Origin of the sequence: Mesorhizobium sp. XAP4 (assembly GCF_029269325.1) — a bacterium.
Taxonomy (GTDB): domain Bacteria; phylum Pseudomonadota; class Alphaproteobacteria; order Rhizobiales; family Rhizobiaceae; genus Mesorhizobium; species Mesorhizobium ciceri.
This window is the reverse complement of record NZ_JARIXW010000005.1, coordinates 391,754-447,681: the sequence shown is the minus strand read 5'-3', so window position 1 is coordinate 447,681 and position 55,928 is coordinate 391,754. Positions and strand designations below refer to the sequence as shown.

56 protein-coding genes and 1 tRNA gene (2 of these 57 running past the window's edge) are annotated in these 55,928 nt (G+C 62.6%); 32 read left to right on the top strand and 25 right to left on the bottom strand.

Annotation, left to right across the window (positions count from 1 at the left end; all coding sequences use genetic code 11):
• Positions 1–564, top strand: partial view of a glycosyltransferase gene (locus P3C39_RS23550; RefSeq protein ID WP_063169100.1) — the 3' portion only. The gene continues 429 nt to the left of window position 1, outside the view; only the last 564 of its 993 coding nucleotides appear in the window; its start codon lies beyond the left edge, outside the window; its stop codon occupies positions 562–564.
• A gap of 30 nt (positions 565–594) precedes the next feature.
• Here the strand turns inward: P3C39_RS23550 and P3C39_RS23545 are convergent, their stop codons facing one another.
• Complete coding sequence (locus P3C39_RS23545; RefSeq protein WP_275954254.1) at positions 595–945, bottom strand: DUF1330 domain-containing protein; 351 nt, start codon at positions 943–945, stop codon at positions 595–597.
• A gap of 369 nt (positions 946–1,314) precedes the next feature.
• Here P3C39_RS23545 and P3C39_RS23540 point away from each other — a divergent pair, with 369 nt between their 5' ends.
• On the top strand, positions 1,315–2,247 hold the full coding sequence (locus P3C39_RS23540; protein ID WP_013529382.1) for a glycosyltransferase family 2 protein: 933 nt from the start codon (positions 1,315–1,317) through the stop codon (positions 2,245–2,247).
• A gap of 71 nt (positions 2,248–2,318) precedes the next feature.
• Here P3C39_RS23540 and P3C39_RS23535 read toward each other — a convergent pair whose 3' ends face one another.
• From P3C39_RS23535 to P3C39_RS23525, 3 genes are all read right to left on the bottom strand, one after another.
• Positions 2,319–3,122: a DUF1194 domain-containing protein gene (locus P3C39_RS23535; protein ID WP_063169101.1), complete on the bottom strand. Its 804-nt coding sequence runs from the start codon at positions 3,120–3,122 to the stop codon at positions 2,319–2,321.
• An 83-nt stretch (positions 3,123–3,205) separates the two neighbouring features.
• The gene (locus tag P3C39_RS23530) at positions 3,206–5,032 is read right to left on the bottom strand and encodes an ABC transporter ATP-binding protein/permease (RefSeq protein ID WP_275954255.1); all 1,827 of its coding nucleotides are present in this window, start codon (positions 5,030–5,032) and stop codon (positions 3,206–3,208) included.
• A gap of 132 nt (positions 5,033–5,164) precedes the next feature.
• Positions 5,165–5,947 (bottom strand): methyltransferase domain-containing protein, encoded by a 783-nt coding sequence (locus tag P3C39_RS23525; RefSeq protein WP_013529379.1) that lies wholly within the window; start codon positions 5,945–5,947, stop codon positions 5,165–5,167.
• A 137-nt stretch (positions 5,948–6,084) separates the two neighbouring features.
• Here P3C39_RS23525 and gloB point away from each other — a divergent pair, with 137 nt between their 5' ends.
• Positions 6,085–6,852: a hydroxyacylglutathione hydrolase gene (gloB, locus tag P3C39_RS23520; protein ID WP_027162918.1), complete on the top strand. Its 768-nt coding sequence runs from the start codon at positions 6,085–6,087 to the stop codon at positions 6,850–6,852.
• A gap of 22 nt (positions 6,853–6,874) precedes the next feature.
• A complete protein-coding gene (locus P3C39_RS23515) occupies positions 6,875–7,303 on the top strand; it encodes a cupin domain-containing protein (protein ID WP_013529377.1) in 429 nt (142 codons plus the stop codon).
• 1 nt (position 7,304) lies between these two features.
• Here the strand turns inward: P3C39_RS23515 and P3C39_RS23510 are convergent, their stop codons facing one another.
• From P3C39_RS23510 to P3C39_RS23500, 3 genes are read right to left on the bottom strand one after another with little or no spacing between them, the layout of a single operon-like run.
• Positions 7,305–7,991 (bottom strand): lysoplasmalogenase, encoded by a 687-nt coding sequence (locus P3C39_RS23510; protein ID WP_024503745.1) that lies wholly within the window; start codon positions 7,989–7,991, stop codon positions 7,305–7,307.
• A complete protein-coding gene (locus P3C39_RS23505) occupies positions 7,988–8,899 on the bottom strand; it encodes an EamA family transporter (RefSeq protein WP_127366678.1) in 912 nt (303 codons plus the stop codon). Before P3C39_RS23505 ends, P3C39_RS23510 begins: the two co-directional genes overlap by 4 nt.
• Positions 8,900–8,933: 34 nt before the next feature.
• Positions 8,934–9,722 carry a DUF3108 domain-containing protein gene (locus P3C39_RS23500; RefSeq protein WP_027162921.1) on the bottom strand — a complete coding sequence of 263 codons (789 nt, stop codon included), beginning with the start codon at positions 9,720–9,722 and terminating at the stop codon, positions 8,934–8,936.
• A gap of 258 nt (positions 9,723–9,980) precedes the next feature.
• On the opposite strand from P3C39_RS23500, the gene rpmB reads away from it, so the two are divergent.
• From rpmB to P3C39_RS23485, 3 genes are all read left to right on the top strand, one after another.
• Entirely contained in the window at positions 9,981–10,277 is a 297-nt protein-coding gene (rpmB, locus tag P3C39_RS23495; RefSeq protein ID WP_013529373.1) for a 50S ribosomal protein L28, read from the top strand.
• A 184-nt stretch (positions 10,278–10,461) separates the two neighbouring features.
• Positions 10,462–11,142, top strand: a complete 681-nt coding sequence (locus P3C39_RS23490) for a queuosine precursor transporter (protein WP_024503743.1) — start codon at positions 10,462–10,464, stop codon at positions 11,140–11,142.
• A gap of 59 nt (positions 11,143–11,201) precedes the next feature.
• A complete protein-coding gene (locus P3C39_RS23485) occupies positions 11,202–11,873 on the top strand; it encodes a hypothetical protein (protein ID WP_027162922.1) in 672 nt (223 codons plus the stop codon).
• An 11-nt stretch (positions 11,874–11,884) separates the two neighbouring features.
• Here the strand turns inward: P3C39_RS23485 and P3C39_RS23480 are convergent, their stop codons facing one another.
• The 4 genes from P3C39_RS23480 to P3C39_RS23465 all read right to left on the bottom strand — a co-directional run bounded on the left by P3C39_RS23480 (position 11,885) and on the right by P3C39_RS23465 (position 16,562).
• Positions 11,885–12,913, bottom strand: a complete 1,029-nt coding sequence (locus tag P3C39_RS23480) for an esterase-like activity of phytase family protein (RefSeq protein WP_027162923.1) — start codon at positions 12,911–12,913, stop codon at positions 11,885–11,887.
• Entirely contained in the window at positions 12,910–14,811 is a 1,902-nt protein-coding gene (gene cobT / locus P3C39_RS23475; protein ID WP_013529369.1) for a cobaltochelatase subunit CobT, read from the bottom strand. Before cobT ends, P3C39_RS23480 begins: the two co-directional genes overlap by 4 nt.
• 11 nt (positions 14,812–14,822) lie before the next feature.
• A complete protein-coding gene (gene cobS, locus P3C39_RS23470; protein WP_013529367.1) occupies positions 14,823–15,809 on the bottom strand; it encodes a cobaltochelatase subunit CobS in 987 nt (328 codons plus the stop codon).
• A 123-nt stretch (positions 15,810–15,932) separates the two neighbouring features.
• Positions 15,933–16,562: a J domain-containing protein gene (locus P3C39_RS23465; protein WP_013529366.1), complete on the bottom strand. Its 630-nt coding sequence runs from the start codon at positions 16,560–16,562 to the stop codon at positions 15,933–15,935.
• Between the two features lie 181 nt (positions 16,563–16,743).
• Between P3C39_RS23465 and P3C39_RS23460 the strand changes: the two genes are divergently transcribed.
• Positions 16,744–17,046, top strand: coding sequence for a BolA family transcriptional regulator (locus P3C39_RS23460; protein ID WP_013529365.1), 303 nt, complete (start codon positions 16,744–16,746; stop codon positions 17,044–17,046).
• A 15-nt stretch (positions 17,047–17,061) separates the two neighbouring features.
• Here the strand turns inward: P3C39_RS23460 and P3C39_RS23455 are convergent, their stop codons facing one another.
• Both P3C39_RS23455 and P3C39_RS23450 read right to left on the bottom strand, forming a co-directional pair.
• Complete coding sequence (locus P3C39_RS23455; protein ID WP_275954256.1) at positions 17,062–18,615, bottom strand: acetolactate synthase large subunit; 1,554 nt, start codon at positions 18,613–18,615, stop codon at positions 17,062–17,064.
• Between the two features lie 100 nt (positions 18,616–18,715).
• A complete protein-coding gene (locus P3C39_RS23450) occupies positions 18,716–19,522 on the bottom strand; it encodes an alpha/beta hydrolase (RefSeq protein ID WP_275954257.1) in 807 nt (268 codons plus the stop codon).
• 242 nt (positions 19,523–19,764) lie between these two features.
• Between P3C39_RS23450 and P3C39_RS23445 the strand changes: the two genes are divergently transcribed.
• From P3C39_RS23445 to P3C39_RS23435, 3 genes are read left to right on the top strand one after another with little or no spacing between them, the layout of a single operon-like run.
• Positions 19,765–21,714: a PrkA family serine protein kinase gene (locus P3C39_RS23445; protein ID WP_063173809.1), complete on the top strand. Its 1,950-nt coding sequence runs from the start codon at positions 19,765–19,767 to the stop codon at positions 21,712–21,714.
• 17 nt (positions 21,715–21,731) lie between these two features.
• A complete protein-coding gene (locus tag P3C39_RS23440) occupies positions 21,732–23,042 on the top strand; it encodes a YeaH/YhbH family protein (RefSeq protein ID WP_024503738.1) in 1,311 nt (436 codons plus the stop codon).
• An 8-nt stretch (positions 23,043–23,050) separates the two neighbouring features.
• Complete coding sequence (locus P3C39_RS23435; protein ID WP_275954258.1) at positions 23,051–24,592, top strand: SpoVR family protein; 1,542 nt, start codon at positions 23,051–23,053, stop codon at positions 24,590–24,592.
• A 24-nt stretch (positions 24,593–24,616) separates the two neighbouring features.
• Here the strand turns inward: P3C39_RS23435 and P3C39_RS23430 are convergent, their stop codons facing one another.
• The 3 genes from P3C39_RS23430 to P3C39_RS23420 are packed head-to-tail and all read right to left on the bottom strand — an operon-like array spanning position 24,617 to position 27,251.
• Positions 24,617–25,510 (bottom strand): HlyC/CorC family transporter, encoded by an 894-nt coding sequence (locus P3C39_RS23430; protein WP_064993085.1) that lies wholly within the window; start codon positions 25,508–25,510, stop codon positions 24,617–24,619.
• Positions 25,507–26,643: a 3-dehydroquinate synthase gene (gene aroB / locus P3C39_RS23425; RefSeq protein WP_275954259.1), complete on the bottom strand. Its 1,137-nt coding sequence runs from the start codon at positions 26,641–26,643 to the stop codon at positions 25,507–25,509. Before aroB ends, P3C39_RS23430 begins: the two co-directional genes overlap by 4 nt.
• Positions 26,640–27,251, bottom strand: a complete 612-nt coding sequence (locus P3C39_RS23420; RefSeq protein WP_024503735.1) for a shikimate kinase — start codon at positions 27,249–27,251, stop codon at positions 26,640–26,642. The genes aroB and P3C39_RS23420 overlap by 4 nt, the downstream gene beginning before the upstream one ends.
• A gap of 210 nt (positions 27,252–27,461) precedes the next feature.
• On the opposite strand from P3C39_RS23420, the gene P3C39_RS23415 reads away from it, so the two are divergent.
• From P3C39_RS23415 to P3C39_RS23395, 5 genes are all read left to right on the top strand, one after another.
• Complete coding sequence (locus P3C39_RS23415; RefSeq protein WP_013529356.1) at positions 27,462–27,614, top strand: hypothetical protein; 153 nt, start codon at positions 27,462–27,464, stop codon at positions 27,612–27,614.
• Positions 27,615–28,532 (top strand): site-specific tyrosine recombinase XerD, encoded by a 918-nt coding sequence (locus P3C39_RS23410; RefSeq protein WP_013529355.1) that lies wholly within the window; start codon positions 27,615–27,617, stop codon positions 28,530–28,532. It begins immediately after the preceding gene.
• Positions 28,533–28,631: 99 nt separating this feature from the next.
• On the top strand, positions 28,632–29,582 hold the full coding sequence (locus P3C39_RS23405) for an acetyl-CoA carboxylase carboxyltransferase subunit alpha (protein ID WP_275954260.1): 951 nt from the start codon (positions 28,632–28,634) through the stop codon (positions 29,580–29,582).
• Between the two features lie 217 nt (positions 29,583–29,799).
• On the top strand, positions 29,800–31,098 hold the full coding sequence (locus P3C39_RS23400; protein ID WP_013529353.1) for a murein L,D-transpeptidase family protein: 1,299 nt from the start codon (positions 29,800–29,802) through the stop codon (positions 31,096–31,098).
• 8 nt (positions 31,099–31,106) lie between these two features.
• Complete coding sequence (locus P3C39_RS23395; RefSeq protein WP_024503732.1) at positions 31,107–31,343, top strand: sulfurtransferase TusA family protein; 237 nt, start codon at positions 31,107–31,109, stop codon at positions 31,341–31,343.
• A 10-nt stretch (positions 31,344–31,353) separates the two neighbouring features.
• Here the strand turns inward: P3C39_RS23395 and P3C39_RS23390 are convergent, their stop codons facing one another.
• Both P3C39_RS23390 and P3C39_RS23385 read right to left on the bottom strand, forming a co-directional pair.
• Positions 31,354–32,463 (bottom strand): GTP-binding protein, encoded by a 1,110-nt coding sequence (locus P3C39_RS23390; protein WP_275954261.1) that lies wholly within the window; start codon positions 32,461–32,463, stop codon positions 31,354–31,356.
• Between the two features lie 3 nt (positions 32,464–32,466).
• Positions 32,467–33,630, bottom strand: a complete 1,164-nt coding sequence (locus P3C39_RS23385; RefSeq protein WP_275954262.1) for a D-alanyl-D-alanine carboxypeptidase family protein — start codon at positions 33,628–33,630, stop codon at positions 32,467–32,469.
• Positions 33,631–33,843: 213 nt separating this feature from the next.
• Here P3C39_RS23385 and P3C39_RS23380 point away from each other — a divergent pair, with 213 nt between their 5' ends.
• Both P3C39_RS23380 and P3C39_RS23375 read left to right on the top strand, forming a co-directional pair.
• On the top strand, positions 33,844–35,007 hold the full coding sequence (locus P3C39_RS23380; protein WP_063169116.1) for a M20 aminoacylase family protein: 1,164 nt from the start codon (positions 33,844–33,846) through the stop codon (positions 35,005–35,007).
• A gap of 83 nt (positions 35,008–35,090) precedes the next feature.
• Positions 35,091–35,167: transfer RNA gene (locus tag P3C39_RS23375), tRNA-Arg, on the top strand.
• A gap of 208 nt (positions 35,168–35,375) precedes the next feature.
• Here the strand turns inward: P3C39_RS23375 and P3C39_RS23370 are convergent.
• Entirely contained in the window at positions 35,376–35,726 is a 351-nt protein-coding gene (locus tag P3C39_RS23370) for a RidA family protein (RefSeq protein WP_275954263.1), read from the bottom strand.
• Positions 35,727–35,756: 30 nt separating this feature from the next.
• Positions 35,757–36,893 carry an FAD-dependent oxidoreductase gene (locus P3C39_RS23365; protein WP_275954264.1) on the bottom strand — a complete coding sequence of 379 codons (1,137 nt, stop codon included), beginning with the start codon at positions 36,891–36,893 and terminating at the stop codon, positions 35,757–35,759.
• Between the two features lie 430 nt (positions 36,894–37,323).
• On the opposite strand from P3C39_RS23365, the gene P3C39_RS23360 reads away from it, so the two are divergent.
• Both P3C39_RS23360 and P3C39_RS23355 read left to right on the top strand, forming a co-directional pair.
• On the top strand, positions 37,324–38,325 hold the full coding sequence (locus P3C39_RS23360; RefSeq protein ID WP_275954265.1) for an ornithine cyclodeaminase family protein: 1,002 nt from the start codon (positions 37,324–37,326) through the stop codon (positions 38,323–38,325).
• Entirely contained in the window at positions 38,207–39,472 is a 1,266-nt protein-coding gene (locus P3C39_RS23355) for an aminotransferase class V-fold PLP-dependent enzyme (protein ID WP_275955454.1), read from the top strand. The genes P3C39_RS23360 and P3C39_RS23355 overlap by 119 nt, the downstream gene beginning before the upstream one ends.
• A gap of 6 nt (positions 39,473–39,478) precedes the next feature.
• Here P3C39_RS23355 and P3C39_RS23350 read toward each other — a convergent pair whose 3' ends face one another.
• Together P3C39_RS23350 and P3C39_RS23345 are read right to left on the bottom strand one after the other, a co-directional pair.
• Entirely contained in the window at positions 39,479–40,483 is a 1,005-nt protein-coding gene (locus tag P3C39_RS23350) for a LysR substrate-binding domain-containing protein (RefSeq protein WP_275954267.1), read from the bottom strand.
• A 149-nt stretch (positions 40,484–40,632) separates the two neighbouring features.
• Entirely contained in the window at positions 40,633–42,033 is a 1,401-nt protein-coding gene (locus tag P3C39_RS23345; protein ID WP_275954268.1) for an amidase, read from the bottom strand.
• A gap of 446 nt (positions 42,034–42,479) precedes the next feature.
• Here P3C39_RS23345 and P3C39_RS23340 point away from each other — a divergent pair, with 446 nt between their 5' ends.
• The 4 genes from P3C39_RS23340 to P3C39_RS23325 all read left to right on the top strand — a co-directional run bounded on the left by P3C39_RS23340 (position 42,480) and on the right by P3C39_RS23325 (position 44,748).
• Positions 42,480–42,647 (top strand): hypothetical protein, encoded by a 168-nt coding sequence (locus tag P3C39_RS23340; RefSeq protein ID WP_275954269.1) that lies wholly within the window; start codon positions 42,480–42,482, stop codon positions 42,645–42,647.
• Positions 42,647–43,264: a transporter substrate-binding domain-containing protein gene (locus P3C39_RS23335; protein ID WP_275954270.1), complete on the top strand. Its 618-nt coding sequence runs from the start codon at positions 42,647–42,649 to the stop codon at positions 43,262–43,264. Before P3C39_RS23340 ends, P3C39_RS23335 begins: the two co-directional genes overlap by 1 nt.
• A 73-nt stretch (positions 43,265–43,337) precedes the next feature.
• Positions 43,338–44,060, top strand: coding sequence for an ABC transporter permease subunit (locus P3C39_RS23330; protein WP_275954271.1), 723 nt, complete (start codon positions 43,338–43,340; stop codon positions 44,058–44,060).
• A 1-nt stretch (position 44,061) separates the two neighbouring features.
• Positions 44,062–44,748 (top strand): ABC transporter permease subunit, encoded by a 687-nt coding sequence (locus tag P3C39_RS23325; protein ID WP_275954272.1) that lies wholly within the window; start codon positions 44,062–44,064, stop codon positions 44,746–44,748.
• 192 nt (positions 44,749–44,940) lie between these two features.
• Here P3C39_RS23325 and P3C39_RS23320 read toward each other — a convergent pair whose 3' ends face one another.
• Positions 44,941–45,843 (bottom strand): GNAT family N-acetyltransferase, encoded by a 903-nt coding sequence (locus P3C39_RS23320; protein WP_275954273.1) that lies wholly within the window; start codon positions 45,841–45,843, stop codon positions 44,941–44,943.
• Positions 45,844–46,083: 240 nt separating this feature from the next.
• Here P3C39_RS23320 and argE point away from each other — a divergent pair, with 240 nt between their 5' ends.
• From argE to P3C39_RS23290, 6 genes are all read left to right on the top strand, one after another.
• On the top strand, positions 46,084–47,208 hold the full coding sequence (argE, locus tag P3C39_RS23315) for an acetylornithine deacetylase (RefSeq protein WP_275954274.1): 1,125 nt from the start codon (positions 46,084–46,086) through the stop codon (positions 47,206–47,208).
• 13 nt (positions 47,209–47,221) lie between these two features.
• Complete coding sequence (locus P3C39_RS23310) at positions 47,222–48,145, top strand: glyoxylate/hydroxypyruvate reductase A (protein WP_275954275.1); 924 nt, start codon at positions 47,222–47,224, stop codon at positions 48,143–48,145.
• A gap of 83 nt (positions 48,146–48,228) precedes the next feature.
• Positions 48,229–48,582 (top strand): cupin domain-containing protein, encoded by a 354-nt coding sequence (locus tag P3C39_RS23305; RefSeq protein ID WP_275954419.1) that lies wholly within the window; start codon positions 48,229–48,231, stop codon positions 48,580–48,582.
• Between the two features lie 148 nt (positions 48,583–48,730).
• The gene (locus P3C39_RS23300; protein WP_275954276.1) at positions 48,731–50,194 is read left to right on the top strand and encodes an aldehyde dehydrogenase family protein; all 1,464 of its coding nucleotides are present in this window, start codon (positions 48,731–48,733) and stop codon (positions 50,192–50,194) included.
• 10 nt (positions 50,195–50,204) lie between these two features.
• A complete protein-coding gene (locus P3C39_RS23295) occupies positions 50,205–51,248 on the top strand; it encodes a tartrate dehydrogenase (RefSeq protein WP_275954277.1) in 1,044 nt (347 codons plus the stop codon).
• A 17-nt stretch (positions 51,249–51,265) separates the two neighbouring features.
• Positions 51,266–52,726: an NAD-dependent succinate-semialdehyde dehydrogenase gene (locus P3C39_RS23290; RefSeq protein WP_275954278.1), complete on the top strand. Its 1,461-nt coding sequence runs from the start codon at positions 51,266–51,268 to the stop codon at positions 52,724–52,726.
• Between the two features lie 36 nt (positions 52,727–52,762).
• Here the strand turns inward: P3C39_RS23290 and P3C39_RS23285 are convergent, their stop codons facing one another.
• The gene (locus tag P3C39_RS23285; RefSeq protein ID WP_275954279.1) at positions 52,763–54,037 is read right to left on the bottom strand and encodes an FAD-binding oxidoreductase; all 1,275 of its coding nucleotides are present in this window, start codon (positions 54,035–54,037) and stop codon (positions 52,763–52,765) included.
• A gap of 17 nt (positions 54,038–54,054) precedes the next feature.
• The gene (locus P3C39_RS23280) at positions 54,055–54,723 is read right to left on the bottom strand and encodes a haloacid dehalogenase type II (protein WP_275954280.1); all 669 of its coding nucleotides are present in this window, start codon (positions 54,721–54,723) and stop codon (positions 54,055–54,057) included.
• 320 nt (positions 54,724–55,043) lie between these two features.
• Between P3C39_RS23280 and P3C39_RS23275 the strand changes: the two genes are divergently transcribed.
• Positions 55,044–55,883, top strand: coding sequence for a GNAT family N-acetyltransferase (locus P3C39_RS23275; RefSeq protein ID WP_275954281.1), 840 nt, complete (start codon positions 55,044–55,046; stop codon positions 55,881–55,883).
• Between the two features lie 13 nt (positions 55,884–55,896).
• Positions 55,897–55,928, top strand: the 5' portion of a protein-coding gene (locus P3C39_RS23270; RefSeq protein WP_275954282.1) for an aspartate aminotransferase family protein. 1,342 nt of this gene lie beyond the right edge of the window; the window shows 32 of its 1,374 coding nt (coding positions 1–32); the start codon lies at positions 55,897–55,899; its stop codon lies beyond the right edge, outside the window.

Below are 55,928 nucleotides of genomic sequence, written 5' to 3'. Positions count from 1 at the left end.
GACGACTTCTTTTCAAGAACCTTTGCGTTGATCTGGTTTTTCCCGATGGCCCGTGGTGACGGGCGATTTGCCTCGAAGCGAGCGATCAACGCCAACAATGTAGCGTTTCGACGCGAGTGGATCCTCAGCCACCCTTTTCCAAAACATAACGGCTTCAAGGTTTCCTGCACTTTGCTGATGCGCGAACTGCTGCGGGAAGGCCACAAAATTCATAATGTCAACGCACGCGTTTATCACTATTCGCCGCGGGGCTGGCGGTTCTTTTACTGGCGCGCCCTGGTTACAGGTCGCGACGCCGACCGGAAGTTCGTTGCGCTCAATTCGCCGAGCCGCACGCGACGGATAGTCAAGTCCTTCAGCCGGTGGCTCACCATGTCATGGCGCACGACACGACGGATCGTAGGCCATGCCCGGGAAACCGGGATGCCGCTTTGGCAGGTTCCCTTTTCTCTGATTGTCGGTCAGGCATTTTATGGTTTGGCGTTTTGGGGCCAGTTCAGTTTCGCAACTGGCATGGTTCGCGACAAAATCGAAACGGTGCCAGACTATGTTGGGCATAGCTAGACGCTGTACCGCCATTCCTTGAACCGCAGTTCAGCGTCCAATTGATCCTTGATCCGGCGATTGCTCCAGAACATCCGTGGCCTTGTGCGGATGTTCGACGCCGTCGACGAACACCACATCGGCCTCCGAATTGTCCGTGCGCAGCGCCAGTATCGCTTGGTAGGCCGGCGAATTGTACCAGCCATGCACATGCTGCCTGTCGGGAAATTCTATGATGATCAGTTGGCCAGGCCAGTCGTTCTCGATCGCCTCCACATCGCCGCCATGGACCAGAAAACGGCCGCCGAAAGGTTCCAGCGTGGCATCTATCCTATGCAGATATTCGACGATCTGCGGACCCATTGTGGCTTGGCGCATATGGGCGACGGCGTAAGCGGCCATGACTGAACTCCCTTGTCATCGAAGCCGAGTTGCCGGCCTCTGCATGGGCAATCTGACCAAAGGCCGAGTGCTAAGCGATTACGTCTGAGGTAATGAGATGTATGCTATCTGTCATGATGGGTTGCTTCCATGGTGATTCGTAATGCTATGTGCGGCGGTGCTGTTGCAATTGGAACGCTAAGAGCGGGGATTCGTTGTCTCGCCTGGATTGAGTACCGGCACGGTGGGTGACAGGGGCAGTCGTTTTTTATAGCGTCGCGCCGACTGTGATGTGGTGTAGAGAAAGGGAAGTCCAATCCATTCGACCGTTCTGAAAATCGAAAAGTCCTGGACAGACGCGCAACCCTGCGCAGGAAACAGCTGACAGACATGGCCGGGATCGATCCAGTACCTCTCATCACGGTCATTACGCCGACCCACAACCGACGCGAAACAGTGTTGCGCGCCGTGGAAAGCGTATTCTCCCAGAGCATGTCGAGGTTTGAGCACATTGTCGTCGACGATGGTTCGACCGATGGGACCGAAGCGGCGCTGGCCCGCATCCAGGACCCGCGGCTGATCTATGTCGGGGCGAAATGGCGAGGCGCCAACGCCGCCAGGAATGCCGGCATCGAGCGGGCGCGGGCACCGTTGGTGACGTTCCTCGATTCCGACGACATCTACTTGCCGCACCGGCTTGAACGAACCCTGACCTGGTTCGATGAAAATCCTGCACTGCAAGTGCTGATCAGTTCGTTCGTGTCCCTGAAGGGCAATCGCATCACAAACTGCGCCAACCCAGAGGCATTCGTGAGCCCCGCAATGCTTGAGCGGACGCTGGTTGGGCAGACCATCTTCATCGCCGGCTCCGCGATCACTGCTCGCCGTGAAGCCTTGCTGGCCATCGGCGGCTACGACAGCGACATCACCCGCATGCAGGATCGCGAATTGCTGCTGCGCCTTGCCCGGCGCTTCGGTGCGCAACTGTCCGAGGACCTCGACTGGACGAAATACAATTCGGAGAACTCGATTTCCGGCCGCCGTGACGGCTATGTCGAGGCCTATGCGAACCTGATGGGCAAACATCCTCATATTGCCCACGCCTACCCGCACATTCCGCCTTACATGATCTCGCGGCAGCTCATCGCCGATATCCTGCGAGGCAGGATACCGGAGGCATTCCAGGGCTATATGGCCAACCGATCGTCGAAAGCGCTTGGCTACTCGCTGCCGGAATTGATGCAAGGCTATGTCCATGGCCGACGCTGGCGCCGCGATCTCTCCAACGAGTTTCGCAACCAATGTGGCGCCCGGCTCGCCTGAACCCAGAGCAACTCCAGGAAAATCGTGGAACGGTTTTCCCTCCGGATTGCGTGAACCGCACTATCGAGAGCTCAGCGGTCAAGTTCGGGAAAATACGGATCCGATAAAAACCGCCTGTCCCGTTCGCCCTGCAGGCAGTCTATCGGCTTGGCCGCGTCGACGGGGGTGATTCTCGCCTTGTCCCGAATGCCGCTCACTTCGAGGATCAGCTTGCGCCGGATGGCTGTCGAAAACTCCGCGGCGGCATAGATGGGCAGCACGAAGGAACCGGGCCCGCCGGTCACGCATTGCGCGTAATACTGGTCGAGATGGCTGAAGGTGGGCGACGGGCTGATCAGGATCGGCAGGCCGTTGACGACGATGCCTTTGGCAGTCGCCGCATCACGCGTCGCGGTGACTGGCGGTCCGATATTGTTCGGTCCGTCGCCCGAAATGTCGATGACGCTACGTTCGCCCTGGAAAGACGTGCGGTCGAAAAGCTCGGCACCGAAGGCCAGCGCGCCGGAAATCGAAGTGCCGCGAAAGCTGCGGAACGGACGCGCCGCGACCTCGTCGGCAAAGCTGTTGGCGCTCTCGGCACTATCGATGATCTGCCAGCCGATGACCGCATCGTCGCGCACCGTGCCGGCCCACTCGAAATAGGTCAGCGCTATGCGGCCCGTGGCGCCGGCGCGGACAGCCTTGATGAAGTCGGGATGCCGCAGCGCCTCGACATAACCGGCGCGCTGCAGCGCGAACTCCTTCTCGTCCATCGACAGCGAGATGTCGACTGCCAGCACCAGCTCGACGTCGACGGCGAGCGCATCCCGCGGCGAGGCGGCGGGAGCAGCCTGGGCGCAGGCAAGACAGGCAAGCAGGCGCAGAGCATCAAGCATGGCCGTCGCCAGGTTGTTCTCCCGAAGAGCTTCCCTCGCGATCACGGCAAAATAAAGCTTTGCTTCCCGGTCCGGATATCAGGTCATTTCTTGCCGCGGGCGGCGACTGGCGGCGGTTCGATCGCGCCGGCTCTGACGCGGGCGGGCTTCAGCGCTGGCGCACCGGAATCCTTGACGATCGTCAACGCGCGCGGGAAGAAGTGGTTGTTGTGCTGGCCGCGCCCGATGTTGAGGATCGCTGTCCCCGGCAAACGCTTCTCGAGCATCGACAGCACGCGTCTTAGCGATGGGCCGTCGAATGCATCCAGCGCCTCGTCGATGATCACCCATTTCGGCTGCCGCAACGCGAGCCTGGCGAAGGCCAGCGAGCGCTGTTCGTCATCGCCCAACTCATGGTCCCAACGCCCGGCGCGGTCGAGCGATGAGGATAGCCGTCCCAGACCGACCTCGGCCAGCACCGCCGAAATGTCGGCATCGTCCGCCGGCGCGGGGCCGTTCGGGTGATCGAGGACTTCGCGCAACGTGCCGACCGGAAAATAAGGCACGCGCGGCACGAATATGGGGGTTTCTCCCGCCGGCAGGCCGATCCGGCCGCTTCCCCATGGCCACAGGCCGGCAATGGCACGAAAGAACAGCGTCTTGCCCGCACCGGGATCGCCGGTAATCATGACGCGCTCGCCGGGGCGGATTTCGACATGCGGGTCGGCGAGCCTGGTACAGCCCTCCGGCGAGGCCACTTCGAGCTTCTCGAAAGTCAGGCTGCCACTGACGTTTTGGCCAAAGGCGATGCGCTTTTCGGTGTCGTGCAGCGCATCGGTTTCATCGAGCGCGATGCGGAAATCGGCCACGCGCATCAGCGTGGCGCGCCAATCGGCGATGCTGCCGATGTTGTTGATGAACCAGCGCAAGGAGGAGTGGACCTGGTTGAAGGCGCCGACCGCCATCATCAGCCCGCCAAAGCTGATATCACCTGAGAAATAGACCGGCGAAGCAACCAGTATGGGTGCCACGACGGTGATCCAGCCATAGGTGTCGGTCACCCAGGACAGATTGATCTGGGCGGTGTAGATGCGCCGCATGGCGCCCAGCACCGTGCCGAGATCGAGTTCGAGCCGCCGCCTGGCGTCGGCCTCGCCATGATACAACGCAATGGCATCGACATTCTCGTTGACGCGCACCATCGAGGAGCGCAGCTCGGCTTCGCGTGTATAACGGTCGCTGTTCAGGCGGATGAGCGGCCGCCCGACCAGCCAACTCAGCCAGGAGGCGATGCCGGCGTAAAGGATGGCGGCCCAGACCATATAGCCAGGTATGGCCAGCGAGGTCCCGCCGATGTGGAACACGAAGCCCGAGGACAGCTCCCACAGCACGCCGACGAAGGACACGAGCAGGATGCATGACTGCAGCAGGCCGACGCCGAGATCGGTTGACAGATCGGACAGATGCGCGGCGTCCTGCTGCATGCGCTGGTCGGGATTGACGCCGATGGCGCCGGCATTGGCCAGCCGGAAGGCGCGCGCCGGCCGCATCCATTGATCGATCAGATCCAGCGTCAGCGCCTCGCGCAGCTTGAGCCTGATCATCTGGTTGAGCCAGGTCTGGCCGATATTGAGCACCAGAAGTCCCCCGGCTATGGCCGCGAAGACGAGGAGCTGGTGCAAGAAGGCCGCCATGTCGCGGCGGGCAAGCGCATCGTAGAAAGGCTGGTTCCAGCGGTTGAGCAGAACCTGGCCGATCGACGTTGCGATGATCACGGCCATGATGCCGACCGATGTCCACAGCAACCATCTGCGAACCGGCGATCCCGCAAGCGCCCGCCGGATCGTCATCACCTGATCGTGCAGGCTGCTGGCCTCGACCGCCACGGCAACCGGCTGAACGGCGGCGGCATTGTCCGGTTGATCAGCCATGGCCGAGGTCCTTGCGTCAGTGCTGCAACCGGATGGAGAAACTTGACAGGCGTTCGTATGGGCTGCCGGATGGGCTGTCGGTCTGCTTGCGACAGATAGGCAGGGAAACGACGTCAGGCACGCTTGCCGCGATCACGAAGCCGTCACCCGCGCAGCCAAGGGCTTGGCATCCGCTTTGTGACGGCCAAGCCGGGTGGCGCCATGCGGCGACAGCACCGGCACGAAGACGCGGCGCGATGCGCGCTGCGCCACCGGCACGCCTTGATAGAGCCGCTTCTGCGCCTCGACCACGATGACCCCGGAAAAGATCGGCCACAGCCGCCGGCCGGCGCGCTCCAGTACATTGTGGAAGCGCATCATGAAACGGCGCCGCGATGGCGGAAAGAACAGCGCATCGGACCAGGCGGCGGGCGTGAAATTGGCCTCGCGCAGCAGTTCCGTAAGCTGGCCGCGCGAAAAGGGCCGGCCGTTGCCGAATGGGGTGTGCTCGAAGCGCGCCCAGACACCGCGCCGGTTGGGCACGACGATGACCACCCGGCCGGCCGGCGACAGCACGCGCCAGATCTCGTTCAGCGTCTCACGCGGGTTCTCGACATGTTCGAGCGAATGGACGAGCAGCATGCGGTCGATGCAGGAATCGACCAGCGGCAGTTCCTCGTCGAAGACCAGTGCCGTCGCCGTCGGCCCCGTCGCCGGCCACACCACCGCGCCTTGCGTTGCCGGCATGAAGGCGAAGACCCGCTCGGCGTCGCTGCCGAACCGCTCCAGCCACGGCAAGGTGTAGCCCAGACCAACCAGCCGCTCGTTGGGAACGGCCGCCCATATCGACGACAACGCCATGGTGATCGAACGCTCGGCGAACCGGCCGAGCGTTGTCGAATAGAACGAGCGAAGATCGACGATGTCGGAATGCATGGCAGGGATGTAGCCGTGATGTCGCCAGGTTTCAACAAAAGGCCGCGACGACCCGACATTCCGGGAATGTCATTCGACATCCGGGATGACATCGACCCGCAAGCGCCCTATGTCTGCGGCCATAACGGAGAGATGTGATGCCGGTCGAAATCGAACAGTTCATGTGCCGCAGCGACAATTTCGGCGTGCTGGTGCATGACCCCAAAAGCGGCCAGACCGCGATCATCGATGCGCCCGAGGAAGCGCCAATATTGGCCGCGATAAAGCGCACCGGCTGGACGCCGACGATGATCCTGACCACACATCACCACATGGATCACGTTGAGGCCAATCTGACGCTGAAGGAGCGCTTCAAGCTGCGCATCGTCGGCCCGGAGGCCGAAAAGGCCAAGATCCCCGGCATCGACGAGACCGTCGAAGACGGCTCGGTTCTCCATCTTGGCGATGAAAGGATCGAAGTCATCGCCACCCCCGGCCACACTGCCGGCCACGTTTCCTATTATTTGCCGGCCTCGAGCGTGGCGTTCACCGCCGACACGCTGTTTGCGCTGGGTTGTGGGCGGCTGTTCGAATGCAAGCCGCCGGTAATGTATGATTCGCTGAAGAAGCTGGCTGCACTTCCAGCTGAAACGGCCATCTATTGCGGCCACGAATACACGCTCTCCAACGCCCGTTTCGCGCTGACCGTCGACCCGTCCAATTCAGCATTGAAGGAACGCGCCGCCAGGATCGAAAAGCTGCGCGCCGAGAACAAGCCGACGCTGCCGACGACGATCGGCGAGGAACTGTCGACCAATCCCTTCCTGCGCTGGCACGATCCGGCGATCCGCAAGCATCTTGGGCTGGAGAAGGCTTCCGACGCCGAGGTCTTTGCCGAAATCCGCAAGCGCAAGGACAACTTCTAGAGCCCGTGATATCGTCGACGCCATGACCAGCTCCGCCGAAATCATCGCGACGCTCGGGCTGAAGCCGCATCCGGAAGGCGGCTGGTATGCCGAGACCTTTCGCGATGGCACTGGCGGCGCGCGCGGCCATTCGACCGCCATTTATTTCCTGCTTGAGGAGCATCAGGTTTCGGCCTGGCACCGGGTCAAGGACGCCGCCGAGGTCTGGCATTTCCATGCCGGCGCCCCGCTGGCACTGGCAATGTGGGAAGAAGGCAGCACCGTTGTGGAGCAGGTGCTTGGAATCGATCTCGCAGCCGGTGAGCGGCCGCAGATCGTCGTGCCGGCGGGCTGGTGGCAATCGGCGCGCAGCCTCGGCGAATGGACGCTGGTCGGCTGCACCGTCGCGCCGGGCTTCGAGTTTGCCGCCTTCGAACTGGCAGCACCCGGCTGGCAGCCGAAACAACCGTAGCTCAATAAGAGCCCGGATATAGCAGGGACCCAAGCGTGATCGCGAGTTGGGCGGCGTAGTACAGCGCCCAGACGGCGAAGCGCATCCAGGCGCGGTGCGGCGAGATGGCGGCCACCAGGAATTTCTCCGTGGCGAGCAGCCCGTCGGATGCCATGAACAACAGCGCGCCGCCGATCACGGAGACGTTGCTGGTGGTCAGCGCCGAGATACCCATTGCCAGGATCGCAGCGACATAGACGGCGATCGGGATACGCAGGCCGGGACCGACGCGCCGCCACAGCGCCGCCAGCATGACGGCCGCAAACACCGCCATGGCGAGCGCGATCGCTCCGCGCCACGACTCGGCGCCAAGCACCCCCAACCCGCCACCGCTGCGCAGGAACAGCGCGACATAGACGATGTGGGCGACAAGAAAACTGGCCAGCCCGCCGAGAAAGGCCTTTTCACCGTCGCGCGACAGGAATGCGTCGCCAACGGCGCTGAGGGCGAGCGCGGCGGCGAGCAGCAGCGGGCCGCCCTGCAGCCCGGCCAGCACGGCAAGCATCGCCACGGCGAGCGTCTTTGCCGCCGAGCGGGCGAGCGTTGGTGGCATGCCAAGCGTAAAGGCGTAGATCACCGCCGCCGCCAGCGAAAAGATCAGTGTCGCATTGGCATTTGCGTCGATGCCGCCGGCAAACGGCATCGTCATGCCCCGGCTCCGCTTTGGGATGCCCTGGCTCCGCTCTCAGCCGCTGGTTTGCGCAGGAACAGCGACTTCGCTGCAAGTGCGGCCCCGCCGGTGATGAGCACGCAGGCGGCGAGGATGCGCAGCGACGGCTCGGCGACGCCGGCCGCGATCAGCACCAGCGTCGACAACAGCGGTGCGGCGTAGCTTGCAGCACCCAGCACCTGGATATTGCCGCGCTTGACGCCGATGTCCCAGGCATAGAAAGCAGCACCCACCGGCATCAGGCCAAGGCCGAGCACGGCCAGCCACTGGCCGGCACCGTCAGGCAGAACCGTCTGTTCCAGCGCCAGGTGGCAGGCGAGCGACAACACCGCGGTCGCTGCGCAGAACCAGGTGACGATGCTGGTCGGCACCGACGGGAAGCGCCGCGACAACAGCGAATAGGACGACCACAGCACGGCACAAACGGCGGCCATCGCATAGCCGAAGGCGTAACGTGCGTCGAAGGCGAGGCCCCCGCCCTTGGTGACGATCAGCACGGTGCCGGCAAGGCCGAGCAGCGCGCCGACGACATGGTTCCAGGCCAGTTTTTCGCCCGGCATCAGCGCCGAGCCGAGCACGATCAGCAAAGGCCATAGATAGGCGATCAGGCTCGCCTCCACCGCCGGCGCATTGCGCAGCGCGGTGAAATAGAAAAAGTGGTAGCCGAACAGCCCGGCAATGCCGATCAGCCACACCTGCGGCGGTATCTTCTGGCTCTTGTCGGGTGCCGGCATGAACAGCCGCGCGACCAGCCCGACACCGGTGCCGATCGAGAAGGTGATCGCCGACAAGAGGAACGGCGGCACCTGGCCCGACGCATCGGTGAGCAGTGCGAGCAGCGCCCACATGGCGACCGCCGAAAAGCCGATCAGTGTTGCGCGCCCCATTCTGTCTCCAGTGGCGCGCCAATTCTGCGCCTGGCTATTGTACCGCTTCGAAACGTCCGGCGCTGATGGTCAAGGTGCCGATCTGCGTGCCCACCGTGGCATGGATCGGCGCATATACGCCGGTTTGGCCGAGCGGTGCAAACGTCACCATCATGCGGCTTTTGCTCTTGAGATAGTTGAGCGCCTTGCGGCCCTTGCGATAGCCAGCCACCGGCTCGAAGCCCATCCGGCAGGTAACCGTGTCGCCCTTGTAGCCCGGCACCGAGATCGTGCCCTTCGAAGCGTAGGTCAGCGTCAGATCGGCGCGCATCTCGCCGTCGTAGAACTTTACCGTGCGGCCGCAGACCTGGTCGAGGCTGTCGGCATGGATGACGGTGGCAGCCATCGGATCGAGCACCGATGCCAGGTCGCCGGCACCGAGCGGCACCCAACTCTTGGGGTCGCGCCTGCCCGGCGCCGGGACGACCTGCGTCGAGGTGACCCTGCCATTTGCAAAGCGGATGTCGACCACCGATGCCTTCTTGCCGGAGGTGTAATCGGCGCGGAATGCCTGCGGCACCATCCTCTTGCCCGCAATCGTGCCTTTGGACGAGATCGTGCCACGCGTGTCGTCGAACAGTTTTGCCAACCCTGCCGCGCTGACGCTGCCTTCGATCGCGTAGGCGCCGTTCTCATAACGGCTGGAAAACGTTGATTTCGCTATCGAAAGTCCAAGGAACGACACCGTATACTCGCCCTTGAACGACTGCGGCGAGGCAGCAGACGCGGCGGACGGCAAGGCTGCGGCAAGCATGGCGGCAAAGGCATGTGACGAACGAAGCATGGCGGGATCGGGTCCTTGATTTTCGGCCGGAGGCGGGCAACTCCGGTCTGGCATGTCCCTATGAGACCGCTTATAGGATGAATTCCGGCCTTAATATGAAAATGCCGGGCGCGCCGTGGGCAATGCAGGAGCTTGACGCCTCGGCGAAATGCAACTATGGAACGCCAACTTTTTCCATAAGGCCGCCTGACCAGAACCGCGCGCCACCCGGCGTGGGCTTGAGTGTTTGGCAGACCCCGAGAACTGAAGGTTAGAACAATGTCCCGCACCTGCGAACTCACTGCCAAGGCAGTCATGTCCGGCAACAATGTGAGCCACGCCAACAACAAGACCAAGCGTCGCTTCCTGCCGAACCTCGTCAATGTGACGCTGATTTCGGAAGCGCTGAACCAAAATGTGCGCCTGCGCATTTCGGCCAACGCACTGCGTTCGGTCGAACATCGCGGCGGTCTCGACGCCTTCCTGGCCAAGGCCGACGTCAAGGAATTGTCGCAGCGCGCCCGTCTGCTGAAGAAGCAGATCGCCAAGAAGACCGCCGAGCAGGCTGCCGCTTAAACAGTTCAAAGGCGGGGGACGACCGCCCTGGCCAACATCTTGTTGGCCTCTGGCCAACATCTTGTTGGCCTTGGGGCATCGGATCGAAGCCGCAAGGTTTTGGCAATCCGGTGCCCACATATGAAGGCGAGCATCGCCCGCATGGGCATGATGCTTGGCTGGTTCCATTACCCAGGATAAAAAAATGACTTCCTTCTCGCGGTATTTGCCCTTCGTGGCCGCCATGGCGCTTGTCGTCGTGGCATCGAACATTCTCGTGCAATTCCCGATGCAGGGCCAGATCGGGGGCCTCTCGCTGGCCGACCTTCTGACTTGGGGGGCCTTCACCTATCCCTTCTCGTTCCTGGTCACAGACCTCGCCAACCGCCGCTACGGACCCACTGTGGCGCGCCGGATCGTCCTTGTCGGCTTCATGACGGCGGTGATCTGCTCGATCCTTGTCCCGCCCTTCCTGTTCCGTCACGGCCTGATCGAATTCGAGACCGCCGCCGACCGGCTGGTGCGTATCGCGGCCGCGTCCGGAGCGGCGTTCCTTTCCGCGCAACTGCTCGACGTCACCGTGTTCAACCGGCTGCGCCGGCAGAGCTGGTGGCGGGCGCCGATCATCGGCACGCTGGTCGGGTCGGTGTTCGACACCGCCGTGTTCTTCACCGTCGCTTTCTCGGCTGCCTTTGCCTTCGCCGGACCAAACGACGGCTTTGCGTTGGAAAACGCACCCTTGATGGGCGTCTTCCATGTCGAGGCGATGCGCTGGATCTCCTGGGCGCTTGGTGATCTCTCGGTGAAACTGATCATCGCCGTCGTCGCACTCATCCCCTACCGGCTGCTCGCCGCCCGCTGGAGCCAGCCCGCGGTTGCGGCTTAAACCATGATCCCGAAAAGTGGGACCCAGTTTTCGGAAAAGATCATGGTCGGACAAAGATCATGATCCCGTGGATCCAGCTCGATTCAGCGAAGACCCCAGACGGCGGACAAGAACTTCGCCTCAAGCGGCGCGGCACCGAATTCTCGATCATGCTGGGCACCAACGAGCTCATGAACAGCCGCCTCAGCGGTTCCGAGGAAGCGCTGGCAAAACTGTCCTGCGGGCGGATTGCCGGCCATAGCCAGCCAACAATCCTGATCGGTGGGCTTGGCATGGGTTTTACCTTGCGCGCCGCGCTTGCAGAATTGGCCAATGATGCCGGAATCGTCATCGCTGAACTGGTGCCGGCCGTTGTCGCCTGGGCGCGCGGTCCGATGGCCGAAATCTTTGGCGGCTGTCTCGACGATCCGCGCGTCACCATCCAGGAGACCGATGTCGGGCAGCTGATACGCTCGCAGCCCGCGGCCTGGGACGCCATCCTGCTCGATGTCGACAACGGCCCGGAAGGCATCGTCCACAAATCCAACGACGCGCTCTACAGCCTGCAGGGCCTCGCAGCCGCACGCAACGCCCTCAAGCCGGGCGGCGTGCTGGCGGTGTGGTCGCAAGGCCCCGACATCGGCTTCACGCGGCGGCTGAAGCAGGCAGGCTTCGGGGTCGAAGAGGTCAGTACGCGCGCCAACGGCAAGCGCGGCGCGCGCCATATCATCTGGATCGCCACCAAGACGTAAAGCCGGCGGGCTCAATCCTGGTGCAGGATGAATTCCAGATAGAGGTTGCGCTGCAGGATCGAGTGGTTGTCGTCGGAGATCAGCGACACCATCAGCGCGCCGTCGTCGCGGGTCCAGACGTCGAGCCCTTCCATATTGTCGATCTGGTAGCCCATGTCGGCCTCCAGCAGCACCGGCCCGTCGGCGACCGCGCCCTTCTCGACGCTTTCGCCATAGATGCGCCGCAGCCGCATCTTGACGCCCCTCGCCATCGAGAAACTGCGCTCCAGAAGCAGCAGATCGCCATCCGGCAGGAAGGCGCCGTCGGTGATGTCGAAATCGCCGTTGCGCTTGACAGTAAAGACGCCCTTGTGCGGCCCCTCGATGATGGCGGCATAGATGTTGCCGGCCTTGTCGAGGCTCTTTTCGGAGACCACGACCAGGCCGCCCTCATGCTGACCGTTGGCATTGGCGTGGGTGACGGTCTCGAAGCCGCGATTCTGGCGCAGCTCCTGGGCCGGAACGACGAAATCCAGCGGCTTGAACGGCGCCTTCATGTCGTTGGCGTCGATCTTGAACTGGGCGACGCGGTGGCTGCGCTCGAAGCCGACGGTGGCAATGCCGTCCTTGACCGCGAGGCCTTCCGCATCGACCTCCCATTTCCTGTCGATCGGCCGGCCGGTCTCGTCGACCATCTGCTGCATGCGGAAATTCTGGATGCCGGAGGGCCGCTTTTCCGCGTCGCGGACCACCGTGCCGAAGAACCAGAAGCCGGTGTCGGCAACGCCGATGAAGTCGCCGCCGGCCTTCAGGAAGCGGAAGGCCGACAGCGCGCCGAAATCGCGTGTCGGCGAGGTCATCTCCAGCCCGCCGACGAATTCGAAAGGGCCGAATTGCTTGTCGGCACGGCCAATGTGAAATTCGGTGATCGGGCGGGCCGAGATTTCGACCGGTTCGACAGAACCAGAGTCGGGCGAACCGGCTGCCGCCGAAGCCAAGCCGGAAAGCAGGGCGATGGCGGCGAAAAGCGTCTGCTGAAAGCCGCCGCGCCTGGAGATCATCCGGCGCGCCGCATACCACCGCCGCGCCGCGTATCCTTCGCGCTTTCCTCGGCAAACAGCGAAGCCAGCTGCTCGGTCATGGCGCCAGCCAGCTCCTCGGCATCGACGATGGTGACGGCGCGGCGGTAGTAGCGCGTGACATCGTGGCCGATGCCGATGGCCAAGAGTTCCACCGGCGAACGCGTCTCGATCAGCTCGATGACGGCGCGCAGATGGCGTTCGAGATAATTGCCCGGATTGACCGACAGCGTCGAATCGTCGACCGGCGCGCCGTCCGAGATCATCATCAGGATCTTGCGCTGCTCGGGCCGGGCGATCAGCCGGTTATGCGCCCACAGCAGCGCCTCGCCGTCGATATTTTCCTTGAGCAGGCCTTCGCGCATCATCAGGCCGAGATTGCGCCGTGCCCGCCGCCACGGATGGTCGGCCGATTTGTAGATGATGTGGCGCAGATCGTTGAGCCGGCCAGGATTCGGCGGCTTGCCGTCCTTCAGCCATTTCTCGCGCGCCTGCCCGCCCTTCCACGCCCGCGTGGTGAAGCCGAGGATCTCGACCGAGACGCCGCAGCGCTCCAGCGTGCGCGCCAATATGTCGGCGCAGGTGGCGGCGACCGTGATCGGCCGGCCGCGCATCGAGCCGGAATTGTCGAGCACCAGCGTCACCACCGTGTCGCGGAACTTGGTGTCGCGCTCCTGCTTGAACGACAGCGGCTGCATCGGATCGATGACGACCCGCACCAGCCGTGCCGGGTCGAGATAGCCCTCTTCCAGGTCGAAGTCCCAGGAGCGGTTCTGCTGCGCCATCAGCCGGCGCTGCAGGCGGTTGGCCAGCCGCCCGACGACGCCGGACAGGTTGGCGAGCTGCTTGTCGAGGAAGGCGCGCAGCCGGTCGAGCTCTTCTTCTTCGCACAGCTCCTCGGCGCCGACCGTCTCGTCGAAAGCGGTGGTGAAGACCTTGTAGTCGATCTCTTTCGGCAGATTGGTGAAGGGATTGTCGTTGCGGCGCGCTTCGCCGGGTGTTTCGGCATCGGCGTCGTCATCGTCGGACAGATCGTCGGCGGTGGCGTCGGAGGCTTCCGTCTCGGCCGACTGCTCGTCATCGGCCGAAGCTTCGGCATCCTCGGACTGCGACTGCTCGGAGCCGGAATCCTCTTCGCCGCCCTCCTCGCTCTGCTCCTCGCCTTGCGGCTGGTTGTCGTCATTGTCCTCGGAATCTTCCGTCTCCTGGTCGTCGCCGAGTTCCTCGGCCATCTCCATGGAGGCGAGCATCTCTCGCACGACCCGGGCGAACGCCTGCTGGTCGCCGAGCTTGGCCGACAATCCGTCGAGGTCGGCCTTGGCCTTCTCCTCGACCCAGGGGCGCCAGAGCTCGACCAGCCGCTCGCCGCTTTTCGGGACCGGACGGCCGGTCAGCTTCTCGCGCACCATCAGGGCAAGAGCTTCCTCGATCGGCGCGTCGGCCTTGTCCTTGATGTCGACGAGGTTGGCCTTGGCGTATTTGTCCTCCAGCATCGAACCGATATTGTCGGCGACGCCCTGCATGGCGCGAGACCCGATCGCCTCGACGCGGGCCTGCTCGACCGCGTCATAGATGGCGCGGGCCGCCTTGCCTTCCGGCGCCAGCTTGGTGTGGATGCGCACATCGTGGCAGGCGCGCTTCAGCGCCATGGAATCGCCGAGGCCGCGGGTGATCGCAATATCGGTCTTCGACGCCTTCTTCGGCAATTCGGGCAAGCGCGCACGGCTGCCGGCGAGCGCCGGCCGGTCCTTGGCGAAACCGACTTCCAGTTCCTTGTCGCCGGCAATGGCGCGCATGCAGACGGTGACGGCACGCTTGAAGCTGTCGGCTTCAGACCCCGTCTTCGACTTGTTGCGCGTGTTGTCGCCCGGCCCCGCCATTGAGACTGTGCTTACCCCAGCACCACGTTGGCGGCGCTCTCGGGCAAATCCTCGCCGAAGGCGCGCTGGTAGAACTCGGCCACCACCGAGCGCTCCAGTTCGTCGCACTTGTTGAGGAAGGTCAGCCGGAACGCCATGCCGATATTGCCGAATATCTCGGCATTCTCGGCCCAGGTGATCACGGTGCGCGGGCTCATCACGGTCGACAGATCGCCGTTGATGAAGGCCGAGCGCGTCATGTCGGCGACGCGCACCATCTTGTTGACGATGTCTTTGCCCTTGCCGTCGCGATAGTGCTTGGCCTTGGCCAGCACGATGGCGACTTCGTTGTCGTGCGGCAAATAGTTCAGCGTGGTGACGATCGACCAGCGGTCCATCTGCGCCTGGTTGATCTGCTGGGTGCCGTGATAGAGGCCGGTGGTGTCGCCAAGGCCGACCGTGTTTGCGGTCGAGAACAGCCGGAAGGCCGGATGCGGGCGAATGACCCGGCTCTGGTCGAGCAGCGTCAGCCGGCCCGACGATTCCAGCACGCGCTGGATGACGAACATCACATCCGGACGGCCGGCATCGTACTCGTCGAAGCACAGCGCGACATTGTGCTGGTAGGCCCAGGGCAGGATGCCGTCGCGGAATTCGGTGATCTGCAAACCGTCCTTGACGACGATCGCGTCCTTGCCGACGAGATCGATACGGCTGACATGGCTGTCGAGGTTGACGCGCACGCAAGGCCAGTTGAGGCGGGCGGCGACCTGTTCGATATGGGTCGACTTGCCGGTGCCGTGATAACCCGACACCATGACGCGGCGGTTGTAGGCAAAGCCCGCAAGGATCGCCATCGTCGTGTTCTTGTCGAACAGATAGTCCGGATCGATGTCCGGCACATGCTCCGATGTCACCGAATAGGCCGGCACCACCATCTTGGACTCGAAGCCGAATTTCTCCTTCACCGACACCGTCGTGTCGGGCAGGTTGGCGATGTCACGATCGACCTTGTTCATATCTCTCAACGTCTCCACGGGCGAAACGTCTGATTTCGCCGGCAATCGATTTTGTCCGGGGGCGGTCTTAGAGCCTTTTCCAACCTTATGAAAGTTGGAAAACGACACGAACCGTATGGCCGCTCAGCACAGGCCCGCCTGTTTGAGCACGCGATAGGCCTGCAGCACATCGCGGAACCGGTCTTCCGAACCTCTGTCGCCACCATTCGCATCCGGATGGTGCAGTTTCACCAGTTCCTTATAGCGCGCCTTGATCTCCTTGCCAGTCGCCTTTGTATCAAGACCAAGCGTTTCCAGCGCCTTGGCCTCAAGCGGCTTGGCCTTGCGCTCGCGCGCCTCGCGCGGATCCTTGGGTCCCTTGAACAGGTCGAACGGGTCGCGCATGCGGTTATAGTAGCCGGCGCGGCCGGAACGCATCTGGGCCATATCGGGCGACGACCGGGTCGAGGCCCCGTTGGCGCCCATCTTCCAGGTCGGCCGGTGCCCGGTCATGGCTTCCTTCTGGAAGCGCGCGACCTCGGTGTCCGGTACGCCGGAAAAGTAGTTGAAGCCCTTGTTGTACTCGCGCACATGATCGAAGCAGAAGTGGAAATACTCACCCTCCTTCATGCGCCCGACCGGCGCACGATGGGTGCCCGCTTCCTTGCAGCCGTCCCACTGGCAGATCGGCGAGTGCGACTTCAGCTCCGCGTCCTTGTCGGGGCGGACGCGAATCTTCTCGAAATATTTGGGGTACGGCTTCATCTTACCCATTTATGGGGCGTTCGCAGATGCGAAACAAGAATTGACATTTTCGCGATCATCGCCCTAACCGCTGAATCGCGGCATAAAGCAGGCGAATGGCGGATTTTGTTGCGCGGCGGCGGCCCCTCGCGAAACCGATTTTCGGTTTCCAGGCCGAGACGCCAACGATATGTGGTGAAGGGAGATGGCGATGTCCATACAGGCGACCATGGAAGACAAGCTCAACAAGGCATTTTCGCCGGACAGGCTGGTTATCATCAACGAGAGCCATCTCCATGCCGGCCACCACCATCACGGCTCCGACCATCACGGCACTTACGACGGCACCGGCGAGACGCATTTTCGCGTCCGCGTCGTCGCTTCCGCCTTTGCCGGCATGAGCCGCATCGACCGTCACCGCGCCGTCAACGAACTGCTTGCCGACGAACTGAAGGCCGGCGTGCATGCGCTGGCGATCGAACCCGCGGCTCCCGGCGAAAAGACCCGCTGGTAGGTCGCTTCCCCGCGCTCAGAGCACCGCTTCGATGAGGAACGGCCCGCGCCGTGACAGCGCACTGTCCAGCAACGCGTCGAAGCGCTCGCACGTATCGGCGCGAGCCGCCTCCACGCCCATGCCTTTGGCCAGCGATACCCAGTCGAGCGAGGGATGGTCGAGGTCGAGCATGCGCCTGGCGTTCTCGCCGATGGCGCCGACGCCGACATTCTTCATCTCGCCATGCAGGATCGCATAGGTTCGGTTGGAAAACACGATCGTCACCACGTCGAGCTTTTCCCGCGCCTGCGTCCACAATCCCTGCACCGTGTACATGCCGCTGCCGTCGGCTTCGAGATTGACCACCTTGCGGTCGGGACAGGCGATTGCCGCCCCGGTCGCCATCGGGATGCCGCCACCGATCGATCCGCCCGTGCCCATCATGTAGTCGTGCGGCGCGGCAAAGGCCGACAGCGCGAAGAAACGCCTGGCCGAGGTGACCGCTTCATCGCAGACGATCGCATCGGCCGGCAGTTTGCGCGCCACCGAAAGTGCGACGGCATCTTCCGTCAGCTTGCCGTTCGGCGTTGCCTCGTCGGGAAAAGCGGCCGCCAGCACCTTGTGTTGCGACGGCTTGATGCCAAGTTCGTCGCGAAGCGCCTCCAGCGCCGCATGCAGATCGTCGCCATGGGCGGCCAATGTCAGCACCTCGCAGCCTGCCCGGACAAGCCGTCCCGGTTTTCCCGGATAGGCGAAGAAGGCAACCGGCTCCTTTGCGCCGACCAGGATCAGAACATCGACGTCGCTCAGCACAGCCATCGCCGCATCGACCGGATAGGGGATGCGGATCGGCGCGACACGCCCGCGCCCGCGTTGCATCCGTGCGATCAGAACCTCGCCGAACAGCCGGACGTCGCTGCCCGTCGAGATCTGCCCGGCGATGGCGAGCGCATCGGCGCGCGCGGCCTTTCCGCGAACGATCATGCCGGCCCGGCCCGGAGCGGCACGGATCGCCGCGGCGATCTTGCGTACCGCGTCCATATCGACGGCCGGCGTCGGCGCCAACGTCACCTTGCCGGGCAAAACCGCGTCGACTTCGCCCCAGGCGGCATCCGCCGGCAGGATCAGGGTCGCGACGCCGGGTGGTGTCAGCGAGGCGCGAAAGGCCGCTTCAGCTGCCAGCACGACATCGGCCGGACCCTTGACGCGGCCGACCCAGTTGGACATCGGCGCCGCAAGGCTCTCGATATCGCTGGTGAGTGGGGCATCGAGCGGCAGATGGTAAGAGGCGTGGTCGCCGACGATGTTGATCATCGGGCTGAAGGCACGCCGGGCATTGTGCATGTTGGCCAGCCCATTGGCCAGGCCGGGACCGGTATGCAGCAGCGTCGCGGCCGGCCGATCGGTCATCCGCGCATAGCCATCGGCGGCACCCGTCACCACGCCTTCGAACAGCCCGAGCACGCAACGCATTTTCGGCTTGCGGTCAAGCGCTGCAACGAAGTGCATTTCGGAGGTGCCGGGATTGGCGAAGCAGACCGTCACATCATTGGCCAGAAGCACGTCACACAGGACATCGGCGCCGTTCATGCAATTCCCTCCCGCTCAAGATCGCAGAGCAGCTGCACCCGCGAGCACCTGCACAGCAATGTCCTGCCGCTACTTTTGATCTAATCCAGTGCCGTAAAGATCAGCCAACCGTCGATTTCAGGAATGCCAGCGCGGCCGCGGTCAGCGCGTCGCCGTCCTCGCCGAAATCGCGATTGATCGACATATGCGTATAGGCGCTGCCGTCGAACAGCGTAACCTTGGTGCCCGTCGAGCGCAGGCGCTCGGCAAAGGCCTTGGAGTCCTCGCTCCGGCCCGATGCCCGCGAATAGGCGATGAAAGTCGGCGGGTGCTTGCGGCCGTCGACATAGCTGGCCGGCGAAAGTGCCGCCCATTGCGCGGGATCGGAAAAGACGCGGGCATAGGCCCGGACCATACCGCCATTCTTGGCAAGTGCTGCAAGATCATAGGCCCTGGTGTCGTCGAGGATGAGCGCGGCTATGCCCGGCAATCCGCTGCGCATGCCGGTCAGCGCAACCAGATGGCAGCCGGCCGAATGGCCCATGCCGACGATGCGGTTGGGATCGCCGCCATGCCGGGCGATGTTGGCCCTGATGTAAGCATAGGCCTTTTCGACGTCACCAGCCTGGGTGGCGACATTGGCCTGCGGCAGCATGCGGTAATCGATGGAGACGAAGCAGAAGCCGTTGGCGAGCAGGAAGGCCGGTTTGGCGTCCACCTGACTGCGTTTGCCAAACTGCCAGGTGCCGCCATGAACGAAAACCACGACCGGCAGGCCGATTGCACCATCGGGCGCGTAGATGTCGAGCTTGGCCGGCCCGTAGTCGAAGGTTTCTGGCGTGGGCCGGCGTGTTTTCCACGCGGCCGACGCTTCCAACGGCAGCATCGCCGCCATGGAGGCCATGATCAGGCTTCGTCGATCGATCATCATTGTCTCCTGGCAAGGCAAGACTGCACGCGGCCGCCCCAGCCGTCCAGTCAGGGGTTCGCAACACACCCGCTACCCGCGCTGAATACGGCTCCGCAACGAGCGCTTTGGTCTCGCGGAGTAGCCTCAATCCTTAAGATCGCGGCCACCTCTTCACATGAAGGGAACAAACGGTGCCCCCCGGCAGTTGAATGCGAGACGAGCCGAATGGAAGCCACAGCGGCTCCGAGGGCAAAAGCATCATGCGAGAGAACCAGTCTGACGTCTTCGATCTCTTTTCGGAAATTTACACCAACGCGGCGCAGGAAGAGATCAGCATCCAGCAATATCTCCTTGCCTGCCGCGAGGACAAGTCGATGTATGCCTCGGCGCCTGAACGGATGGTCGAGGCGATCGGCGAGCCGAACCTGGTCGACACCAGCAAGGATGAGCGGCTCGGCCGCATTTTCTCCAACCGGACCCTGAAAGTGTACCCCTCCTTCGCCGATTTCTACGGCATGGAGGATACAATCGAGCGCATCGCCGGCTATTTTCGCTATGCGTCCCAGGGGCTCGAGGAGCGCAAGCAAATCCTCTATTTGCTCGGCCCGGTGGGCGGCGGCAAATCCTCCCTTGCCGAGCGGCTGAAGAAGTTGATGGAACAGCGTCCGATCTACACGCTGAAGGTCGGCAACCAGGTCAGCCCGGTTTTCGAATCGCCGCTTGGCCTTTTCCATCCCGATCGCATGGGCGACCTGCTGGAGGATAAATACGGCATTGCACGACGCCGCTTGAACGGGCTCATTTCGCCATGGGCGGCCAAGCGCCTCGACGAACTTTCCGGCGACATTTCCAAGTTCAGCGTCGTCAAGCTGATGCCGTCGCGACTGCGCCAGATCGCCATCGCCAAGACCGAGCCCGGCGACGAGAACAATCAGGACGTCTCGGCCCTGGTCGGCAAGGTGGACATCCGGCAATTGGAAAACTTCAGCCAGTCCGATCCGGACGCCTATTCCTATAGCGGTGGACTGAACCGGACCACCCAGGGCCTGCTTGAATTCGTCGAAATGTTCAAGGCGCCTATCAAGGTCCTGCATCCGCTGCTGACGGCCACCCAGGAAGGCAGCTACAACGGCACCGAAAATTTCGGCGCCTTTCCCTACCAGGGGATCATCGTGGCCCATTCCAACGAGTCGGAATGGCTGCAATTCAAGAACAACAAGAACAATGAGGCTTTCCTCGATCGCATCCTCGTCGTCAAGGTGCCGTATTGCCTGCGGATAACCGAAGAGCGGCAGATCTACGAGAAACTGTTGCGGGAGAGCGAATTGGCCGCCAGTCCCTGCGCTCCAGAGGTGCTGGACATCCTCAGCCGGTTTACCGTCTCGACCCGCTTGGCCGAGCACGACAATTCGCCGCTCTACACCAAGATGCGCGCCTATGATGGCGAGAACCTCAAGGAAGTCGACCCCAAGGCAAAGTCGGTTCAGGAATATCGGGACGCCGCCGGCGTAGATGAGGGCATGGCAGGCGTCAGCACGCGCTTTGCCTTCAAGATCCTGTCGCAGACCTTCAACTACGACACCGAAGAGGTGGCCGCCGACCCCGTGCATCTCATGTACATCCTGGAGGAGGCAATCAAGCGCGAACAGTTTCCGAAGGAGACGGAAGCCGCCTATCTGGAGTTCATCAAGTCCGAGCTGGCCGCGCGGTATGCCGAATTCATCGGCCATGAGATCCAGAAAGCCTATCTGGAATCCTACAGCGAGTACGGCCAGAACCTTTTCGACCGCTACATCGCCTATGCCGACGCTTGGATCGAAGACCAGGACTACAAGGATCCCGACACAGGCCAGATCCTCAACCGCGAGGTTTTGGACAACGAGCTTTCACAGGTCGAAAAACCGGCCGGCATCGCCAATCCCAAGGACTTCCGCAATGAGGTGGTGAAATTCACCCTGCGCGCCCGTGCAAGAAACCATGGCCGCAACCCGGCGTGGACAAGTTACGAAAAGCTGCGGGAAGTCATCGAAAAACGCATGTTCGGCCAGGTCGAGGACCTCCTGCCGGTGATCAGTTTCGGCTCCAAGCAGGACAGTGTCACGGAAAAGCGGCACAATGAATTCGTGCAGCGGATGGTCGAGCGCGGCTACACCGAGCGGCAGGTGCGTCGCCTTGTGGACTGGTACATGCGGGTGAACAGGGCGGGTTAGAGAACCCGGATGGTTCCATGCCGATCTTCATCGACCGCCGCCTGAACCCGAAAGACAAAAGCCTCGGCAATCGCCAGCGCTTCCTGCGACGCGCGCGCGAGGAATTGAAACGCAGCATACGCGATCAGATCCGCACCGGCAGGATCGCCGACGCGGATTCCGAGCATGCCGTGCGCATGCCCGAAAGAGGCACAAGCGAGCCGAGCTTCAACAACGCCCGCGACAGCGGCAGGCGCCAGCACATCTTGCCGGGCAACAGGCATTTCTCCGCTGGAGACCTGATCCCCAAGCCCGGCGGGGGCGGCGGGGGGGCATCGTCGCCGGGAAACAAGGCATCTGAAGACGACTTTCGTTTCGTGCTGTCGCGCGAGGAAGTGCTCGATCTTTTCTTCGAGGATCTCGAGCTCCCGGACATGGTCAAGCTCAACCTCAAGGAGATCCTTGCCTTCAAGCCGCGCAGAGCCGGCTTCGCCGCCACAGGTTCGCCGACCAACATCAATGTTGGCCGCACGATGCGCAACAGCCACGGCCGCCGCATTGCGCTGAGGCGCCCCAAGCAGGTCGAACTGGATGCGATCCTCGAGGAAATCGCCTCGCTCGAGTCGACGCCATCCAGCGCCGACGCGCGCCAGCGTATTGCGGCATTGCGCGAAGAACTCGACCGGCTGGAACGCCGCCGCCGCCGGATTGCCTATGTCGATCCGGTCGACATCCGCTTCAACCGCTTCGATTCCCGGCCGGTGCCGAACGCCAATGCCGTCATGTTCTGTCTTATGGACGTGTCCGGGTCCATGGGCGAGCGCGAGAAGGATCTGGCCAAGCGCTTCTTCGTCTTGCTGCACCTGTTCTTGAAACGGCGCTACGACCGCATCGAGATTGTCTTCATCCGCCACACGCACCTGGCTCAGGAGGTCGACGAGGAAACATTTTTCTACAACACCCAAAGCGGCGGCACCGTCGTTTCCACCGCGCTGGAGGAAATGCACCGTATTATCACCAGCCGCTACCCGGCCCATGACTGGAACATCTATGCCGCCCAGGCCTCGGACGGCGACAATTTCGCCGGCGATTCGGAGCGATGCATTTCGCTGCTCAATGGCGAGCTCATGCGGCTGTGCCAGTATTTTGCCTATGTCGAGATCATCGACGAGCGTGAAGCCCATATTTTCGGCTCGACAGAAAACGGGACATCGCTGTGGCGTGCCTACAACTCCATCGACCAGAAATGGCCGAACTTCCAGATGAGCCGCATCGCCACACCCGCCGATATCTATCCGGTTTTTCGCCAGCTCTTTGGCAGGCAGCCGGCCGCCCTCAAGAGGGCATGAGGTTCCCGATGGCCAGACAAGCGAGCAAATCCAGCCTGCTTTTTTCAGGGTCCGACTGGGATTTCAAAACATTGTCGCGGACCTATGACGCTATCGAGGCACTTGCGGTCGAAGAGCTTCATCTGGACACCTATCCCGTTCAGATGGAGATCATCTCGTCGCAGCAGATGCTCGACGCCTATTCGTCCATCGGCATGCCATTGATGTACCGTCACTGGTCTTTCGGCAAACATTTCCTCCACCAGGATCTGCTCTATCGCAAGGGCGGGCGGGGGCTTGCCTATGAACTGGTCATCAATTCCAATCCCTGCATCGTCTATCTAATGGAGGAAAACACCATGGCCCTGCAGGCCCTGGTGACGGCCCACGCAGCGCTCGGGCACAATCATTTCTTCAAGAACAATCAGCTGTTCAAACAGTGGACGGATGCGGGTGCGATCCTCAGCTACCTGGACTTCGCCAAGGGCTACATAGTCCGCTGCGAGGAGCGGCACGGCCTCGCCGCCGTCGAGGCTGTTCTCGATTCCGCCCACGCGCTGATGGATCAGGGCGTGTTCCGCTATCACCGGCCGCCGAGGTTGTCGTCGGAACGGCAACGCGAAGGAATTCGCGAGCGTCTCGAATACGAGGAACGCTCCTACAACGACTTGTGGCGTACGCTGCCGGCCTCGCAGCAAGCGGCCAACGACAAGGGCCAGGACCCAGAGTGGAAGAAATCGCTCAATCTGCCCGAGGAAAACCTGCTCTATTTCCTGGAAAAGAACAGCCCAGTCCTGGAGCCCTGGCAGCGCGAGATCATCAGGATCGTTCGTGTCATCGCGCAATATTTTTACCCGCAACGGCAGACACAGGTGATGAACGAAGGTTGTGCCACTTTCGTGCACTATACGCTGATGAACATGCTGTTCGACCGCGGCCAGATCAGCGAAGGCGCCATGCTCGAAATCCTGCGCAATCATTCCAACGTGGTCTTCCAGCCGGCCTTCGACGATCCGCGTTTTTCAGGCATCAACCCCTATGCTCTCGGCCTCGACATGATGCAGGACATTCAGCGCATCTCGACCGAACCCACGGCCGAGGACCGCGATTGGTTCCCCGACATGGCCGGCCAGGGCAACTGGCGCGAGGTCCTGCTGGACGCCTGGGCCGAGCATCGCGACGAATCCTTCATCCGCCAGTACCTCAGCCCGGCCTTGATCCGGAAATGGCGGTTTTTTGTGCTCGGCGACGCTGCCGACCAGCCGCATTGCCTGGTCGCGTCCATCCACGATGAGCGCGGCTACGCCAAGATACGCGCCGCGCTCGCCAACAGTTATGATCTCGGCGCGAACCGGCCGGACATTCAGGTGGTGGATGTCGATCTGCTCGGCGACCGCCATTTGCGGCTGCAGCACAAGGTCAATGACGGCATCCTTCTCGAGGATGCCAGCCGCGACGCCACGCTTCGTCACATCCGCAGGCTTTGGGGTTATGAAGTCAGCCTGGCGGCCATGGATGCCGAGACCGGCGCGACGATCCACGAACGCTCGACGAGCCAGATCGCGGGATGACGGCACCCGGTCTCCCGGCGCACATCAGGCGTCGCCGGCTGGCCTGATCCTCAGCCTTGCGATCCGGTTCTTGTCGCGTTTCATGACGATGAAGCGCTTGCCGTGGAACGTAAAAGCCTGCTTCTCCTCGGGGATCGATTGCGTCTCGTGGATGACGAGGCCGGCAATGGTGGTTGCCTCCTCATCCGGCAGGTTCCAGTCGAGAGCCCGGTTGAGGTCACGGATCGGCACCGTACCGTCGACGACCACGGAGCCGTCGGCCTCCTGCTTGACGCCCTGTATGTCGACATCGTGCTCGTCGGCGATCTCGCCGACGATCTCCTCGATAATGTCCTCCAGCGTCACCAGCCCTTCGACCTCGCCATATTCGTCGACGACGACGGCGAAATGCGCCTTGCGGCGAAGGAAGGCGTTGAGCTGTTCCTGCAAGGTCGTGGTGTCGGGCACGAACCAGGGTTTCGAAGCGATCTTCATCACGTCGATCCTGGAGAAATCGTTGCCGACTTCGTTCAAGGCGCGCAGCAGATCCTTTGCATGCAGCACGCCGACGATGTTGTCGAGCGAACCTTTCCACAGCGGCATGCGGGTGTGCGGGCTTTGCAAAATCTCGCGCACCACCGCTTCCGGCGCATTGTCGGCATTGACCGAGCGCATGTTGGTGCGGTGGACCATGATGTCGGAGACTTCGAGTTCGGCGAGATCGAACAGGCCGCCGACGCGGTCGCGATCCTCGCGCACCACCTGGCCATCGCGGCGGAAATCGTCGACCGCGCCGCGCAATTCGTCCTGGCTGGAGCGCTGCGGCTCGATGCGCGAAAGCTCGTACCCGAACATGGCAAGCAGGCGCGTGCGCACGGTAACGAGCAGCACGATGAGGATGGCAAGGACGGCGACGACGATCCAGCCGGGCTCGTTCATCTCCGGTCGCTTTCCTTTGGGTGGTTCTCCCTCAGAAACGACAGCACTTCCGATGCCGGAACATCCTTGGCAATGAAAGCCTGGCCGATGCCGCGCGTCAGGATGAAGGTCAGCGCGCCGCGCGACACCTTCTTGTCCTGGGTGATAAAGGCAAGCAGCGCCTCGGCGTCAGGCAGATCGCCCGGGATGTCGGCTATTCGCCAGGGCAGGCCGACGGCGCGCAGATGCGCCTCGACGCGCGCGGCATCGTCGGGGCTGGCCAGATTGAGCCGCGACGAGAACCGGTAGGCCAGCGCCATGCCGATGGCGACCCCTTCGCCATGGACGAGGCGGCTTCCGTCATATTGGGTGGCGGCTTCCAGCGCGTGGCCGAATGTGTGGCCGAGATTGAGCAGCGCGCGGTCGCCGGTCTCGAACTCGTCACGCGCAACCACGTCGGCCTTGGCGCGGCAGGCTTCGGCAATCGCCTGCGCCCTCTCCGGCCCGCCGGCAAAAACCTGAACCCAATTCTTTTCCAGCCAGGCGAAAAATTCCGGCCGGTCGATGAGCCCGTATTTGGCGAGCTCGGCATAGCCGGCGCGGAATTCCCGGATCGGCAGCGTGTCGAGCACCCCTGTGTCGGCCAACACCAGTTTCGGCTGATGGAAGACGCCGACAAGGTTCTTGCCGCGTGGGCTGTTGATGCCGGTCTTGCCGCCGACCGAGGAATCGACCTGCGCCAGCAGCGAGGTCGGAATCTGCACGAAATTCATGCCGCGCCGCACGATGCCGGCGGCAAAGCCGGCAAGGTCGCCAATAACGCCGCCGCCGAAGGCGATGACGATGTCGCCGCGCTCCAGTTTCGCAGCCAGCACACCGTCGACCACCTCTTCGAGATGGGCAAAACTCTTGGTCTTCTCGCCGGCCGGCAGTGTGATGATGGCGGGCTGGATGCCACCCGTTTCGAGGCTGGCCTTCAGCGCACCGAGATGCGCTGCAGCGACATTGGCGTCGGTGACGACCGCGGCGCGTGTGCCCGGCAGCCGGCGCGCAATCTCCGCACCCGCGCGGGCCAACAATCCCGGGCCGATCAGAATGTCGTAGGTCCGGTCGCCAAGGCCGACTTCGACGACAACGGGTGCCTCGATGCTCACTGTTCCACCTCGCCCGTCGCAGCCGCCTGATCAATGCCGAAATGCCGGCACAGCGCGTCCACCACCTCGGTCGCGATGACTTCCTTGCGGTCGTCGCGGGTCGGCACTGTGACGTCCGATGTCGCGTAGACCGGATAGCGCTCGCCCATCAGCCGCTCCAGCACGGCGCGCGGGTCGGCGCTTTTCAGGAGCGGCCGGTTCTGTTTCTTGGCGACGCGATCCATCAGAAGGTCGAGTTCGGCCTTCAGCCACACCGAGACGCCCTGCGCTGCAATCGCCTCGCGCGTCTGCGCATTCATGAAGGCGCCGCCGCCGGTCGACAGCACCTGCGGCCCGTTTTCCAGCACGCGCAGGATGACGCGCTGCTCCAGCGCCCTGAATTCGGTCTCGCCGTAGCGCTCGAACAGTTCCGGAACGGTCATGCGCGAGACGCTTTCGATCTCCTGGTCGCTGTCTATGAAGGGCAGCGCCAGCATCGTCGCCACCTTGCGGCCGATCGCCGTCTTGCCGGCGCCCATCAATCCGACGAAGACGACGGAACGGCTGCCCAGCCTGCCGAGCAACGCGGCGTGGTTCTCGTCTGGAGGATTTGCTGGCAGCGCGTTCATCGGATGTTTCGAAGGCCCTCTTTGCCGGCGTATCGACATGAAAAGCCCGTTTGCGTCAAGCGTGGCAAGTGCCTTGAACCCGATATGGACCGGCAGGGTCTGCATCAGAAGTTGCTAACAGGCCCCAGCTTCTTCCTTGAATTGGCCGGATTGGCGTCCCATAAGGGGACAGGGTTTGGAAACGCAGAACAAGAAGACGGGCGAAAATTGATGCCGACACTGTTTCGCTTTGTCGTGGTAACAGCGATTCTGGCTGGCATTGCCTATGGTACGATGTTTGCACTGGTGATGTTCGTCGAGCCAAAGAAGGGGGAAATGAGCGTGCGCATCCCTCCGGAAAAGCTCAATCCCAAGAAAAGCTGAATGAACAGCGCGGCCCGCATCGAAGCCTTTCTGGAAATGATGAGCGCCGAGCGGGGCGCGGCCGAAAACACGCTTTCCTCCTACCGCCGCGACCTCGAGGACGCTTCCGGCGCGATCGATGGCGGGCTGGCCGGTGCCGCCGCCGCCGATATCCGCGCCTATCTCGACGACATTGCCGCCCGCGGCTTTGCCGCCACGTCGCAGGCGCGCAAACTGTCGGCGATCCGCCAGTTCTTCAAATTCCTCTACGCCGAAGGCCTGCGCGGCGATGACCCGACCGGCACGCTGGACAGCCCGAAAAAGGGCCGCCCGCTGCCCAAGACGATGAGCGAGGCCGACACCGGCCGGCTGATCGACCGTGCAGCAATTGAAGCCGGCGATGTCTCGTCGGGCGATGGGGACAGCCTGGCATCACTGCGCCTGCATGCGCTGGTCGAGGTGCTTTACGCCACCGGCCTGCGCGTTTCCGAGCTGGTCGGCTTGCCGGTGACGGTGGCGCAACGCGACGACCGCTTCTTCATGGTGCGCGGCAAGGGCGACAAGGAGCGCATGGTGCCGCTCTCCGCCAAGGCACGCGCGGCGATGAAGACCTGGCTTGCCGCCCGCGCCAAGGTGCCAGCCTTCGCCGACAGTCCGTTCCTGTTTCCGGCCGCCTCCGACAGCGGCTATCTCTCGCGCCAGGTCTTCGCGCGTGACCTGAAAGGGCTGGCGGCAAGGGCCGGCATTGCCTCGGCGAAGATCTCGCCGCACGTGCTGCGCCATGCTTTCGCCAGCCATCTCCTGCAGAACGGCGCCGATCTGCGGGCCGTGCAGCAATTGCTTGGCCATGCCGACATATCGACGACACAGATTTACACCCATGTGCTGGAAGAGCGGCTGGTGCGGCTGGTCAACGATCATCATCCGCTTGCCGACTAGGCCTCATATCGCTATGTGAGGACGACATTTCACCGCCCGGAGCCTTGGATTCAAGGGTTCCGTCAGCCACTGCCTTCCGACGTATCGGTCCGCTCACGCATGTATAATTACCTCGATTTCGAAAAGCCGGTGCAGGACCTCGAGGGCAAGATCCTCGAGCTGAAGAAGCTTGCCGAGAATGGCGAGGCGGTCGATGTCGGCGACGAGATCAACCGTCTCGAGAAGCGCTCCCGCGACGCATTGCGCGATGCCTACAAGGCGCTGACGCCTTGGCAGAAGGTGCAGGTGGCGCGCCATCCCGACAGGCCGCATTGCGTCGACTACATCAAGGGCCTGTTCACCGATTTCACGCCGCTGGCCGGCGACCGCAATTTCGGTGAGGACCAGGCGATCGTCGGCGGTTTCGCCCGTTTCCGCGGCGAACCCATTGCCATCATCGGCCAGGAAAAAGGTTCCGACACAGCCAGCCGCCTGAAGCACAATTTCGGCTCGGTTCGGCCGGAGGGCTACCGCAAGGCGGTACGGCTGATGGAACTGGCCGACCGCTTCAAGATCCCGCTCCTGACGCTGGTCGACACGGCCGGCGCCTATCCCGGAGTCAACGCCGAGGAGCGCGGCCAGGCGGAGGCTATCGCCCGTTCAACCTCGACCTGTCTCGGCCTGAAAGTACCGTCGATCTCGGTGGTCATCGGCGAAGGCGGTTCGGGCGGCGCCATTGCCATCGCCACCGCCAACCGCGTCTACATGCTCGAACACGCCATCTATTCGGTGATTTCGCCGGAAGGTGCCGCCTCGATCCTGTGGCGCGACACGACACGATCGAGGGACGCGGCGACCAACATGAAGATCACCGCGCAGGATCTTCTGGAACTGAAGATCATCGATGCCATCATCCCCGAGCCGCTCGGCGGTGCGCATCGCGGCGCCGAAACCGTGATCGCCGCGACCGGAGACCTCATCGCCAGGACGATGAAGGACTTCGCCGGCGCCAACACCGATTTCCGCGAACAGCGCCGCGAAAAATACCTGGCCATGGGCCGCAGTCTCTGACCACAGGCACCCTTGGCCGCAACAATGTGGCGGAGCGGAGCATTTTTGCCACAAAAATGCCGCTGCATTCGGCTCAATGAGACTGCCGCAGGGGGATGCGTCGGCACTTGCGGTAAGGAATTTATTAGGGTTAACGGGCTTAGGGTCCGTCGATGCGCAGTGTAGCAGCCGGGGCAGGAAACGTCCTGGCGCCAGAGAAAAGACGATATCCGTAGCCATGTTTGTCAAGCTTGCCCGCACCGGAATCCTGATCGCTGCCCTCGGCGTTGCCGGCTGCAACAATTCGTCGATGAAGGATTTTGCCCCGGAGGCCAACAAGCCGCTGCCCGACAAGATCCTCGCCGACATGAGGGCCAAGGGCATGGTCCGCACCTCGTCGGTGATGGCCCGCATCTTCAAGGAAGAAGGCAAGCTCGAGATCTGGAAGGCCAAGACCAACGGCCGCTATGACATGGTCGCCAGCTACGACATCTGCAAATGGTCGGGCAAGCTCGGGCCGAAATACACCGAAGGCGACCGCCAGGCGCCGGAAGGCTTCTACACGGTGCGCCCGGCGCAGATGAATCCGCGCTCGAACTACCATCTGTCCTTCAACATCGGCTATCCCAACGCCTATGACCGCGCCAACGGCCGCACCGGCTCCAATTTGATGGTGCACGGCGCCTGTTCGTCGTCGGGCTGCTATTCGATGACCGATGCGCAGATCGAGCAGATCTATGCCTTCGGCCGCGATGCCTTCCAAGGCGGCCAGACCGAGTTCCAGATCCAGGCGTTTCCGTTCCGCATGACCGCCGCCAACATGGCGCGCTACCGCAACGACCCGAATTACGACTTCTGGAAGATGCTCAAGGTCGGCTACGACAATTTCGAAATCACCAAGGTGCCGCCGAAGGTCGATGTCTGCGAGAAGCGTTATGTCTTCAACCAGGTAGCCGCCGACGGTCAGACATTCGATCCGACTGGCGCCTGCCCGGCGACGACGCAGCCTGATTCGCTGAAGAGCGCCTACAATTCCTACATGAGCACCTATGACGCGGCGTTCAGCGGCGCGGTCAAGGCCAGCGTGCCGGCGCCCAAGCCGACCATCGCCGGTATCAAGGAAGCCAGCATCGTCTCCGACTGGTCCAAGCGCCGCGCACGCGGCGAACGCGTACCGATCGATCCGCCGTCGCTCAACAATGACGGCTCGGTCACCGAGACGGCACGCATGGGCCGCATCGATTCGCCCGCCGGCCGCAAGATGGCGGCTCTTGATGCCGAAAAAGCTGCCAAGCAGAAGGCCGAGGAGCAGAGGCTGGCTGCCATTGAGGCGGCCAAGCAAGCCAAGGAAGCCGCCAAGGCCCAGGCTCTGGCCGAAAAGGAGGCCGAGAAGGCCGCCAAGGAGGCCCCAGTCGCCACCGCGACCATCGCGGCCCCTTCGGAAGCGGCGCCAATGGCTGAAACGCAAGCGGCGAGTGCCGACGAAAGCCGCGTGACGAAGCTGAAGAACAAGCTGCTCGGCATGTTCGGCGGTTGATATCGCCCGTGGCTGATCGCGCCGCTATTTATGACCTCAAGGGGCTGAACTGCCCCTTGCCCGTGCTCAAGGCCAAGAAGCGCCTCGCGGGGATGCAACCGGGCAGTCGGCTCTGGTTGGAGACCACCGACCCGCTCGCCGTCATCGACATTCCGGCATTCTGCTCCGAGAGCGGCCACCAGTTGATTGAAACGGCCGCGGTCTCCGGCGGCCATCGCTTCCTGGTCGAGCGCGGCGCGCCGTAATCGTTGGGAGCTACCGCCCGGCGATCGCCAGCGGATTGTTTTCCAGCGCCGCGCGGTCGGGCGTGTCAACCGACGGCCGGTCGGTGAAGGCGGCGAACAGCCTGCGGATATAATCTCCCGGCATGTCGAGCGTGATCAGCACCAGCCGCGTGCCACGCTGGCCATCCGGCCAGGACGGCAATTGCACCGGCGGATGCAGGATCTTCTGCACGCCATGGATCACCAGCGGCCGCGACGGGTCTTCCCTGAGCTCGATGACGCCCTTCATGCGCAGCAGGCGCTCGCCATGGGTCGAACGCAGCAGGTCGAGGAACATCTCGATCGCCGAAAACGGCACCGGGCCGTCATGCACCAGCGAATAGGAGCGCACGCGCTGATCGTGACGATGGCCGTGGTCATGGCCATGCTCGTGATCATGACCAGCATGATGGTGATGATCGTGCGCCGCTTCCTCGCCAAGCCAGCGCCGCACATCGGCGGATTTGGTTGCCGGGTTGTAGAGGCCGCAATCAAACAGCGCCGCCACGCCTGTCTCCGTGTCGCCGGCATCGAGCAGTTCGGCGCCCGGATTGATCTGCCGCAGGCGCGCCCGCAGCATTTCCAACTCATTGGGGTCGGTGGCCAGATCGGCTTTGCTGAGCACGATGCGGTCGGCGACGGCAACCTGCTTGACCGCCTCGACATGGGCATCGAGCGTGGCGTTGCCGTTGACGGCATCGACCAGCGTGATGACGCCGTCGAGCCGGAAGGCCTGGATCAGCGCCGGATGCGCCATGATCGACTGCAGCACCGGCGCCGGGTCGGCAAGGCCGGTGGTTTCGACGATGACGCGGGCGAGCCGGGCAAGGCGGCCGGTCTGCAGCCGGTCGACCAGGTCGGCCAGCGTATCGACCAGTTCGCCGCGCACCGTGCAGCACAGACAGCCGTCCGACAGCTGGATGATGCCGTCGGAAGACTGCTCGACCAGCAAATGGTCGATCGCCACCTCGCCGAACTCGTTGATGATCACCGCGGTGTCGGCCAGCGCCGGATCCTTGAGCAGCCGGTTGAGCAGCGTCGTCTTGCCGGCGCCGAGGAAGCCGGTCAGCACCGAGACTGGGATCGGGAAGCCGCTGCCCATTGGCTAGTTCGCAACCTTGACCGGCTGGTCGCCCTGCGCGGCGGAGCCGGCAATCTTCGGGCCGGTGCCGGCCGGTGCCGGCCTGTCGGGCCGCCAGCTCGGGATCGGCACATCGGCAAATTCCTGCGCGCCCTGGTCGAGGATGGCCTTCGGCGCCGGACCGGTGGCGCCGCCAAGGCCGACGGCAACCAGCGTCGGCACATGGTCGAGCTTTCCCTGGTAGGGTGATTTCGGCACGTTCTTGGCGGCGGCCGGCGGCGCCTCGGACTGCTCCTGCGGCGTCTTCTTCTTGCAGACCTCGTCCTGCATGTCGTTGGGTGAGACCGTGTCGCCATAGGGCGCCAGCGTGGTGACGGTGGCCGAGCCGGCGACAGGCGTGTCGAACCCCTGATCGAGCAGTTTTGCCGCCGTCTCGGCGCGGGTGACCGCCGACTTCTCGCCAAGCACAACCGCGACCAGCGTGCGCCCGTTGCGCGTCGCCGAACCGATCATGTTGAAGCCGGAAGGGCAGACAAAACCGGTCTTCATGCCATCGGCGCCGGGATAGCGGCCGATCAAGAGATTGTAGTTGGGGATCGCCTTCTTGCCGACGGCAAGGCCCTCGATCGAGAACCACGGCACATATTGCGGAAATTCGCGGCGGATCGCCATCACCAGCACGGCGAGGTCGCGCGCCGTCGTGTACTGATCCGGCGAATAGAGCCCGTTCGGATTGACGAAATGCGTGCCGTTCATGCCGAGCCGGGTCGCCTCGGCGTTCATCCGGTCGGCAAAGGCCGCCTGCGAACCGCCGACATTTTCGCCGACAGCCATGGCAATGTCGTTGGCCGATTTGACCAGCATCATCTTCAGCGCATTGTCGAGCCGCATCACCGAGCCCGGCTTGAAGCCCATCTTGCTTGGCGGCTCGGCGGCGGAGTGTTTGGTCACCTTGATCGGCGAATCGAGCTGTACCTCGCCGGCCGCGATCGCCCGAAAGGTGACGTAAGCGGTCATCAGCTTGCTCAGCGATGCCGGATACCAGCGCTTGAACGCATCCTGATGCTGCAGGATCTTGCCGCTGCCGAGGTCGAACACGACCACCGGATTGGCCAGCGCCGGCCCGGCCACAACCGACAGCGCGATTGTGCCAGCCGAGAATAGTTTGAGGAAATGCCTGTACCGCATGATCAAATCCGAAATCGCCTCTTGCCGTAGTCGCCCCTGGCTCCGTAAGATTTCGTTACGCGATCGCCAGCATATGGTCCGACCCTCAAAAACCGGACCCCATTGTTGCGGTGCTATTTACTCTATGTGACGCCAAGATGGCAAAGTGCCTGGCGATCACAATTGCAAGGCAGCGGCCAACACCCGCCGTCCCAACAGCGAGATGGAACCATCATGCCAATCCTGAACCGTGCCGCCGAAATGCAGGACGAAGTTGCCGGCTGGCGCCAGCATCTGCACCAGACGCCAGAACTGAACTTCGACGTCTTCAAGACCGCCGCCTTCGTCACCGAGAAGTTGAAGGCCTTCGGCTGCGACGACGTGGTCACCGGGCTCGGCAAGACCGGCGTCGTCGGCATCATCCGCGGCCGCCAGGGCGAAGGTCCCACCATCGGCCTGCGCGCCGACATGGACGCGCTGCCGCTCAACGAGATATCAGGAAAGCCCTACGCCTCGACCATCCCCGGCAAGATGCATGCCTGCGGCCATGACGGCCACACGGCGATGCTGCTGGGTGCGGCCAAATACCTCGCCGAGACGCGCAACTTCACCGGTTCGGTGGCGGTGATCTTCCAGCCGGCCGAAGAGGGCGGCGGCGGCGGCAACGAGATGGTCAAGGACGGCATGATGGAGCGTTTCGACATCTCCAGGGTGTTCGGCATGCACAACATGCCGGGCCTGCCTGTCGGACAGTTCGCCATTCGCCCGGGCCCGATCATGGCGGCGACCGCCGAATTCACCATCACCGTGCGCGGCAAGGGCGGCCACGCGGCGATGCCGCACGGCACGATCGACCCGATCGTCATCACCAGCCAATTGGTCGGCGCCTTGCAGACGATCGCCTCGCGCAGCACCGATCCGGTCGAGGCCGTGGTGGTGTCGGTGACCAAGTTCCACGCCGGCGATGCCTACAACATCATTCCCGAAACCGCCGAAATCGCCGGCACCGTGCGCACCTTGCGAAAAGAAATCGCCAAGAAGTCCGAAGAGCGCATCCGCAGCATTTGCGACGGGCTGGCGACCGCGTTCGGGGCCAGGATCGAGGTCGACTACCAGGCGAATTATCCCGTGACCTTCAACCACGCGGAAGAGACGGTGTTTGCCGGTGACGTCGCGATGAGTGTCGCCGGCGACGCCCATGTCCACCGCGGCATCCAGCCGGTGATGGGCGGCGAGGATTTCTCCTACATGCTCGAAGCCCGCCCCGGCGCCTTCATCTTCATCGGCAATGGCGACACCGCCGGTCTGCACCACCCGGCCTACGATTTCAATGACGAGGTCATCCCGCACGGCATGAGCTACTGGGTGAAACTGGCTGAAACCGCGCTGGCCGCCTGACAGCGGCAGCGCAAAGCCGGCCGAATTGCCTTCGGCCGGCCTCTTGGCGAAACGATCCGAAGCGGCTATGTGTCTGGCCGCGTGGTCCCGTAGCTCAGTAGGATAGAGCGGCAGATTCCTAATCTGTAGGTCACAGGTTCGATTCCTGTCGGGATCACCAACAAAATCAGCTACTTAGATGGCATTTCGCCGTCCTTATTTGGGGAAGAACCAGCGGAATTAGTACGGCGAATTTCGTAGACCTGCAGACTTTTGGCACATATGCGAAGGATGAAGCGGCCAAATTCGGCGTGGAGCGGAGCACTACGATGCCTAAAATTGAGGTAGATCATCGGGTGTTCCCGATCACGTTTCTAGCGTGCAGCGAGTCAGACCGCTGCAGTAAACTGAATTTCGACGCGGATCTCGGGCAGCGCGAAGCTCGCCCCAACCGTGGCGCGCGCCGGCGCCTCCGCGCCGTCGAGCCAGTTAACCCAGGCCTTATTCATCGCGTCGAAGTCCTCGACGTCCCTCAGCCAGATCTGCGCGAACAGCAGCTTCGACCTGTCGACGCCGACCCTCTGCAGAAGGCTATCCGCCTTTTCCAATATTTGCTTTGTCTGGCCGGATACATCGGTTTTCTTGTCACCGGCGGTGAGCCCCGAAAGATAGACGATACCGTTGTGAACGACGACCCGGCTAAGCCGCTCGTTCTTGTCGAATCTTTCGATTTTCGTCATGACGCAGGGCCTTGTGCTTTGGTCAAAAGATCAAACATGCGCAACAGCGGATCGCTGAGCGTGGACTTGGAAGAAGCGTTGCGGACGAAACGTCTCCATCTCGTCATGGATCTTGCCGCGCACGACTTCGTCGGCGACCACCTTGCCCAACTGCGGGGCGATGGTCACACCACTGTGCGTTACGGCCATGTAGTGGCCGACGATGTCTGGCATGGCGCCGGCACAGGTATAGCCATCCTCCGGGAACGGCCTGACGGTCGTGCGAATGGCTTCCACACCTGCATCGCGGAGCGAAGGCAGGACCTTGCTCGCTGCCTCCAGGAGCGTCGCCGCCTCGTCGCCGGCGGGGCTGAGCGTCTCCGGCTTCTTGAACGTCATATCCACCGAGACTTTGTGAATCATGATACGGCCCGCACCATCGGGGCGGAGATCCAGATCGTCGGCATGCAACTGGCTCCGGAGCGTCAACGCCACCGGCGGGGTGAAGGCCAGCACGCCGATCGTCGAGGACAGCGGAATACCCTGGGCGTCGCCGAGCCTCTCACTAGACCAGCCGCCGGTGCAGTTCACGACCGCATCCGCAGCGTATCGCTCTCCGTTCGCCGTGCGAACTGCCTGGACACGACCGCCTTCAGTTTCGATCTCGGTCACGCGTGAACTGACCTTGACCTGTGCTCCCCAGCGCTCCTTCGCCGCCCGCAAAAGCCAGGCCGAGTAGAGGACCGGATCGACCCAACCTTCTTCCGGATAGTAGGAGATCGGACAATCGCCGAAGGCGGAGACGTCGACATCGGGCTCCATCTCGGCGACACGCTTCTTGTCGATCCACTCGACGCCGTAGCCCCATTCCTTCATCTGCCGAAAGTTCTCGAAATAGTCGTCCATGGATTCCGGCACCGTTCGCCAATCGAAACTGCCGGTCTGGGTGAACCAGGGGGCAACACCAAAGTCACGCCTGAGTTCAAGATGGGCGCGCATTCCTGAGACGTTCAGATCGAAATACGGCCGGGGCCGCTTGGTCGTCGCATTTGTCCAGGCAAAGCTTACCGCCGACGTGCCCCCAGCTATCCTTCCAGCCTCCAGCACGATGACGTCCGCTCCCGCCTTGGCGCATTCATAGGCGGCAGAGCTGCCGACGATACCGGAACCGATGACGACAATGCGCATGTAGAAAGCTCCAACAAATTATTGTGTGGTTACGTCAGCTGCTGATTAAATCTCAGCGACGCGCGAAATTGGATTGAGCTATGGGAACATCGATCCGAAGCACTACAGAGGGTTATTCGAAGCAACACTCATGGCGATATTCCAGCTCGTTCGACCTCTGAATTTTGGTTTTAATCTCGGTTGCGATCCGCCCAACAACCTGAGTTGCCCAAAAACAGTGCAATGAGCGCCAACGACCGTCAATTGAACTGGCCGCTGCCGTTTGTGGCCAAAAGTTATGAACCGGTGCGGTGCGTCTATCGGCGTATGATCCCGCGCGGGTAACTGCACGTTCGAAGTTATCAAATTCGAGCGCAACGGTAGCCGCGAGCAATGTTACGCTTGGCGTAGATCGGCGCGTCAGGGGTCATTGAATGGCAGAGACTGCAAGGTGAACGGGGAGCCGCAATTCCTCCTGATCGACAAGAACGCGATCCGGGAGATTTTGACCCTTTCCCTGGTGCTCGAGACGACCGAGGCGGCGCTGCGTAAGACATCGAATGGCATGGCTCGTCAGCAGATCAGGCGTACGCTCGACCTGCCAGGTGCGGCGGGCAGTTGCCTGTCGCTTATGTATGCTGCGCTGGATGACCGCCCGCTGTTTGGGGCGAAGGTGTTGTCCGTGTTTCCCGACAATTTTACACACGGGCTCGCGTCTCACCGCGGCGGTGTGTTCCTGTTCGACAAGGAGCACGGACGGCCTGTAGCCTTGATCGATGGGGGAGAACTGACGGCTTGGCGCACTGCGGCAGCCAGCGCTGTCGCCACCAGGGTCCTTTCGCGACCCGAGAGCTCGAAATTGACCGTGTTGGGATACGGCGAGCAGGCGCGCCGGCACATCGCTGCCATCGCTGAGGTACGGCCGATCTGCGCGATCCATGTCTGGGGTCGCGACTTTGTAAAAGCCGAGCGCTTCGCCGAAGACCTTGCCGCTTCTGGCTTCAGGGCGCAGGCGCATCGTCATGCTGGCGAACCCGTTCGCGAAGCCGACATCATCTGCACCACGACTTCTTCCCAGACGCCTGTGCTATTCGGCCAGTGGTTGCAGCTTGGCGTCCACATCAATGCCGTCGGCGCGAGCGTTGCCTCCTGCCGGGAACTCGACCTCGAATGCGTGCGCAGGTCGCGGATCTGGGTGGATTACCTGCCCATGGCGCTTGCAGCCGCAGGTGAACTGGTCGAGGCGATTGAAAGCGGCGTGATCGGCGTCGAACATATTCGTGGCGAGGTCGGCGAAGTGCTGGCGGGCGCCAAGCCCGGCCGCGCCGACGACGGTGACATCACGCTCTTCCGGTCTCTCGGCGTTCCGGCGCAAGACATCGAACTCGCCAATCTTATCTACACCCGCGCCCTTGATGCCGGTCTTGGCACCTCAATTGATTTCAGGTTGTGAGAACATGCTCGACTGCCAGCGAGATCTCTTTTCCATCCCCCGCGACACGACCTATCTGGACGCGGCCTATATGTCGCCGATCCCGATTGCCGCGGTCGCCGCCGGCGAGGCTGGTGTCAGGGTGAAAGCCGAGCCCTGGAAAATGACCATTGCGTCCTACTACGACGAGGTGGAAGAGGCGCGGATGCTCGCCGCCACAATGGTTGGCGCGGACACCGACGACATCGCCATCGTGGCCGCGACCAGCTACGGCATGGCGATCGCAGCCGCCAACGTTCCGGTTGCGGCAGGATCAGTCATCCTTTTGATGGAGAACGAACACACCTCGCACCGATACGTCTGGTACGACCTCGCGCAGCGGTCCGGCGCTCACGTCGAAATTGTCCCGCAACCGGCTGACGGTGACTGGACCAGCGCCATCGTATCGGCGATCGTCAATTCAAGTCGTCCCATCGCCGTCGTCGCGGGAACGCTGGTGCACTGGTTCGAGGGCATGGCGATCGACCTTGAGACAGTCGCGGTCGCTGCTCGTGCGGCAGGCGCCAGGCTGGTCGTCGACGGAACCCAGTGGGTTGGCGCGGTGCCGTTTGATGTCCGTCGCGTTCGGCCGGATTTTCTCGTCTTCGCCACCTACAAGTTTCTGCTCGGTCCATATCGGCTCGCATTCCTCTATGCCGACCGGCGTTGGCACGAAGCGGGGCGCACGCTCGAACATCATTCATGGAACAGGGTGGGCGGAGATAAATCCGATTTCTATAAGGTTGCCGTGCCCGACTTTCTTCCGGGCGCGCGGCGGTTCGACATGGGGGAACGCTCCGATTTCGCGGTCCTGCCCATAGCCATCGCCGCAATGAAGCTCATCCGTGGATGGACCGTCGAGAGCGTGTTTGGACGCCTCCGTCACCTTAATGAACGCGTCTGGTCGCAGGCGGAAAGCAGAGGGCTGCCGGTTGCCCGTCTGCGATACCCGACACCGCATATCTCGATCCTCGACATAGGCGATCGTCTCGCGCCGAACGCGGCACAGGAGCTCAAACGTGCTGACGTGCACGTCACGCTGCGCGGCTCGAAAATGCGGGTGTCGCCGCATGTCTACAATGACGAAGCAGATATCGACCGCCTCTTCGAAAGCCTGCCGCTCCGCTAGAGGCTTTCAGCGTTGAATGGCTACAATCTTGTCTGCTTGGCTGCGAGGACCGAGAGCCGTGATTCCTGCCTCCACGCCGTTCATGAAGCTTCGCGTCGTCTGAATGAGATGCTCCGTGAAAGCGTCCGCCGCTGACGATGCGATGACGCCCCAAGGCCGGTAGACGCTGAGATTAAGATCAAGATGCGGCCGGAAATCCCTGATCTCGATTGGCAGGTCGCGTGCCATCCAGGCGGAAAGCCTGTCGACGATGCTCACGCCAGCGCCGGACGCGACCAGGGCAATGCAGGCACTGGACAGGCTGGCCTCTACTTTCAGCAGACGTCCCACCCCGCGTTCTTCGCAGAGTGCATCGAGCTGTTGGCGCATTGGATCGGCTGACCCCATCGAGATGAAGTCGAGACCGTCAAGATCTTCTGCCCGAACGACTTCGAGCTCGGCCAAACTGTGGCCCGCCGGCATGACACACACAGGTGGAGTTGCTGTCAGCGCACGCCTGACGATCGAGGAGTTTTCATCCGATGCCGTGACGCCTATCCCGATGTCGAGCTGATTGCGGCTCGCCCGCTGCACCACGGTGGCGGAGCTGCGTATATCCAGGGAAATCGACACGGACGGATGCTGTTTTGAAAAGCTCGTGATGATGGAGGGCAGCAGCGTGGAACCGAAAGCCGGGAGCGCGCAGATGTTGAGCCTGCCGCTGCGCAATTCGCGGATCTCGCGCGCAGCCCGCGAGATGCCGCGCGCGGACTCGAAAACGCGCTTCACCTCGGCATAGAGCATGTGTGCTTCAGGCGTAGGGATCAGCCGCTGGCGGCTTTTCCTAAACAGCTGGAAATCCGCCTTCTCGCTGAGTTGCTGAAGCATCTTGCTGACAGCGGGCTGCGTAATATCGAGCGCATCGGCCGCCTTGGTGGTTGTTCCATGCAGCATGACCGAGGCGAAGACCTCGATCTCGCGAGGCGTAAACTCCGCCTCCTTTGGGAGGGTGTCCTTGTCGCCGAGATTCATTGCCGCTCACCTTGCCACGCAGCTAGACGCTGTGCCGAAACAGCGAGCTGTCAGGCAAGACTAATGGGAAGGTGCCAATGTTCCAAGAGCCCCGCGAAGGAAGTTTATTCCTGTAGGTTATCAACTTTCAGCGCTTTGCGGAACTGGCCTCAGTTGCTTGTCAGCATTTCGGCGAGATCGAGCAAATCGGAATCCTGCCCCGGATGTGCGGCAAGCTGCACCGAAACCGGAAGGCCGTCGGGAACCAACACAGGAATGGCCAACGTTGGCATCCCGAGCATATTTGCCCAGCGCCGGAAGCGGCCGCCAGCCATTCCCCACGGCACCATCTCACCATTCACCTCTGTCAGTTCGTCGGACAGGCACGGCGCCGCGCCAGGCGCCGTTGGAATGGCGAGAGCGTCCACGCCCGCCATTTTCTCCAGAAACCGGCTTCGCACATCGTTGCGGATTTCGATGGCGCCGGCATAGGCGTCCGCACTGATGCGAGTGCCGTCTTGCAGGAAGGAGCGAACCGCATCGCCGACCAGATCGGGCTTCCGCTCGATTGCATCGCGGTAGGTTCTCGCGAACTCGCATTGCAAGATTGTCAGTCCGGCAGCGACGAACGCCTCCCTATCGTCGAAGGCGATCTCGATCCTGTGCACCTCGGGACGATCGAGCATGGCTGCCAACGCAATATCCACGGCCTTGTCGATGGGAGCGCCAATCAGTTCGGGACAGATGCCGACAGTGATGCTTGATCTCGATTTGCTGTTCTTGGGCCCGCTCGCTGACGGGGTGAGCCGTTTTCCGGCAAGCGCCTCGGTCACCAGGCGAACATCCCTGACCGAGCGTGCAAGAACGCCGACGCAGTCCAGCGAAGGCGCTATGCTCATGACGCCCTGCATGGCGATCAGGCCATTGGTCGGCTTATAACCGAACAAGCCGGTTGCCGCAGCCGGAGATCGGTTTGAACCGCCGCTGTCCGTGCCGACCGCGGCCAAGCAAAATCCGGCTGCGACGGCCGCAGCCGATCCGCTGCTTGTGCCACCCGTTCCACGGTCTGGATCGAGCGGGTTGGCGACCTTGCCGTACCAGGGGTTGTCATGTCCGCCGACGCACAGTTCGTGCAGGTTCGTCTTGCCGATGATGATGGCGCCAGCCGCCTGAAGGTTGGCAACGCAAACCGCTGTCTTCTGCGCGATGTGGTTCTCGAACAGACGGGAGCCAGCCGTTGTCGGCCAATGCTTTACGTCGAGCACGTCTTTGACCGCAATTGGCACGCCATGCAGCGGACCGCGCGCGTGACCGGATCTGATTTCGCGTGTTGCCTGAAGGGCAGCCTCAAGAGCGTCAGCTTCGTTCACGAAGATCATCGCCCGGATGTGTTCGTTCATCTCCCGGATGCGCTCAAGACAGCCCTCCATGATTTCCACGGGCGACAAACCGGCAGCGATCTTACCGCTCATCTCGTCGATCGACCCGAAAGGGCTGCTATTCATATTCATATGACGACCTAAGCGAGGATTGGCGGGACCGACAGCATGGCGGACGGCGATGTCAGACAACCAGTCGACGATGCCACATAGGAAATCTGGTGGACACCCGCGAGCCTATTCCCTTGGAAGCGGGACTATCGCTGAAAACTCATAGTCGCGATCAACGGTGGCGACATAGGCGGGCCAATTCAGCGTAACAAGCGCAGTTGGCCAGGTGATCGAGCCTCGCTGTCATAACTATTGGTGATGAACCGCGTGGCAAGGGGCATTAGATCGAGACCATTTGACCTGTTAGCGTTTTCATACACCGCCCTGAGAGAAGGCCGACTGAGCGCAATGGCCAAGTTCGCATCGCCGACATCTGAACTGGTCCACGACGCTCAGGGCCGCGAGCTGGCCGTCGGCATCGATCCGGATATCGATCCCATCCGACACACCGAAAGATCGGGTCTGGGGCGACCGGGTCCATCATCGCGGAACATAAAAATCCACAGAAACAGAAAAGGGGAACAATCATGAAAAAGCTCGCACTCGCCTTGTCATTGATCGTGGCGGTCTTTGGCGCCACTTACCCATCGTCAGCGGCCGACGACGTTATCCGCTTCGGTGTCGCTGCTGAGCATACGCGCCTTTCTCCGTCAAGGATGCCAGCGGCACCTGGCAAGGTTGGGAAATCGATCTGATGAACGCCGTTTGCAAGGAAATGAAGGCCAAGTGCGAGATCGTCGATATTGCCTGGGACGGCATCATTCCCGCGCTGTTGGCCAAGAAGTTCGACGTCATCTGGAGCTCAATGTCGATCACCGACAAGCGCAAGGAAGTGATCGACTTCACCGACAAGTACTACTATTCGCCCAACGTGCTTGTCGGCGCCAAGGCTGATACAAGGCAGTTCGACGTAGCCAAGCCGGAGACATTCAAGGGGATTGCGGTTGCGGCACAAAGTGCCAGCCTGCAGGCGACCTACATGCAGGAGAAGTTCAACGGCGTTGCCGAAGTGAAGATCTATCCGACACTCGACGACGAGATCGCCGACATGCAGGCGGGCCGCGTGGATCTCATGGCGGCGGCGGGTATCCAGATCCAGGATTTCCTGAAGAAGCCGGAAGGCCAAGCGTATGAAATCAAGGTGACGCTGCCGCATGAGAAGACGTTTGGATATGGTGACGGCGCTGGCCTGCGCAAGGAAGACACCGCTCTGAGAGACCGCCTCAATGCGGCACTCAAAGCAGTGCGCGCCAGCGGCGAGTACGACACGATCACCAAGCGCTATTTCGACTTCAATATCTATGGGGATTGATCGTCTGTTCCAGGCCTGGTGCCGACCGCCACGAGGTGGCCGGCACCATCTTCATTGAACTGGAACAAGCTGTATGAACCCGATCATGTCCTGGGCAACCCTGCTCGGCTTCGGAGACCAGGGGTGGGGCGACGAACTGCTTCGCGGCGCTTGCCTGAGCCTCGGCATTTCGATCAGCGCCTATGTCGTGGGCCTAACCCTTGGTCTGACCGGGGCGGTTGCCAAGATTTCAAAGAACCGCGTGGCGGTCTCTGCGGCTGTCGCCTACACGACAATCATCCGGTCCGTCCCGGACATTCTCATCATATTCCTCGTCTACTACAGCGCGACAGACGCGTTGCGCTGGGCTGTGAGTCTGGCTGGACTGACGTCCGAATTCCAGCTCAATGGATTTGTCGCGGCGACCTTGTCGCTTGGGATCGTCCAAGGCGGTTACAGCACCGAGGTCCTGCGCGGTGCGATCATCGCCATACCACGAGGTCAGATCGAGGCAGCGTATGCACTCGGTTTGACACGGCGCCAGACGTTCTTCCTGGTGACTGTGCCGCAGATGGTTCCCCTGGCTTTGCCGGGACTTGGCAATCTGTGGCTGGTCGTTCTGAAGGAAAGCTCGCTGGTCAGCCTGATCGGGTTCACCGAGCTCGTTCTTGCCGGCAAGATGGCCGCGGGTGCTACACGCGACTACTTCATGTTCTATTGCGCGATCGCGTTCGTATTCCTTGCGATGTCGGGCGTGTCAGCGATGCTTTTTCATGCCCTCGAGACGGCCACTGTTCGCGGCCGGAGGCGAGGTTAGTATGACTGAATTTGGAGTGTATCTTGCCCATCAACTTCTGGCAGGCGTCCAGGTTACCATAGTCCTGTTCGTCGGCTGCGCGGTGGTCGGCAATCTGCTTGCCATCCCGGTTGCCCTGGCCCGGCTCTCCAACAGGAGATGGCTGCGGTATCCAGCGGTAGCGTTTATCTTGGCATTCCGGGGCACGCCGCTCCTGGTCCAGCTCTATCTCTGCTACTTTGGCGTCGGTCAGATTCTCTCTGGTATCCCTTCGATTCGCTTCAGCCCGCTCTGGCCCCTTCTGCGGGGCGCCGAGTTCTATGCGTTTTTTACCCTTTCCTTGAATACGACGGCCTACTGCGGCGAGATATGGAGAGGGGCGATACAGGCCATTCCAGATGGACAGCGTGAGGCCGGCCAATCGCTTGGCCTGTCCAAAACACGGATCATGATTTCCGTCCTTCTCCCGCAGGCCTTCAGGTTGGCCCTGCCGGCAATCGGCGGTCAGAACATCCTGCTCTTGAAGGGGACCGCATTGGCGTCGACGATCACGGTCTTCGAACTGATGGGTGCAGCCAACCTTGTTCGCGCGCAGACTTTCCGCGTCTACGAGCCTCTGATCGCAGCTGCGCTAGGATATTTCCTGTTGGCGGCATTGATCACTGTCGGCTTTGGTCTTTTCGAGCGGCGGCTTGCTCGAAGGTATTGAGCCGCAAGGATCGGAGCGCCTGTGACCGCGACCGCTTTCGGGGCAGGGCAACATCTGTTTCTCCGGCCGAGATCGCGGGAGGACGGGCTGCTTTCCGGCTGGCCGAGGTGGGAATTGGACGGCATGCGGACCACCTTTGCCTACCCCAATCCAGGGCCGACCAGGCCGGTACCATGTCGCGACTGAAGCCAACTACCCGAGGGTTTGGCTTGCTAAGGCATAGGTCTTCGGCATAGCCGAGCCGCCGAGGGCAAAATCGGCGAGGCGTTTGCCCATCGACATGGTGAGCACCGTGTCGAAAACCGGCATTCCGCTGTGCGACAGAAAGGCGGCGAACTCGCCATTGTCCATGTGGGTGTCGATGCGCAGGAATGACCCCGAATGGTGGGCCACGTGCGGCCGGACGACCGCCACGGCGTCCGCGTCGCTTTCCGCCACGACCGGCCCCACGACATGGCCCCGCCCGAAGGGCCGACAGAGCGCGAAAGCGTTCAGCTTGTCACCCTTGAAAAGACCATAGCCGGCCGAGTGCGTGAAAAGCTTTTCGATGAGCTCCGCCCGCTTCACGCCAAATCCTGCCGCGTCGAGCGCGATCGCTGCGGGAATATCGCTAGCGTCCAAAGTCCGGAAATCGCCTCGAGTATCTGCCAGCCTGGCAATCGTCTGCAATCGCGCAATGCCTTGGCATTGATAAACGGTCTTCTCCGACTGGAAATCGAGCGAGAGATAGAGCCGTCTTGCCGCGCGCGTTGCATTGAGACGCAGGTCGCGGCCGGAGACCTTGTCGAAGACCCGCTTCATCAGCCATTGCCCCGCCCCCAGCGTCTGGAGTCGTGGCGAGGTGATGACCATGCCCACGGTCGCGAAATCCGTACCATGTGCGAACCACATGGCCGAACCGAGAACCCGGCCGATCTCATCGAGCGCCACCAACCCCCCTCCCGATTGGCGCAGGAATTGCCAGTCTTCGGCGCGATGCGGCCATCCCACGGAGAGCGAGAGCGCGTGCAAGCGGTCCAGTTCGACGTCTTCGATGTCGCCGATCCGCATCGAGAAGGTATCGATTTTCAAGCTTCCGGACGGCTTCAATTCCATGCCCCTGCAAGATTTCCGCACCCGAGCGCCACGCACTGATGGCCACCCTCTGCCCGCCAACGCTAAACGAGCAGACCGATACGATTTGCTCGAAAGCCGCGCGGTAACGCAAGATTCAACTGAAACATTTCAGCTTTCGGCACGCAATCGCGAAAGAACGCGCACATCCTCTTTGGAAATCTGACAGCATATGGTCGACGGCACCGATTCCGGCGAACCCGAAACGCTTTGAGGGCTGGAATGGACGTCTTCGACATCCTCGATCGTCTCGTCGCCTTTCCATCGGTCGCCGGCAGGCCGAATGGCGATATCGCCGGCTGGATCGAGACTTATCTTGCGGAACACGGAACCCAGGTCACCGTGCTTCCAGGGCCGGAAGGCGACCGTTCCAATCTTTTCGCGACGATCGGCCCCGCCAATGTCCCGGGCTACATCCTGTCCGGCCATATGGACGTCGTTCCCGCCAACGAGCCGCAATGGAGTTCGAACCCTTTCGCATTGCGCAAAGAGGGCGAACGGCTCTACGGACGCGGCACCACGGACATGAAGGGGTTTCTTGCCGCGGCACTCGCGGCCGTGCCCACGCTGGCGGGACTGCGCCTTGCCAGGCCAATCCACCTCGCCTTCTCCTATGACGAGGAGGTGGGATGCCGCGGCGTGCCGCATTTGATCGCCCGCCTTCCCGAATTTTGCGCCAAGCCGCTCGGCGTCATCGTCGGCGAGCCGAGCAGCATGCGCGCCGTGCGCGGCCACAAGGGCAAGGCGGCCGCCCGCGTGATCATCAACGGGCGCTCCGGCCATTCCTCGAGGCCCGATCTCGGGCTCAACGCCATCCATGCCATGGCCTGTGCGCTGAGCGCAGTCGTGAGCGAAGCCGAGCGGCTGACACACGGTCCGTTCGACGCCGCCTTCGAGCCGCCCTACTCCTCGCTGCAGGCGGGCGTTGTGGCAGGCGGACATCAGGTCAACATCATCCCCGCCACCTGCACTTTGGACCTGGAGGCACGCGCCATACCTGGTGCCGACCCGGCAAGCCTGCTCGCGCCGGTCAAGGCGCGGGCAGAGGCCCTCGCGGCCGACGGCTTTCGTATCGAGTGGACGCCAATGAGCGCTTATCCGGCGCTGTCGCTGCCTCAGGATGCGGCGCTTGCGGCACTACTGGGCGAACTGACCGGCGAAGCGCCGCTCGCCGCCGTCAGCTACGGCACGGAGGCCGGACTTTACCAAGCCGCCGGGTTCGATGCGATCATCTGCGGCCCCGGCGACATCGACCGCGCCCATAAGCCGGATGAGTACATTTTCACCGACGAACTCGCCGCCTGCCAGCGATTGATCGAGGCGCTGGGCGCCCGTTGCGCGACTTGAAGGGGTAGCCGGAATGACATTCCTGTTCAATTCCGATGCGCGCCGCGGGGCGATCTTCGCCGATGCGTTCGCGATAGACCTGCCGGACATCCCCTTCACAATGGATGCCGCAACGGTCGATCCCGACGCGGTGCGTTACCTGATCAGCTGGACCGTGCCGGATAATCTCGGCCGCTACAGCAATCTGGAAATCCTGTTTTCCATCGGCGCCGGCGTCGACCAGTTTCGCTTCGATGCGGTGCCTGCGAACGTGAAGATCGTGCGCATGATCGAGGACGGCATCGTGCGCATGATGCAGGAATATGTGACGCTTGCCGTACTCGCGCTCCACCGCAACCTGCCTGAATATCTGGCGCAGCAGCGCGCCGGCGAATGGGCAGATATCGCGCAGCTACAGGCCGGGTCGCGCCGGGTTGGCGTGCTCGGCCTCGGGCAGCTTGGCCAAGCCGTCCTCGACCGACTGAAGCCCTTCGGCTTCCCGCTTGCTGGATGGAGCCGCTCGCCGCGGCGGATCGAGGGCGTGACCTGTCATCATGGCGAGCCCGGTCTGAACGAGATGCTCGCGGCCAGCGACATTTTGATCTGCCTGCTGCCGCTGACCGAGGAGACGCGCGGTTTCCTCGATGCAGAGCTGTTTGCGAAAGTGCCCAAGGGCGCGGCGCTGGTCCACACCGGCCGGGGGCCGCAGCTCGATAATGAAGCGCTTGTCGCCGCGCTCAACAGCGGCCACATTTCGGCGGCGATGATCGACGTCACCGATCCCGAACCCCTCCCGACGGGCCATCCGTTCTGGTCGCATCCGAAGGTCGTTTTGACCCCGCATGTCGCCAGCGTCACCCAGCCCGCCAGCGCCGCGCAGGCCCTTGTCGAGAATATCAAGCGTTACCGCGCCGGTCTTGAACCCATCGGGCTCGTCGATCGGTCGCGCGGCTACTAAGTGCATGTCGCCCGGAAGTGTGCAGCGGTTCTGGGACAACGACATGCATCAAACCAAGATCTTCCAACATGAAAGGCCATCCCTTGTCCCTGCTCAAGACCGTCGATACCAGCCCTGCTTTCCAGCCGCGTGAATCCGGGGCGCTGCCCGAACGGCTGATTTCCGGCAACCCTGGCTTCAAGACCTGGGCGCAGGATGTCGCCAAGGACGACCTCGTCCATACCGGCGTCTGGGAGGCGACGCCTGGGGAAACGCGCTCGATCAAGGGCGAGACTTTCGAGTTCTGCCACATCCTCTCGGGCGTGATCGAAATCACGCCCGACGGCGGCAAGCCGGTGACCTACCGCGCCGGCGACAGCTTCGTGATGAAGCCTGGCTTCACCGGGGTTTGGAAGACCATCGAAACGGTGCGCAAGATCTACGTAGCCGTAGGGTAACGGGTGCGCGGAGGCGCCGGCCTCCGCAACAGATTTTGCCGTCTGTCATCGCCGGCACACAACAATCATCCGCGACCGATCGTCGAACGGTGCATGCTGCGCGCGTGCTCGCGCTAGGCTTCTCCGGAACAACTGAGAGTAGGCGCCCATGGGCCTGAGCTTCGACCCGGATACCGTCTCCCTTCCCGTCGGCCATTTCATCGGCGGCGAGCTGATCGCGGCCGAGGATGCGATCGAGATGCGCCGACCGTCGGACGGCAAGGCATATGCCGCCTGCCCGGTGGCCGGCGGCGATATGGTCGACCGTGCCGTGGAAAGCGCCAAAGCGGCGCTGAAGGCGAGCAACTGGGGCGGCGTTCGGCCACGCGAACGGACGAAGGCCCTCCAGGCCTGGGCCGACCTGATTGAGGCGGAAGCCGAAACGCTGGCCAGGATCGAGGCGCTGTGCTCCACCCGGCCCGTTGGCCAGCTCGTTGCCGGCGACATCGCCATCACCGCCGAGCAGATTCGCTTCTTTGCCGAATTCGCCGACAAGGAAGGCGGCGAGCTCGTGCCGACCGACGACGCCACTCTCGGCATGATCATGAGCGAGCCCTATGGCGTGGTCGGCGCGATCACACCCTGGAATTTTCCCATCTCGATGGCCGGATGGAAGCTTGGTCCGGCATTGGCCGCCGGCAATGCGGTGGTGCTGAAGCCATCGGAAATGACGCCCTTTTCGGCAGTCTATATGGCACAGCTCGCCGTTAAAGCGGGCCTGCCGGCAGGGCTCATAAACGTCGTGCTTGGAGACGGTCCGACGACCGGCACGGCGCTGACCGGCCATGCCGAGATCGCCAAGATTAGCTTCACCGGCTCGACCCGCGCCGGATCGGCAATCATGGAGAACGTGGCCCGCACCGGCGTCAAACCGATGACGCTGGAACTCGGCGGCAAGAGCCCGCAGATCGTCTTTGCCGATACCGATCTGGAGAAGGCGGCGACGGCCATCGCCAGCAGCGTCACCTTCAATGCCGGCCAGGCCTGCGTCGCCGGCACGCGCTTGATCGTCGAGAGGTGCGTGGCCGACAGGCTGACGGCCGCCATCCTAGAGAAGATGAAGGCGGTGCGGCCCGGCCCAACCTGGGACGCGGCGACGCAGTATTCGCCTGTTATCTCGGAGCGGCAGCGGGCGCGTGTCGACAGCATCGTGCGGGCCGCCGTCGCTGCGGGGGGCGAATGCCTGACCGGTGGCATCGTCATGGACAGCGCAGGCTATTTCTACCAGCCGACATTGATCGCCGATGTCGACCAGGCCAGTCCGGCGATCGTCGAGGAAATCTTCGGCCCGGTCCTGACCATCCAGACCTTCGAGACCGAGGAAGAGGCGCTGGCGCTGTCCAGCCATCCAACCTACGGACTGGCTTCCGGCCTGTTCACCTCAGACCTATCCCGCACCATCCGCTTTGCGCGCAAGCTTGAGGCGGGCACAGTCTGGGTCAACCGCTACAGCCGCTCGCGCGACCATATCCTGCCGACCGGCGGCTACAAGCGCTCCGGCATCGGCAAGGATCTCGGCCGCGAGGCCTATCTCGCAAACCGCAGGACCAAGAGCGTCCTGATCAGCCTCTAGAGAGATGCCGATGAAGTCCTATTCGATCGCCCTGATCCCCGGTGACGGCATCGGCAGCGACGTGACCGCCGCCGCCTGGACGGTGCTGGAAACAGTGGCCGAAAACTTCGGCTTTGCCCTGGTGGGCACCGAATTCCCCTGGTCCTGCAAATTCTACAAGGATACCGGCCGCATGATGCCCGACGACGGCATCGAGATCTTGCGCGGCTTCGACGCCATCCTGCTCGGCGCCGTCGGTTGGCCGGCGGAGGTGCCGGATTCCGTTTCGCTGCACGGCCTGCTGCTGCCGATCCGCAAGGCATTCGTGCAGTACGCCAACATCCGGCCGCATCGCTTGCTGCCGGGCGTCACCGGCCCGCTGCGGGCGGAAGGTTTCGACATATTGTGCATCCGTGAGAACACCGAGGGCGAATATTCCGGCGCCGGCGGGCGCGTGCATCAAGGCACGCTGGATGAGGTCGCTGTCGAGACCTCGATCTTCACCCGTGCCGGCGTCGAGCGCATCCTGCGCTTCGGCTTCGAGCAGGCGCGGTCGCGTCAGGGCAAGCTGGCCTCCGTCACCAAGTCCAATGCGCAGAAATATTCGATGGTGTTCTGGGACGAGATCACGCGAAAGCTGGCTGCGGAGTACTCTGACGTCGCCGTGACCAGCTATCATGTCGATGCGCTCGCCGCGCGCATGATCATGGCGCCGGAGAGCCTCGACGTGGTCGTCGCCTCCAACCTATTCGGCGATATCCTCACCGACATCGGCGCGGCGATCCAGGGCGGGCTCGGTTACGCCGCCTCGGCCAACATCAATCCCGACCGGTCGGCGCCATCCATGTTCGAGCCGGTGCACGGCTCGGCGCCCGACATCGCGCATCTGGGCATCGCCAACCCGATCGCCACCATCTGGTCAGGCGCCATGATGCTCGATCATCTCGGCGAGAAAGATGCATCCGGACGCGTCATGAAGGCGGTCGAAGCCGCAACCGCCAGAGGCATAGGCACCATTCCCGGCAAGGACCGGACGGAAGCCATCACCGCCGCTGTCGTGGCGGCACTCACCTGATTGCAAGGTCGTTTTCGATGAAAAACCTGAAAGATAAAAATCTCCTTCGCGAAGCCGGCCTGATTGGCGGCAAGTGGGTCGCTGCAGGCTCCGGTGGGACGGTCGATGTCATCGATCCCGCAACCCAGGCAGCGATCGGCACGGTCCCTGATATGGCCGGTTCGGAAACGCGTGCGGCTATAGAGGCCGCCGCGTCCGCCTATGCGAATTGGAAGAAGAAGACCAACGCCGAGCGCGGCGCCCTGCTGGAAGCCTGGCACGGCCTGATGCTGGCTCATCTGGACGATCTTGCGCTGATACTGACCACCGAACAGGGCAAGCCGCTGGACGAGGCCAAGGGCGAGATCCGCTACGGCGCTTCCTTCGTCAAATGGTTCGCCGAGGAAGCGCGCCGCATCAATGGCCACACCATCCCCTCGCCCACGTCCGACCGGCGCATCATCGTGCTGAAGGAACCGGTAGGCGTGTGCGGCATCATCACGCCGTGGAATTTTCCCAATGCGATGATCACCCGCAAGGTCGCGCCGGCACTGGCCGCCGGCTGCACGGTGGTGATCAAGCCGTCCGAGTTCACCCCCTATTCGGCGCTGGCGCTCGGTGTGCTGGCGGAGCGCGCCGGCATCCCCGCCGGTGTTATCAACATCGTCACCGGCATGCCGACAGAAATCGGCAACGAGATCATGGCGAACGAGGCCGTCCGCAAGATCTCCTTCACCGGCTCGACACGTGTCGGTTCGCTGCTGATGCGCGGGGCGGCCGACAGCGTGAAACGGCTCAGCCTCGAACTCGGCGGCAACGCACCCTTCATCGTCTTCGACGACGCCGATCTCGATCTCGCCATCGAGGGTGCGCTGGTCTCCAAGTTCCGCAATGGCGGCCAGACCTGCGTCTGCGCCAACCGCATCCTCGTCCAGGCCGGTGTCTATGAGACCTTCGCCACGAAGCTTTCTGCTCGCGTCAACGCCATGACGGTGGGGCCGGGCACGCAGCCCGGCGTCGCCATCGGGCCGATGATCAACATGGCGGCGGTCGAAAAGATCAACCGCCATGTCGAGGACGCGCTCGCTAAGGGTGCTGCGATCATCACCGAGAAGCCGGCGCTGCCGGACGGTCCTCAATATGTCGCGCCGCTGGTGCTGACCGGCGCCACGAAAGACATGCAGCTTGCCGGTGAGGAAACGTTCGGTCCGGTCGCACCGCTTTTCCGGTTCGAGACGGAAGAGGAAGCGATCACGCTGGCCAACGGCACGCCCTATGGGCTTGCCTCCTACTTCTACACCGAGAATTTGAAACGCGCCTGGCGTGTCGGCGAGGCGCTGGAGTTTGGCATGGTGGGTCTCAACACCGGCTCGGTCTCGATCGAGGTCGCCCCCTTCGGCGGTGTCAAGCTGTCCGGCCTCGGCCGCGAGGGTGCGCAGGCCGGCATCGAGGAATATCTCGAGATGAAAACGTTCCACATGGGAATAGGCAGTAGGTAATAGGCAGTAGGGAATTGGGAGACACCGCCCTACTGCCTATCTCATCCGGTCGAGCGCCTTGTAGTAGAGGCCGACCATCGGCAGGAACCAGGGCTTGCCGGAATAGCCGGGAATAGCAGGCCATTCGAGCCCCTTCATCGGATTGCGGTCCTCGCGGCCGAGCATGGCATCGGCCAGGATCATGCCGAGATGGGTGGAAAGCTGTGCGCCGTGGCCGGAATAGCCCATCGCGAACCAGACACCGTCATGGTAACCGGCCCGCGGAAAGCGGTCCTTGGTCATGTCGACTAGCCCGCCCCAGCAATAGTCGATCTCGACCTTGGCGAGCTGCGGAAAGATCGCCGCGAGGCCTGCCCGCAATATCTCTCCGCTCTTGGCATCGGAGCGCTGGTCCGATGTCGCCGAAAAGCGTGCGCGGCCGCCGAAGATCAGCCGGTTATCCGGCGACAGCCGGAAATAATTGCCGATGTTCATCGAGGTCACGCATGTCCGGTTGCCCGGCATGATGGCGGCGATCTCGGCGTCGTTCAACGGCCGCGTGGCGATGATGAAGCTGCCGACGGAGATGATCCGGCGGCGGAAATAGCCGAAATCAGGCGTCGTGTAGGCGCCGGTCGCCACCAGCACATTGTCGGCGCTGATCCGGCCACGCGAGGTGGTCAGCTCATGCCTGCCGCCGACCTGCTTGCGGTCGGTGACCGCCGCGTTCTCGTGGATTACGGCGCCGTGGCGGGCGGCTGAAGTGGCGAGACCCGCCACATAGCGGCCCATATGCATCATGGCGCTCTTCTTCGACAGCATCGCGCCGTGGAAAGGTGAACCGATCTCGGACTTGAGATCCGCCGCCGACAGCAGCGCGGTATCGGGATCCACCTCGGCATGAAGGCCTTCGAAATTGCGGGCGATTGACGCAAAATGCTGCGGCTTGGAGGCGAGCTTCAGCTTGCCGGCGCGTCGGAAGTTGCAGTCGATGCCTTCCTCCGCAACCAGAGCCTCTATGGTGTCGACGGAGGCGTCCAGAGCGCGATAAAGCGCGATTGCTCGCTCCTTGCCGAGCTCCGCCTTGGCGGAGAGATAGCCGTGGGCGAGGCCATTGTTGAGGTGCCCGCCATTGCGGCCGGATGCGCCCCAGCCCACACGTTCCGCCTCCAGGACGACGACCTTGGCGCCGGCCTTCGCCAGTTGGCGCGCGGCGGCGAGACCGGTGAAGCCGCCGCCTATGATGGCGGCATCGTAATGCCCCTCGACCGGGCCTTGCGCCCCGCCGGAAAAGACCGGGGCCGTGTCGTGCCAGTAGGAGACGAACTTCATTGGCAATCCGCCTGTTTCTAAAGACCGACCACGCCTGCAAGACCCGAAATGTCCGATATTTCGACATAGCCATAGTACGGGTTGGCGGGTTCGTGGCCACGATTGACCCATACCTTGTTCTTGATGCCGAGATCGTGTGCCGACATCAGATCGTAGCGGAAAGACGACGAGCAGTGGAGGATATCCTCGGGGCCGCAACCCAGCCTGTCGAACATGTATTCGAAGGCTTGGAAGCGGGGCTTGTAAGCCTGCGCCTGCTCGGCCGTGTAGACGGCATGGAACGGCGCACCGAGCTTTTCGACATTGGACATGATCTGCGCATCCATCGCATTGGACAGGATGACCAGCGGAATTTCCTTGGCGACCTTCGCCAGGCCGGCCGGAACGTCGGCGTGCGGCCCCCAGGTCGGGACACGCTCATAGACCACTCTGGCATCGTCGGCGCTGAAGGCGACGCCGTTGCGCTTGCAGGTGCGCTCGAGCGCATTGTGGACGACGTCGGCATAGGGCTTCCAGTCGCCCATGATCTCGTCGAGCCGATACGCCGCGAAGTTCTTGATGAACTCCTGCATGCGCGGCTCATCGAGCCGGCTGCCATAGAGATCGCGCGCCGCTTCCGCCATCTGGAAAAAGGTCAACGTGCCGTAGCAGTCGAAGGTGATGTATTTGGGCCTGAAGGTAGCCATGTCCGTCGATCTCCGGTGGAAGCACATCCGCGCTGGGATGTATTTCATCATAGGACGGCCGGTGACGACCCACCTGACCGAAATCGCCCTTCCGAAAGCAGAAAGTTCCGTATCCGCCATCCGGTTTGGCACGCTGTAGCATCTGGATTACCGATTGCGGCGCCGCGATCGGCGTGAAACGCATCCGCCGCGGACGATGCCAGCACAAGATGCGGCGCACCGCTTGTGCTACGGCGAAAGATACCGCCGAAGCCAATGCCTTCAGATGATCTGCGGCGCGCCGATGGCCGAGACTTGGGCACTAGACGGAAGGATGCCTCATGCAGCAGGGCGAGATCGAACTCCAGACCTTCGGGCCGGACCATATCGAGGGCGCCGTAATGCTTTCTCGCCAGGAGAATTGGCCGCATCGTGCGCAGGACTGGCAGATGGCGCTGCAGCTCTCGAACGGCGCGGTCGCGCTCGACGAGCAGGGCCGCGTCACCGGAACCATCCTGGTAACGCCCTACGGCGCGGATTGCGCCATGATTAACATGGTGATCGTCGACAGGAATGTGCGGGGCAAGGGGCTTGGGCGCCGGCTGATGGATCAGGCCTTCGCACTTGCCGGCGACCGTCCGTTGCGGCTCGTCGCGACAGCGGACGGCATGCCTCTCTATGAAAAGCTCGGCTTCGTGCCGTCCGGTACGATCCGGCAACATCAGGGCAGCGTTGCCAGACTTAGTGCGCCCGGCGGCGTGGAAGCTGCGGGCATCGCCGATCTCCCGGAAATCAAGGCGCTGGACCGCGACGCCTATGGCGCCGACCGTGAAACACTGATCGATGCGCTGGCGGAGCGCGGCCAATTCGCGGTCATCCGCCGCAACGGCGCCATCGAGGCGTATGCCGCGATCCGCCCGTTCGGACGCGGCGAGGTGATTGGTCCGGTCATCGCGGGAAGTACCGACGAGGCCAAGGCTCTGATCGGCTTCTTCGCCGCGCCGCATCACGGCGCCTTCCTGCGCGTCGATACCGGCAGCGGGACCGGCATCGCCGGCTGGCTCGAGGAAATCGGCCTCGCCCATGTCGGCGGCGGCGTGGCCATGGACCGTCCACCCAAGACGAACATGGAACAGGCCAGACCGAAAGTTTACGCCCTCGCCAACCAGGCGCTGGGCTAGTCCGGAGGATAGAATGCTCGCCAATTCCCTGATCGAACTCGACCG

Bases quoted from the DNA above. Each gene is read 5' to 3' on its own strand.
- P3C39_RS23535 (WP_063169101.1), bottom strand. From the start codon at position 3,122: ATGCTTGATGCTCTGCGCCTGCTTGCCTGTCTTGCCTGCGCCCAGGCT.
- P3C39_RS23295 (WP_275954277.1), top strand. From the start codon at position 50,205: ATGAAGTCCTATTCGATCGCCCTGATCCCCGGTGACGGCATCGGCAGC.
- P3C39_RS23400 (WP_013529353.1), top strand. From the start codon at position 29,800: ATGTTTGTCAAGCTTGCCCGCACCGGAATCCTGATCGCTGCCCTCGGC.
- gloB (WP_027162918.1), top strand. From the start codon at position 6,085: ATGCCGGTCGAAATCGAACAGTTCATGTGCCGCAGCGACAATTTCGGC.
- P3C39_RS23455 (WP_275954256.1), bottom strand. From the start codon at position 18,615: ATGAACGGCGCCGATGTCCTGTGTGACGTGCTTCTGGCCAATGATGTG.
- P3C39_RS23485 (WP_027162922.1), top strand. From the start codon at position 11,202: ATGATCCCGTGGATCCAGCTCGATTCAGCGAAGACCCCAGACGGCGGA.
- P3C39_RS23390 (WP_275954261.1), bottom strand. From the start codon at position 32,463: ATGGGCAGCGGCTTCCCGATCCCAGTCTCGGTGCTGACCGGCTTCCTC.
- P3C39_RS23450 (WP_275954257.1), bottom strand. From the start codon at position 19,522: ATGATCGATCGACGAAGCCTGATCATGGCCTCCATGGCGGCGATGCTG.
- P3C39_RS23350 (WP_275954267.1), bottom strand. From the start codon at position 40,483: ATGAATCTCGGCGACAAGGACACCCTCCCAAAGGAGGCGGAGTTTACG.
- P3C39_RS23410 (WP_013529355.1), top strand. From the start codon at position 27,615: ATGAACAGCGCGGCCCGCATCGAAGCCTTTCTGGAAATGATGAGCGCC.
- P3C39_RS23280 (WP_275954280.1), bottom strand. From the start codon at position 54,723: ATGGCTACCTTCAGGCCCAAATACATCACCTTCGACTGCTACGGCACG.
- cobS (WP_013529367.1), bottom strand. From the start codon at position 15,809: ATGAACAAGGTCGATCGTGACATCGCCAACCTGCCCGACACGACGGTG.
- P3C39_RS23540 (WP_013529382.1), top strand. From the start codon at position 1,315: ATGGCCGGGATCGATCCAGTACCTCTCATCACGGTCATTACGCCGACC.
- P3C39_RS23430 (WP_064993085.1), bottom strand. From the start codon at position 25,510: ATGAACGAGCCCGGCTGGATCGTCGTCGCCGTCCTTGCCATCCTCATC.
- P3C39_RS23445 (WP_063173809.1), top strand. From the start codon at position 19,765: ATGCGAGAGAACCAGTCTGACGTCTTCGATCTCTTTTCGGAAATTTAC.
- P3C39_RS23370 (WP_275954263.1), bottom strand. From the start codon at position 35,726: ATGACGAAAATCGAAAGATTCGACAAGAACGAGCGGCTTAGCCGGGTC.
- argE (WP_275954274.1), top strand. From the start codon at position 46,084: ATGGACGTCTTCGACATCCTCGATCGTCTCGTCGCCTTTCCATCGGTC.
- P3C39_RS23515 (WP_013529377.1), top strand. From the start codon at position 6,875: ATGACCAGCTCCGCCGAAATCATCGCGACGCTCGGGCTGAAGCCGCAT.
- P3C39_RS23435 (WP_275954258.1), top strand. From the start codon at position 23,051: ATGGCCAGACAAGCGAGCAAATCCAGCCTGCTTTTTTCAGGGTCCGAC.
- P3C39_RS23545 (WP_275954254.1), bottom strand. From the start codon at position 945: ATGGCCGCTTACGCCGTCGCCCATATGCGCCAAGCCACAATGGGTCCG.
- P3C39_RS23525 (WP_013529379.1), bottom strand. From the start codon at position 5,947: ATGCATTCCGACATCGTCGATCTTCGCTCGTTCTATTCGACAACGCTC.
- P3C39_RS23290 (WP_275954278.1), top strand. From the start codon at position 51,266: ATGAAAAACCTGAAAGATAAAAATCTCCTTCGCGAAGCCGGCCTGATT.
- P3C39_RS23275 (WP_275954281.1), top strand. From the start codon at position 55,044: ATGCAGCAGGGCGAGATCGAACTCCAGACCTTCGGGCCGGACCATATC.
- P3C39_RS23460 (WP_013529365.1), top strand. From the start codon at position 16,744: ATGTCCATACAGGCGACCATGGAAGACAAGCTCAACAAGGCATTTTCG.
- P3C39_RS23380 (WP_063169116.1), top strand. From the start codon at position 33,844: ATGCCAATCCTGAACCGTGCCGCCGAAATGCAGGACGAAGTTGCCGGC.
- P3C39_RS23385 (WP_275954262.1), bottom strand. From the start codon at position 33,630: ATGCGGTACAGGCATTTCCTCAAACTATTCTCGGCTGGCACAATCGCG.
- P3C39_RS23335 (WP_275954270.1), top strand. From the start codon at position 42,647: ATGAACGCCGTTTGCAAGGAAATGAAGGCCAAGTGCGAGATCGTCGAT.
- rpmB (WP_013529373.1), top strand. From the start codon at position 9,981: ATGTCCCGCACCTGCGAACTCACTGCCAAGGCAGTCATGTCCGGCAAC.
- cobT (WP_013529369.1), bottom strand. From the start codon at position 14,811: ATGGCGGGGCCGGGCGACAACACGCGCAACAAGTCGAAGACGGGGTCT.
- P3C39_RS23405 (WP_275954260.1), top strand. From the start codon at position 28,632: ATGTATAATTACCTCGATTTCGAAAAGCCGGTGCAGGACCTCGAGGGC.
- P3C39_RS23530 (WP_275954255.1), bottom strand. From the start codon at position 5,032: ATGGCTGATCAACCGGACAATGCCGCCGCCGTTCAGCCGGTTGCCGTG.
- P3C39_RS23330 (WP_275954271.1), top strand. From the start codon at position 43,338: ATGAACCCGATCATGTCCTGGGCAACCCTGCTCGGCTTCGGAGACCAG.
- P3C39_RS23505 (WP_127366678.1), bottom strand. From the start codon at position 8,899: ATGGGGCGCGCAACACTGATCGGCTTTTCGGCGGTCGCCATGTGGGCG.
- P3C39_RS23490 (WP_024503743.1), top strand. From the start codon at position 10,462: ATGACTTCCTTCTCGCGGTATTTGCCCTTCGTGGCCGCCATGGCGCTT.
- P3C39_RS23415 (WP_013529356.1), top strand. From the start codon at position 27,462: ATGCCGACACTGTTTCGCTTTGTCGTGGTAACAGCGATTCTGGCTGGC.
- P3C39_RS23325 (WP_275954272.1), top strand. From the start codon at position 44,062: ATGACTGAATTTGGAGTGTATCTTGCCCATCAACTTCTGGCAGGCGTC.
- P3C39_RS23420 (WP_024503735.1), bottom strand. From the start codon at position 27,251: ATGAACGCGCTGCCAGCAAATCCTCCAGACGAGAACCACGCCGCGTTG.
- P3C39_RS23300 (WP_275954276.1), top strand. From the start codon at position 48,731: ATGGGCCTGAGCTTCGACCCGGATACCGTCTCCCTTCCCGTCGGCCAT.
- P3C39_RS23480 (WP_027162923.1), bottom strand. From the start codon at position 12,913: ATGATCTCCAGGCGCGGCGGCTTTCAGCAGACGCTTTTCGCCGCCATC.
- P3C39_RS23340 (WP_275954269.1), top strand. From the start codon at position 42,480: ATGAAAAAGCTCGCACTCGCCTTGTCATTGATCGTGGCGGTCTTTGGC.
- P3C39_RS23500 (WP_027162921.1), bottom strand. From the start codon at position 9,722: ATGCTTCGTTCGTCACATGCCTTTGCCGCCATGCTTGCCGCAGCCTTG.
- P3C39_RS23440 (WP_024503738.1), top strand. From the start codon at position 21,732: ATGCCGATCTTCATCGACCGCCGCCTGAACCCGAAAGACAAAAGCCTC.
- P3C39_RS23310 (WP_275954275.1), top strand. From the start codon at position 47,222: ATGACATTCCTGTTCAATTCCGATGCGCGCCGCGGGGCGATCTTCGCC.
- P3C39_RS23365 (WP_275954264.1), bottom strand. From the start codon at position 36,893: ATGCGCATTGTCGTCATCGGTTCCGGTATCGTCGGCAGCTCTGCCGCC.
- P3C39_RS23510 (WP_024503745.1), bottom strand. From the start codon at position 7,991: ATGACGATGCCGTTTGCCGGCGGCATCGACGCAAATGCCAATGCGACA.
- P3C39_RS23465 (WP_013529366.1), bottom strand. From the start codon at position 16,562: ATGGGTAAGATGAAGCCGTACCCCAAATATTTCGAGAAGATTCGCGTC.
- P3C39_RS23320 (WP_275954273.1), bottom strand. From the start codon at position 45,843: ATGGAATTGAAGCCGTCCGGAAGCTTGAAAATCGATACCTTCTCGATG.
- P3C39_RS23285 (WP_275954279.1), bottom strand. From the start codon at position 54,037: ATGAAGTTCGTCTCCTACTGGCACGACACGGCCCCGGTCTTTTCCGGC.